The sequence below is a fragment of the Microbacterium sp. 4R-513 genome, from assembly GCF_011046485.1.
GTDB lineage: Bacteria > Actinomycetota > Actinomycetes > Actinomycetales > Microbacteriaceae > Microbacterium.
In genome coordinates this window covers 1,152,309-1,208,660 of the sequence record NZ_CP049256.1, presented here as the reverse complement: position 1 = coordinate 1,208,660, position 56,352 = coordinate 1,152,309, and the positions used below count along the sequence as shown (strand labels likewise).

The 56,352-nt window shown below is 70.1% G+C and carries 55 protein-coding genes, 3 tRNA genes and 1 pseudogene (2 of these 59 running past the window's edge); 27 read left to right on the top strand and 32 right to left on the bottom strand.

Annotated elements, in window-relative coordinates; translation table 11 throughout:
- Positions 1-8, top strand: partial view of a DNA gyrase subunit A gene (gyrA, locus tag G5T42_RS05245; RefSeq protein WP_165126416.1) — the 3' portion only. The gene continues 2,557 nt to the left of window position 1, outside the view; only the last 8 of its 2,565 coding nucleotides appear in the window; its start codon lies off the left edge, out of view; it ends in the stop codon at positions 6-8.
- Positions 5-409, top strand: coding sequence for a DUF3566 domain-containing protein (locus G5T42_RS05240; RefSeq protein ID WP_165126413.1), 405 nt, complete (start codon positions 5-7; stop codon positions 407-409). The genes gyrA and G5T42_RS05240 overlap by 4 nt, the downstream gene beginning before the upstream one ends.
- 69 nt (positions 410-478) lie before the next feature.
- Here the strand turns inward: G5T42_RS05240 and G5T42_RS17575 are convergent, their stop codons facing one another.
- Together G5T42_RS17575 and G5T42_RS05230 are read right to left on the bottom strand one after the other, a co-directional pair.
- Positions 479-1,276, bottom strand: a complete 798-nt coding sequence (locus G5T42_RS17575) for a CGNR zinc finger domain-containing protein (RefSeq protein WP_165126410.1) — start codon at positions 1,274-1,276, stop codon at positions 479-481.
- A 39-nt stretch (positions 1,277-1,315) separates the two neighbouring features.
- Positions 1,316-2,029, bottom strand: coding sequence for a VIT family protein (locus G5T42_RS05230; protein ID WP_206535713.1), 714 nt, complete (start codon positions 2,027-2,029; stop codon positions 1,316-1,318).
- 116 nt (positions 2,030-2,145) lie between these two features.
- Here G5T42_RS05230 and G5T42_RS05225 point away from each other — a divergent pair.
- The 3 genes from G5T42_RS05225 (at position 2,146) to G5T42_RS05215 (ending at position 2,948) form a co-directional block, all read left to right on the top strand.
- Positions 2,146-2,219, top strand: a tRNA-Ile gene (locus tag G5T42_RS05225).
- Positions 2,220-2,231: 12 nt separating this feature from the next.
- Positions 2,232-2,307 (top strand) — tRNA-Ala (locus G5T42_RS05220).
- Between the two features lie 215 nt (positions 2,308-2,522).
- Positions 2,523-2,948: an NUDIX hydrolase gene (locus G5T42_RS05215; protein WP_165126404.1), complete on the top strand. Its 426-nt coding sequence runs from the start codon at positions 2,523-2,525 to the stop codon at positions 2,946-2,948.
- 33 nt (positions 2,949-2,981) lie between these two features.
- On the opposite strand, the gene G5T42_RS05210 is transcribed toward G5T42_RS05215, so the two are convergent.
- Both G5T42_RS05210 and G5T42_RS05205 read right to left on the bottom strand, forming a co-directional pair.
- Positions 2,982-3,455, bottom strand: coding sequence for a YbaK/EbsC family protein (locus tag G5T42_RS05210; RefSeq protein ID WP_165126401.1), 474 nt, complete (start codon positions 3,453-3,455; stop codon positions 2,982-2,984).
- On the bottom strand, positions 3,456-4,031 hold the full coding sequence (locus G5T42_RS05205; RefSeq protein ID WP_165126398.1) for a DNA helicase: 576 nt from the start codon (positions 4,029-4,031) through the stop codon (positions 3,456-3,458).
- A gap of 97 nt (positions 4,032-4,128) precedes the next feature.
- Here G5T42_RS05205 and G5T42_RS05200 point away from each other — a divergent pair, with 97 nt between their 5' ends.
- Together G5T42_RS05200 and G5T42_RS05195 are read left to right on the top strand one after the other, a co-directional pair.
- Positions 4,129-4,686: a peptidylprolyl isomerase gene (locus tag G5T42_RS05200; RefSeq protein WP_165126395.1), complete on the top strand. Its 558-nt coding sequence runs from the start codon at positions 4,129-4,131 to the stop codon at positions 4,684-4,686.
- Between the two features lie 25 nt (positions 4,687-4,711).
- Complete coding sequence (locus G5T42_RS05195) at positions 4,712-5,635, top strand: rhomboid family intramembrane serine protease (RefSeq protein WP_165126392.1); 924 nt, start codon at positions 4,712-4,714, stop codon at positions 5,633-5,635.
- A gap of 128 nt (positions 5,636-5,763) precedes the next feature.
- On the opposite strand, the gene G5T42_RS05190 is transcribed toward G5T42_RS05195, so the two are convergent.
- Complete coding sequence (locus tag G5T42_RS05190; RefSeq protein WP_165126389.1) at positions 5,764-6,000, bottom strand: cell division protein CrgA; 237 nt, start codon at positions 5,998-6,000, stop codon at positions 5,764-5,766.
- Between the two features lie 53 nt (positions 6,001-6,053).
- Between G5T42_RS05190 and G5T42_RS05185 the strand changes: the two genes are divergently transcribed.
- From G5T42_RS05185 to G5T42_RS05175, 3 genes are read left to right on the top strand one after another with little or no spacing between them, the layout of a single operon-like run.
- Positions 6,054-6,875, top strand: a complete 822-nt coding sequence (locus G5T42_RS05185) for a class E sortase (protein ID WP_347104277.1) — start codon at positions 6,054-6,056, stop codon at positions 6,873-6,875.
- Entirely contained in the window at positions 6,875-7,030 is a 156-nt protein-coding gene (locus G5T42_RS05180; protein ID WP_165126386.1) for a hypothetical protein, read from the top strand. Before G5T42_RS05185 ends, G5T42_RS05180 begins: the two co-directional genes overlap by 1 nt.
- Positions 7,027-7,701: a gamma-glutamyl-gamma-aminobutyrate hydrolase family protein gene (locus tag G5T42_RS05175; RefSeq protein ID WP_165126383.1), complete on the top strand. Its 675-nt coding sequence runs from the start codon at positions 7,027-7,029 to the stop codon at positions 7,699-7,701. The genes G5T42_RS05180 and G5T42_RS05175 overlap by 4 nt, the downstream gene beginning before the upstream one ends.
- On the opposite strand, the gene pknB is transcribed toward G5T42_RS05175, so the two are convergent.
- From pknB to G5T42_RS05140, 7 genes and pseudogenes are all read right to left on the bottom strand, one after another.
- Complete coding sequence (gene pknB, locus G5T42_RS05170; protein WP_165126380.1) at positions 7,667-9,373, bottom strand: Stk1 family PASTA domain-containing Ser/Thr kinase; 1,707 nt, start codon at positions 9,371-9,373, stop codon at positions 7,667-7,669. The two genes, G5T42_RS05175 and pknB, sit on opposite strands and share 35 nt — an antisense overlap.
- Before the next feature lie 58 nt (positions 9,374-9,431).
- Positions 9,432-11,162, bottom strand: coding sequence for a serine/threonine-protein kinase (locus G5T42_RS05165; RefSeq protein ID WP_165126377.1), 1,731 nt, complete (start codon positions 11,160-11,162; stop codon positions 9,432-9,434).
- On the bottom strand, positions 11,159-12,619 hold the full coding sequence (locus tag G5T42_RS05160) for a penicillin-binding transpeptidase domain-containing protein (RefSeq protein WP_165126374.1): 1,461 nt from the start codon (positions 12,617-12,619) through the stop codon (positions 11,159-11,161). Before G5T42_RS05160 ends, G5T42_RS05165 begins: the two co-directional genes overlap by 4 nt.
- Positions 12,620-12,689: 70 nt before the next feature.
- Positions 12,690-14,126 (bottom strand): FtsW/RodA/SpoVE family cell cycle protein, encoded by a 1,437-nt coding sequence (locus G5T42_RS05155; RefSeq protein WP_165126371.1) that lies wholly within the window; start codon positions 14,124-14,126, stop codon positions 12,690-12,692.
- Positions 14,123-15,367, bottom strand: a complete 1,245-nt coding sequence (locus G5T42_RS05150; protein WP_165126368.1) for a PP2C family serine/threonine-protein phosphatase — start codon at positions 15,365-15,367, stop codon at positions 14,123-14,125. The genes G5T42_RS05155 and G5T42_RS05150 overlap by 4 nt, the downstream gene beginning before the upstream one ends.
- 18 nt (positions 15,368-15,385) lie before the next feature.
- A complete protein-coding gene (locus G5T42_RS05145; protein WP_165126365.1) occupies positions 15,386-15,919 on the bottom strand; it encodes an FHA domain-containing protein in 534 nt (177 codons plus the stop codon).
- Positions 15,916-16,663: pseudogene (locus tag G5T42_RS05140) on the bottom strand (DUF3662 and FHA domain-containing protein). Before G5T42_RS05140 ends, G5T42_RS05145 begins: the two are co-directional and overlap by 4 nt.
- A 199-nt stretch (positions 16,664-16,862) precedes the next feature.
- Here G5T42_RS05140 and G5T42_RS05135 point away from each other — a divergent pair.
- Positions 16,863-16,946: transfer RNA gene (locus G5T42_RS05135), tRNA-Leu, on the top strand.
- Positions 16,947-17,366: 420 nt separating this feature from the next.
- On the opposite strand, the gene G5T42_RS05130 is transcribed toward G5T42_RS05135, so the two are convergent.
- Genes G5T42_RS05130 through G5T42_RS05110 form a run of 5 tightly spaced genes read right to left on the bottom strand, consistent with a single transcriptional unit; the run spans position 17,367 to position 19,190 of the window.
- The gene (locus G5T42_RS05130; protein ID WP_165126362.1) at positions 17,367-17,522 is read right to left on the bottom strand and encodes a hypothetical protein; all 156 of its coding nucleotides are present in this window, start codon (positions 17,520-17,522) and stop codon (positions 17,367-17,369) included.
- A 15-nt stretch (positions 17,523-17,537) separates the two neighbouring features.
- Positions 17,538-17,987, bottom strand: coding sequence for a hypothetical protein (locus G5T42_RS05125; protein WP_165126359.1), 450 nt, complete (start codon positions 17,985-17,987; stop codon positions 17,538-17,540).
- Positions 17,988-17,996: 9 nt separating this feature from the next.
- A complete protein-coding gene (locus G5T42_RS05120; RefSeq protein ID WP_165126356.1) occupies positions 17,997-18,509 on the bottom strand; it encodes a hypothetical protein in 513 nt (170 codons plus the stop codon).
- Positions 18,510-18,533: 24 nt separating this feature from the next.
- Positions 18,534-18,725 (bottom strand): hypothetical protein, encoded by a 192-nt coding sequence (locus G5T42_RS05115; RefSeq protein WP_165126353.1) that lies wholly within the window; start codon positions 18,723-18,725, stop codon positions 18,534-18,536.
- A 12-nt stretch (positions 18,726-18,737) separates the two neighbouring features.
- Entirely contained in the window at positions 18,738-19,190 is a 453-nt protein-coding gene (locus G5T42_RS05110) for a hypothetical protein (RefSeq protein ID WP_206535712.1), read from the bottom strand.
- Between the two features lie 5 nt (positions 19,191-19,195).
- Here G5T42_RS05110 and G5T42_RS05105 point away from each other — a divergent pair, with 5 nt between their 5' ends.
- Positions 19,196-23,569: a DUF11 domain-containing protein gene (locus G5T42_RS05105; RefSeq protein ID WP_165126347.1), complete on the top strand. Its 4,374-nt coding sequence runs from the start codon at positions 19,196-19,198 to the stop codon at positions 23,567-23,569.
- A 24-nt stretch (positions 23,570-23,593) separates the two neighbouring features.
- Here G5T42_RS05105 and G5T42_RS05100 read toward each other — a convergent pair whose 3' ends face one another.
- Positions 23,594-24,085, bottom strand: coding sequence for a GNAT family N-acetyltransferase (locus G5T42_RS05100; protein WP_165126344.1), 492 nt, complete (start codon positions 24,083-24,085; stop codon positions 23,594-23,596).
- 39 nt (positions 24,086-24,124) lie between these two features.
- Positions 24,125-24,766, bottom strand: coding sequence for a GntR family transcriptional regulator (locus tag G5T42_RS05095; RefSeq protein ID WP_165126341.1), 642 nt, complete (start codon positions 24,764-24,766; stop codon positions 24,125-24,127).
- 289 nt (positions 24,767-25,055) lie between these two features.
- On the opposite strand from G5T42_RS05095, the gene G5T42_RS05090 reads away from it, so the two are divergent.
- A complete protein-coding gene (locus G5T42_RS05090; RefSeq protein WP_165126338.1) occupies positions 25,056-25,265 on the top strand; it encodes a cold-shock protein in 210 nt (69 codons plus the stop codon).
- A gap of 84 nt (positions 25,266-25,349) precedes the next feature.
- On the opposite strand, the gene G5T42_RS05085 is transcribed toward G5T42_RS05090, so the two are convergent.
- The 6 genes from G5T42_RS05085 to G5T42_RS05060 are packed head-to-tail and all read right to left on the bottom strand — an operon-like array spanning position 25,350 to position 31,775.
- Positions 25,350-27,383 (bottom strand): DUF2156 domain-containing protein, encoded by a 2,034-nt coding sequence (locus tag G5T42_RS05085; RefSeq protein WP_165126335.1) that lies wholly within the window; start codon positions 27,381-27,383, stop codon positions 25,350-25,352.
- A gap of 2 nt (positions 27,384-27,385) precedes the next feature.
- Positions 27,386-28,648, bottom strand: a complete 1,263-nt coding sequence (locus tag G5T42_RS05080; RefSeq protein WP_165126332.1) for a hypothetical protein — start codon at positions 28,646-28,648, stop codon at positions 27,386-27,388.
- Positions 28,641-29,324 carry an HAD hydrolase-like protein gene (locus tag G5T42_RS05075; RefSeq protein WP_165126329.1) on the bottom strand — a complete coding sequence of 228 codons (684 nt, stop codon included), beginning with the start codon at positions 29,322-29,324 and terminating at the stop codon, positions 28,641-28,643. The genes G5T42_RS05080 and G5T42_RS05075 overlap by 8 nt, the downstream gene beginning before the upstream one ends.
- A 52-nt stretch (positions 29,325-29,376) precedes the next feature.
- Positions 29,377-29,697 (bottom strand): hypothetical protein, encoded by a 321-nt coding sequence (locus tag G5T42_RS05070; RefSeq protein WP_165126326.1) that lies wholly within the window; start codon positions 29,695-29,697, stop codon positions 29,377-29,379.
- Positions 29,698-29,730: 33 nt separating this feature from the next.
- Positions 29,731-30,507, bottom strand: a complete 777-nt coding sequence (gene nucS / locus G5T42_RS05065; protein WP_165126323.1) for an endonuclease NucS — start codon at positions 30,505-30,507, stop codon at positions 29,731-29,733.
- Positions 30,508-30,542: 35 nt separating this feature from the next.
- Entirely contained in the window at positions 30,543-31,775 is a 1,233-nt protein-coding gene (locus G5T42_RS05060) for an MFS transporter (RefSeq protein ID WP_165126320.1), read from the bottom strand.
- An 80-nt stretch (positions 31,776-31,855) separates the two neighbouring features.
- On the opposite strand from G5T42_RS05060, the gene G5T42_RS05055 reads away from it, so the two are divergent.
- The 8 genes from G5T42_RS05055 (at position 31,856) to G5T42_RS05020 (ending at position 40,391) form a co-directional block, all read left to right on the top strand.
- Entirely contained in the window at positions 31,856-32,908 is a 1,053-nt protein-coding gene (locus tag G5T42_RS05055; RefSeq protein ID WP_165126317.1) for a LacI family DNA-binding transcriptional regulator, read from the top strand.
- A 97-nt stretch (positions 32,909-33,005) separates the two neighbouring features.
- On the top strand, positions 33,006-35,942 hold the full coding sequence (locus G5T42_RS05050) for a Na+/H+ antiporter subunit A (RefSeq protein WP_165126314.1): 2,937 nt from the start codon (positions 33,006-33,008) through the stop codon (positions 35,940-35,942).
- Positions 35,939-36,481: a Na(+)/H(+) antiporter subunit C gene (locus G5T42_RS05045; protein WP_165126311.1), complete on the top strand. Its 543-nt coding sequence runs from the start codon at positions 35,939-35,941 to the stop codon at positions 36,479-36,481. Before G5T42_RS05050 ends, G5T42_RS05045 begins: the two co-directional genes overlap by 4 nt.
- Positions 36,478-38,034, top strand: coding sequence for a Na+/H+ antiporter subunit D (locus G5T42_RS05040; protein WP_165126308.1), 1,557 nt, complete (start codon positions 36,478-36,480; stop codon positions 38,032-38,034). Before G5T42_RS05045 ends, G5T42_RS05040 begins: the two co-directional genes overlap by 4 nt.
- Entirely contained in the window at positions 38,031-38,603 is a 573-nt protein-coding gene (locus G5T42_RS05035) for a Na+/H+ antiporter subunit E (protein ID WP_165126305.1), read from the top strand. Before G5T42_RS05040 ends, G5T42_RS05035 begins: the two co-directional genes overlap by 4 nt.
- The gene (locus G5T42_RS05030; protein ID WP_165126302.1) at positions 38,600-38,872 is read left to right on the top strand and encodes a monovalent cation/H+ antiporter complex subunit F; all 273 of its coding nucleotides are present in this window, start codon (positions 38,600-38,602) and stop codon (positions 38,870-38,872) included. Before G5T42_RS05035 ends, G5T42_RS05030 begins: the two co-directional genes overlap by 4 nt.
- On the top strand, positions 38,865-39,221 hold the full coding sequence (gene mnhG / locus G5T42_RS05025) for a monovalent cation/H(+) antiporter subunit G (RefSeq protein WP_165126299.1): 357 nt from the start codon (positions 38,865-38,867) through the stop codon (positions 39,219-39,221). Before G5T42_RS05030 ends, mnhG begins: the two co-directional genes overlap by 8 nt.
- 213 nt (positions 39,222-39,434) lie before the next feature.
- A complete protein-coding gene (locus G5T42_RS05020; RefSeq protein ID WP_165126296.1) occupies positions 39,435-40,391 on the top strand; it encodes a hypothetical protein in 957 nt (318 codons plus the stop codon).
- A 281-nt stretch (positions 40,392-40,672) separates the two neighbouring features.
- Here the strand turns inward: G5T42_RS05020 and G5T42_RS05015 are convergent, their stop codons facing one another.
- From G5T42_RS05015 to G5T42_RS04985, 7 genes are all read right to left on the bottom strand, one after another.
- Positions 40,673-43,288, bottom strand: a complete 2,616-nt coding sequence (locus G5T42_RS05015; protein WP_241245966.1) for a penicillin acylase family protein — start codon at positions 43,286-43,288, stop codon at positions 40,673-40,675.
- Positions 43,289-43,448: 160 nt separating this feature from the next.
- Complete coding sequence (locus tag G5T42_RS05010) at positions 43,449-45,266, bottom strand: YhgE/Pip domain-containing protein (RefSeq protein WP_165126293.1); 1,818 nt, start codon at positions 45,264-45,266, stop codon at positions 43,449-43,451.
- The gene (locus G5T42_RS05005; RefSeq protein WP_165126290.1) at positions 45,263-45,982 is read right to left on the bottom strand and encodes a hypothetical protein; all 720 of its coding nucleotides are present in this window, start codon (positions 45,980-45,982) and stop codon (positions 45,263-45,265) included. The genes G5T42_RS05010 and G5T42_RS05005 overlap by 4 nt, the downstream gene beginning before the upstream one ends.
- The gene (locus G5T42_RS05000) at positions 45,982-46,608 is read right to left on the bottom strand and encodes a TetR/AcrR family transcriptional regulator (RefSeq protein ID WP_165126287.1); all 627 of its coding nucleotides are present in this window, start codon (positions 46,606-46,608) and stop codon (positions 45,982-45,984) included. Before G5T42_RS05000 ends, G5T42_RS05005 begins: the two co-directional genes overlap by 1 nt.
- A 52-nt stretch (positions 46,609-46,660) precedes the next feature.
- The gene (argG, locus tag G5T42_RS04995) at positions 46,661-48,103 is read right to left on the bottom strand and encodes an argininosuccinate synthase (protein ID WP_165126284.1); all 1,443 of its coding nucleotides are present in this window, start codon (positions 48,101-48,103) and stop codon (positions 46,661-46,663) included.
- Between the two features lie 96 nt (positions 48,104-48,199).
- Complete coding sequence (locus G5T42_RS04990; protein WP_165126281.1) at positions 48,200-48,934, bottom strand: Pr6Pr family membrane protein; 735 nt, start codon at positions 48,932-48,934, stop codon at positions 48,200-48,202.
- 225 nt (positions 48,935-49,159) lie between these two features.
- Positions 49,160-49,954: a Pr6Pr family membrane protein gene (locus G5T42_RS04985; protein ID WP_165126278.1), complete on the bottom strand. Its 795-nt coding sequence runs from the start codon at positions 49,952-49,954 to the stop codon at positions 49,160-49,162.
- A gap of 80 nt (positions 49,955-50,034) precedes the next feature.
- Between G5T42_RS04985 and G5T42_RS04980 the strand changes: the two genes are divergently transcribed.
- The 6 genes from G5T42_RS04980 to G5T42_RS04955 all read left to right on the top strand — a co-directional run.
- Positions 50,035-51,321 (top strand): adenylosuccinate synthase, encoded by a 1,287-nt coding sequence (locus G5T42_RS04980; RefSeq protein WP_165126275.1) that lies wholly within the window; start codon positions 50,035-50,037, stop codon positions 51,319-51,321.
- A 176-nt stretch (positions 51,322-51,497) separates the two neighbouring features.
- Positions 51,498-52,670: a beta-propeller fold lactonase family protein gene (locus tag G5T42_RS04975; RefSeq protein WP_165126272.1), complete on the top strand. Its 1,173-nt coding sequence runs from the start codon at positions 51,498-51,500 to the stop codon at positions 52,668-52,670.
- A 171-nt stretch (positions 52,671-52,841) separates the two neighbouring features.
- Positions 52,842-53,324, top strand: coding sequence for a DUF6325 family protein (locus tag G5T42_RS04970; protein WP_206535711.1), 483 nt, complete (start codon positions 52,842-52,844; stop codon positions 53,322-53,324).
- Positions 53,321-53,692 (top strand): SHOCT domain-containing protein, encoded by a 372-nt coding sequence (locus tag G5T42_RS04965; protein ID WP_165126269.1) that lies wholly within the window; start codon positions 53,321-53,323, stop codon positions 53,690-53,692. The genes G5T42_RS04970 and G5T42_RS04965 overlap by 4 nt, the downstream gene beginning before the upstream one ends.
- A 141-nt stretch (positions 53,693-53,833) precedes the next feature.
- Positions 53,834-54,226 (top strand): SHOCT domain-containing protein, encoded by a 393-nt coding sequence (locus G5T42_RS04960; RefSeq protein WP_165126266.1) that lies wholly within the window; start codon positions 53,834-53,836, stop codon positions 54,224-54,226.
- Positions 54,227-54,583: 357 nt separating this feature from the next.
- A protein-coding gene (locus G5T42_RS04955; RefSeq protein WP_165126263.1) for a LuxR C-terminal-related transcriptional regulator crosses the window boundary here: on the top strand, positions 54,584-56,352 show its 5' portion. The gene runs 667 nt beyond the window's last position; the window shows 1,769 of its 2,436 coding nt (coding positions 1-1,769); its start codon is at positions 54,584-54,586; the stop codon falls past the right edge of the window.

Below are 56,352 nucleotides of genomic sequence, written 5' to 3'. Positions count from 1 at the left end.
ACGCATGAGCACGGTAGCCGACAAGCTCGCCAAGAAATCCAGCCACAAGACGAGCGCCAAGCAGGTCCGCCTCCGTCTGGTCTATGTCGACTTCTGGTCGGCCGTGAAGCTGTCGTTCCTCGCGGCCGTCGCGCTCGCGATCGTGACGATCGTGTCGTTCTTCCTCATCTACATGGTCGTCCAGACGACGGGCCTCATCGGCCGCGTCGACGAGTTCTTCCAGAGCTTCTCGGACGGCGGTGTCTCGCTGACCGACTTCATCGGCCTGCCGCAGGTCATGGCGGTCGGCGCGATCGTCGCCATCCTCAACCTCATCGTCGTGACGGTGCTCGGCGCCGTTATCGCGGGCATCTACAACCTCGCGGTCAAGATCACCGGCGGCCTGCTCGTCGGCTTCACGAGCAACTAGCAGAGCCTCGACAGTTCGGACGGATGCCTCGTCCCGGCGCACGACGCCGGGGCGGGGCATCCGTCATTCTCATCCGGGAGTGACGGATGCTGCGGCCCGCGCTCCGCTCGCGAGGGCCCGCGCGGCGAGGTTCGGGCGGTAGTCGAGCTCGTCGATGATCCGCTGCACCCGCTCGCGGGTCGCATCTGCGACGAACGGCCTCTCGTTCACGACGTTCGACACCGTCTTGATCGATACGCCCGCGCGCGCTGCCACATCGACGAGGGTGGCGCTGCGTTCGCCGTCCGCCGCGGTCGGCAGGGCGTCGTGCAGCGTGCGGCCGGGGTTGTTGCGTCGGCGCATCTTGATGAAGTTGCCGCACCCCGCCGCCGAGCACCACCGGCCCGACCGATTCCGCGATCCGTCCCAGTAGGCCCACCGGCAGGAGTCGCGGGAGCACGCCTTGAGCCGGCTCCAGTCCTCCGCTCCCCGCGCCTCGTCGAGCGCCTCGACGATGAGCGACACGGCATCCGGCGCCCCGTGGGTGCGCGCCGTGACGCGGGGGCTGCCCGAACCATCGAATCCCAGCGCGAGCGGCCGCCGTGCGAGCGCGTCGTTGAGGTCATCGATCGCCGTGGCGAGCGGCTCGTGGCCCGCGTGGGCGAGCAGCACCTCTCTCAGCCCTTCGCGGATCCGGCGCGCCAGGACGAGATCCTCGAGCGTGGGCTCGGAGCACTCGGTCTCGAGCCGGTCGGTCAGCCAGGTACGGAGGGACGAGGCATCCGTCCACGTCTCATCGTCGACCTGCCACTCGACGGTGTTCACGAGGTCGCGGATGAACGCGACTCCGGCTGAGGGCTCGGTGGCGGGGGCTTCGGATGACGGCATGACACCAATGAAACCGGATAGCCGGTGTCAGATCAAGCGTCAGACGACGGCCGTGCCGAGGAGAGTTCCGATGACCCACGTCACGGCCAGGGCGAGGGCGCCGCCGATGACGAGGCGGAGGACCGCTCGACCGCGTTGAGCTCCGCCGAGCCGGGCCGAGACCGAGCCCGTGACGGCCAGGGCGATCAGCACGGCGACGAAGGTCACGGGAACCCGCCACTCGGGCGGCGGCAGCAGGATCGCGAGGAGCGGAAGCAGCGCACCCAGCGTGAACGAGATCGCCGACGAGATGGCCGCGTGCCACGGATTGACGAGGTCGTCCTGATCGATGTGCAGCTCGACCTCGAGATGCGCCGCGAGGGCGTCGTGCGCCGTGAGCTCCGTCGCGACCTGGCGGGCGGTCTCGTCGGTCAGTCCGCGATCCCGGTACAGCTGGGTCAGCTCTTCGAACTCCTCGTCGGGCATCTCGTGGAGCTCGCGGCGCTCCTTCGCGATGAGCGCACGCTCCGAGTCGCGCTGACTGCTGACCGAGACGTACTCGCCGAGCGCCATCGAGATCGCGCCGCCGACCAGCCCGGCGATGCCGGCGAGGAGGAGGGCGGGTGTGTCGGTCGTCGCGCCGGCCACGCCGACGACGAGGGAGGCGACCGACACGATGCCGTCGTTGGCGCCGAGCACACCGGCACGCAGCCAGTTCAGACGCTGTCCGATGCTGTTCGTGTGCGCCTCTCCGGCGTGCGGGCTGTCGGTCACGGCCTCAGTCAAGCACCGTTCGCCGAATGGAGCGTCGGGTCGGTCCCTCGATTCGAGAAAACGCCGCGCGTCCGGTAAAGTCTTGCAGGTTGACGGCGCACGGCGCCGACACGATCGGGGCTATAGCTCAGGCGGTTAGAGCGCTTCACTGATAATGAAGAGGTCCCAGGTTCAAGTCCTGGTAGCCCCACACCACAGCCCCGGGGCCTTAGCTCAGTTGGTAGAGCGCCTGCTTTGCAAGCAGGATGTCAGGAGTTCGAATCTCCTAGGCTCCACCATGCGGAAGAAGCCGGTCCCGAAGGGGCCGGCTTCTTCCGCATTTTGGTACTGCGATTCGAACGAGCGGCGAAGCCGCGTTCGACAGGCCCCTGGCGCGGAGGCTCCGCGCGCCGCGAAGCGGCGGGTGGAGTGCGCCAGGGACTCCTAGGCTCCACCATGCGGAAGAAGCCGGTCCCGAAGGGGCCGCCTTCTTCGCTTGCGCTTAGGGTGGAGCATGGACATCAGGGTCGCCGCCTACGCCGTCGTGGTGGACGAGGGCGGCCACATCCTCCTCGCCCACTGGAACGAGGGGCGTCGGGCCGCGTGGACTCTGCCCGGCGGCGGCCTGGAACCCGGCGAGGATCCCGAGCGCGCCGCGCGCCGCGAAGTCAAGGAAGAGACCGGCTACAAGGTCGAGATACAAGAGCTGCTCGGCATCCACTCCCGCGTCATCCCGGTCTCGCGGCGCATCTCCGAAGACGCGACAGAGCCGTTGCACGCCCTGCGGATCGTCTATCGCGCCCGCATCACCGGCGGCAAGCTGCGAAACGAGATCGACGGGTCGACGGACCGGGCGGAATGGTTCCCGCTCGACGCAGTCGAAGAGCTCCAGCGCGTCAAGCTCGTGGACATCGCCATCGGCATGGCCGGGCACGGCTGACATCCGGCCGGACGACGGATGCCTCGGCCCCCGTCAGTCGATCGGCTGAGAGATGTCGGCGACCGTGGCTCCGTACGCTGCGATCAGATCGTCGGCCTGCACGAACAGACTGTAGCCGTGCGCGCCGGCGCCCATCGCGATGCGCTCGCCCACGATCCGCTCGTCGGCGAAGACCGGCCAGTCGTTCGAGCTGCCGAGCGGCACGATCGTGCCGCGCTCATATCCGGTCGCTGCGAGAGCACGCTCGGGGTCGGGCAGCTGCAGCTTGTTCACACCGACGACCGCGCGCAGCTTCGGCCACGAGATCGCGCGGTCGCCCGGAACCAGCGCGAAGAGGAACGTGTCATCGCTCCGCTTCACGACGAGCGTCTTGACGATCCCCGCCGGCGAGATGCCGAGAAGCTCGGCGGCCTCAGGCAGGCTCTTCGCAGCGGGTCGCTCGCGGATCTCGATGTCGAGGCCGCGCTCGGCCGCCGCGTTCCGCACGCGGTCGGTCGGTTCGGCCATTCAGGCGTCGGGCGCGCGCAGCGGGTCGTCGGCCACCCAGAGCTCGTCGTCGGCGCGGAGCGTCTGCCATGCGGCGTACGCGACGCCGAGGGCCGCAGCGACGCCGAAGATGATGGCGATGATGCTGCCGGCGCCGATGCCCTTCTTCTGCGGCTCGATGGCCGCGACCTGCTTCGAGAGCTTCTTGGTGACGGCGGAGCCGTACTGGTCGAGCTTCTTGCCGTAGCCCGACAGGTCGAGCCCGCGACCGCTGGACAGCCGGTCACGCTGCTCGTTCGCGGCATCCCACACCGAGAGCGCCGATCCGACCACGGCGCCCGCGGCGGGAACGACGCGATCGTTCAGGACGTGCCTCGACGCGCTGAGGCCCTTGTCGACGTAGGGCGCGGCGTACTTGCCGTACGTCTCCTTTGCCTGCGGCACCAGCTGCTCGCGGCGGTAGTTGCCGAGCTGGCGGCGCGCCTCTCGGGCGACCGACGCGGCCTCGCCCACGAGGACCTGCTGAGAGTCCCAAAGGCGATTCGCCTGGTCCTGCAGCTTGCGGAGTTCCTTCTTGCGCTTACGGCTGAGGCTCACGGGGCCCTCCCTGTCGTCGGGGATGTGGTTCTCCCCATCTTGCCAGACAGCCCCCGACCCGGGAGGGGTTGCGCAGAACTCTGAGAGAATGTTAGGCATGCCCACGCCTACCGCGGTCGCGACCCTGCACACGAACCACGGCGACATCGTCGTCAACCTCTTCGGAGACCACGCTCCCCGCACGGTCCAGAACTTCATCGGCCTCGCCGACGGCACCGGTGAGTGGAAAGACCCCTCGACGGGCCAGCCCGGTCAGGGCCCCCTCTACAAGGACGTCGTCTTCCACCGCATCATCCCCGGCTTCATGATCCAGGGCGGCGACCCGCTCGGTCAGGGCACGGGCGGTCCCGGTTACACATTCAACGACGAGATCCACCCCGAGCTCGACTTCCAGAAGCCCTACATCCTCGCGATGGCCAACGCGGGTCTGCGTCGCAACGCGATCACCGGTCAGCCCGAGGGGACGAACGGCTCGCAGTTCTTCATCACGACCGACCCGACGCCGTGGCTGCAGGGCAAGCACACGATCTTTGGTGAGGTGGCCGACGACGCGTCGCGCGAGGTCGTCGACACGATCAGCGCCGTGCCGACCGGCGCGGGCGACCGTCCCATCGAGCCGGTCGTCCTCGAGTCGATCGACGTCGTCGCGGCCTGACGCCCGGAGACGAGACCCCTCGCCCGTGACCACGGACGCCTTCGCTCGCAACAGCGACAACTTCTGCTATCGGCATCCTGACCGCGTGAGCTTCGTGCTCTGCCAGCGATGCCTGCGCACGATCTGCCCCGAGTGCCAGACGCAGGCCGCGGTCGGCGTCATCTGCCCCGAGTGCATGCGCGACCAGCAGAAGGCGCAGACGACGGCTCAGAAGAAGGCCGAGCGGCGCGCACGACCCGTGCGCGCCGTCACGCTGTCGGACGCCCGACCGTATGCGACCTACGGAATCATCCTCGCCACCGCGGTCGTCTACCTGCTGCAGCTGCTCATCCCGGGCCGCTTCGTGGAGAGCTGGCTCGCCTTCAACAGCCTCTTCGTCATCCCGGGAAGCGAAGCGGCGTTTCAGCCGTGGCGTCTCATCACGGTGCTCTTCGTGCACGGGAGCTTCTGGCACATCGCGCTGAACATGCTGGCGCTGTGGATGATCGGGCGAAGTCTCGAGCCGCTTCTCGGCCACGGAAGATTCGTGACCCTCTATCTGCTGAGCGGTCTCGGCGGCTCGGTCGCCGTTGCGCTCCTTGCTCCCGGTGTGTGGGTGGTCGGAGCATCCGGCGCGATCTTCGGCCTCTTCGGCGCTCTGCTCGTGATCGGCAGACATATCGGCGCGAACATCACCTCGATCGCGATTATCATCGCGATCAACTTCGCGCTGCCGTTCGTCTTCGCGCTGGCGAGCAGCATCGGGCGAGGCTCGTTCGCCGACGCGCTCGCGTCGATCCAGATCTCGTGGCAGGCGCACCTGGGCGGGTTCCTCGTCGGCGCGCTCGTGGGATTCATCTTCGCCCGCACGCGGACGGCGGCCCGCCGGACGGCGCAGATCTGGCTTCTCGTGGGCACCGGGCTGGTGCTGCTGGCCCTCCTCGTGATCCCCGTCGTGCTGTACCGCTAGGGAGTTATCCACAGGTTCATCCACACGTGGGGATGAATCACACCGGTGTAATTAGCGTCATCCATCGCACGAAAAAGGGCCGGGACACGGAATTCGTGTCTCGGCCCTTTGGCGGGTGGATGCCGGCGCTATCGCCAGCGGGTTGTCATGAGGAAGCCGACGAAGGCGATGCCGAACCCGATCACGAGGTTCCATGCGCCGATGCCGGGGATGGGGAAGAGCATGCCGCTGAGGTAGAAGACGAGCACCCAGACGAGCCCGATGAGCATCAACCCGATCATGACGGGTTTGAACCACACGGGATTGGGGGCCGCTTCGCCCTCGCTGCGCTCGACGAGCTCTTCGTCTTTGCCAGAACGTGCCATTCGTCCATTCTACTGCCAGGCTTCTGCCGATCCCGCTGACCTAGAATCCGACTGTGGATGACGCGGCTACCCCGGCTGGGGCGGGAGCGGACGCGGCCCGACCGGGGCCTCGGACGCGCCGTCGCGCACCCGGAGGCAGGCCGCCGCGGCGCGCCTCCTTCGTGGGGGTGCTCGGCGAGCTGCTGATCACGGCCGGCGTCATCACGCTCCTCTACGTGGGCTGGCAGCTGTGGATCGGCGATGTCATCTACGGAGCCGAGCGCAGCGCTCAGGCCGAGGAGCAGAGCCGCCTCTGGCAGGAGGAGTACGAGGACCACATCGCTGCGACCCCCCAGGCGACCGAGACCCCGGCCCCGGCCGACACGACGGCCGAGCCGGTCATCCTCCCGCAGCCCGCCGACGCCCAGATCTTCGGCATCATGCACATCCCGCGGTTCGGCCCGGACTATCAGGTCAACATCGCCGGCGGCATCACCCGCGCCCACACCCTCGACCCGATCGGCATCGGGCACTATCCGGGAACCCAGATGCCCGGCGAGATCGGCAACTTCGCCCTGGCGGCCCATCGCACGACCTGGGGCAAGCCGTTCAACCGGATCGCGGAGCTGCATGTGGGCGACCCGCTCGTCATCGAGACGCCGGACGGGTGGTACACGTATCGTTTCCGGACGCTCGAGTACGTGCGGCCCAGCACCGTCGAGGTGCTCCTTCCGGTTCCACAGGCGACCGGCGTCGCGGCGAACGGCCGCTACCTCACGATGACGAGCTGCAGCCCGATGTACTCCCTCGCCGAGCGGATCGTCGCCTTCAGCGTGTTCGACTCGTTCACGCCTCGCTCGGCCGGCCCGCCCTCCTCACTGAACGGAAGCGCCTGATGTACGCCGCCCTCTGGCGCATCCTCCCGGGTCCCGCGTGGGTCCGGGTGCTCATCCTCCTGCTCTTGGCGGCCGCGGTGCTCTACGGGCTGTTCTTCTGCGTCTTCCCGTGGGTCAGCCAGTTCGTCAACCCGCAGGAAGTCACGGTCGAATGACCCACGGCGGGCGAGGCATCCTCGTCGTCGACAACCACGACAGCTTCGTCTACACGCTCGTCGGCTATCTGCACGAGCTGGGCGCGCACACCGAGCTCGTCGAGGCGGACGCGATAGCTCGGGATGCCGCGGCCGACGCCATCGCTCCGTACGACGCCGTGCTGGTCTCGCCCGGTCCGGGCGCACCCGACCATGCCGGGGCATCCGTCGACGTCGTCCGAGCCGCGGCGGACCGAGGCCTCCCGCTTCTGGGGGTCTGCCTGGGTCACCAGGCGATCGGCGTCGCGTTCGGCGCGCGGGTCGACCACGCCCCCGAGCTCATGCACGGCATCACGTCGCTCGTGCACCATGACGGCGATCCGCTCTACGAGGGGCTGCCCGATCCGTTCGTCGCGACCCGGTATCACTCCCTCGCGATCGAACCCGGCACGCTGCCCGACGACCTCGAGGTGACGAGCAGGACGGACAGCGGGGTCATCATGGGGGTGCGCCACCGCGAGCTGCCTGTTCAGGGTGTGCAGTTCCACCCCGAGAGCGTGCTCACCGATGGGGGCTACCGGTTGCTCGGCAACTGGCTCGAAGGCATCGGGATCCGGGATGCCGCGGCTCGCGGAGCGATGCTGAGCCCTCGTCGCGCTAGCCGGCCGGACCGGAGCAGAACGTCAGCGTGATGGTCGAGTGCACGGGCACGTCGCCCGGTGCGAGGGACTGCTGCTTCACGGTGGGCGGACTCGTCGCGGGGCACGTCGTGTCTTCGGCCGTCGCGACGGTGAGGGCCACGCCGGGCGCCTCGAGGGCCGCGGTCGCGGCATCCACGGTGTATCCCGTGTAGTCCACGATCGTCACGAGACCCGTCGCGACGACGAGGTTGATGACCGTGCCGAGCGGCTGCTTCGAGCCCGAGGCCGGGTCGGACGAGATCACGGTTCCCGCCGCCAGGTCCGGGTCGTTGCGCGGGGTCACGGAGCCGACCGCGAGCTGCGCACCGGTGATGGCGGAGCGGGCCGCTTCTTCGCTGAGGCCTTGCAGCGGCGGTACATCCGCGGTCTGCTGGCCCTCGGAGACGTAGACCTTCACCTGCTGACCGGGTGAGACCGACGTTCCGGCGGCGGGATCGGTGCGGATGACGTTGCCCTCTGCGACGTCGCCGCTCGGCTCCTCCTGGCGGAAGGCGAGCAGGTCTTCGTCGCTCAGGATCTCGTTGGCGCGGTCGTACGACATGTCTGTGACGTCGGGCACGATGCGCGCATTCGACGGGATCGAGCTGTCGCGGGGGATCGTGACGACCCAGAACAGCACCGAGATGAGCAGCACGGCGAGCACCGCGACCCCGGCCCAGATCCACGCGACCGGCGGGCCGGCCTGCGTGCGCTTCATGGTCGTGTCAGTGCTCAGCTGCCGGAGGGAACGCGCCGTCTCGGCGGCCTGACGCGGGTTGGGGCCATACAGCTCGCTCGTCAAGGCACCGACCTGGCGCTTGGAGGGCGACTTGCCGTCGACGGTCGCGTCGAGCGCCTCGCGGAAGGATGCCGCGTCCTGATACCGCTGGAAGGGGTCCTTCGCGAGGGCGCGCAGGGCGACGGCGTCGAGCGACCGGGGCACCGACTCGTTGATCTCGGACGGGGGCACGGGAGTCTCGCTCACGTGCTGGTAGGCGACCGCCACGGGCGACTCGCCGCGGAACGGCTGGCGTCCGGACAGCAGCTCGTAGAGCACGACGCCCGTCGAGTACAGGTCGGCCCGCGCGTCGACGGGCTCGCCCTTCGCCTGCTCCGGCGAGAAGTACGCGGCGGTGCCGAGGATCTGGGTCGTCTCGGCGACGGTCGACGAGGAGTCCGACACGGCCCGCGCGATGCCGAAGTCCATGACCTTGGTCTGGCCGGAGGGCGTCACCATGACATTCCCGGGCTTGATGTCGCGGTGAACGACGCCGGCCCGGTGGCTGTACTCGAGAGCCTCGAGGATGCCGTCGACGTAGCGGACGGCATCCGTCACCGGCACCGGTCCTGCGGCGATCACGTCCTTGAGGAGCGATCCCTGCACGAGCTCCATGACGATGAACGGCACCGGGTGCACCGACCCGTCGGGGTTCGTCTCGCTGTCTTCGCCCGCGTCGTAGACGCGCACGATCGTCGGGTGCGACATCCGCGACGCCGCCTGGGCCTCGAGACGGAACCGTGTGCGGAACGTGTTGTCGTTCGCGAGGTCGCGCTTGAGGATCTTGATCGCGACGACGCGGCCGAGCGTGAGGTCGTACCCGCGGTACACGCTCGCCATGCCGCCGCGGCCGATGAGCTCGTCGACGCGATAGCGCCCCGAAAGCACGCGCGGCTCAGCTGTCACGGTCACTCCCAAGGTGGATCGGATTCAGCCTAACCGACCGGCCCGACCACCCTTGGCGTCAGGGCGTCGGCGTGGGCGTCGAGCCGCCCTCGATCTGGGCATTCGCCTCGGGCGACGAGGGCGACGTGCGCTTCTCATTGTTGCCCGTGCAGTCGACGGTGTACGTCACGATGACGGTCTCGCCGGCAGCGCCCGTCACCGTGAGGGGCGCGTTCCGTGCATCGGCGGGGAACGAGCTCGTCGACTGACCGTTGGCGAACTGGCCGCGCGTCGCGGTGAAGGTGTACGCGCTCGGCGACCCCGTGCCCGAGGGGCACGTGTAGCCGGTCCACGTCACCTGCACGGTCTCGCCGGGCGTGACCGGCGTCGACAGCGACGGGGCAGCCGGCGCCGGCAGGGGCGTCTGGTCGCCGTAGTACGTGAGCGTCAGCAGCTGCGAGGCCGGGATGCGGCCGCTCGGCGAGATCTGGTACACCTGGCCGACCTGGTCGGCGCTGGGCGCGGCGTTCCCGGCGACGCAGTTGACGGCGTCGACGCCGGCCTCCTTCGCCTTGGCGGCCGCGTCGTCGCAGTTCGTGCCGGAGAGGCCGAGCGCGTCGATGTCGATCAGCGTCTGGGTCTCGGTCGGGGTCGCCGATGCCGTCGTGCGCGTCGGCGACGGCGACGAGGGCGTCGGGTCGGGCGTGCCGCCCTGGTTGGCGAAGATCGCCCACAACGTGCCCCCCAGGACGAGGAGGAGCAGCGCGATGAGTGCGATGAGCGGCCACGTCCAGGGGCTGCGCTTGCGCTTCTGCGGCTCGTCCTCGACCGCCGTGAGGCTGCTCGTCGAGGTGACGACTCCGGCGGCAGCGGCCCCCGGCAGCAGGCGGGTCGCGGCGGAGGTGTCGGATGCTCCCAGCAGCTGCGTCATGTCGTCGCCGGCAGCGGCCCCCGATGCGATGGCGGGAACCGCCGCGGCGGCGGCCGCGACATCCCCCCGGCGGAGCGCCGTGGCGGCCCGGGCGACGGCGGATGCCGAGGCCGGCCGGTCGTCCGGCTTCTTGGCGATCATCGCCATGACGAGGTTCTGCACCGGCACGGCGACGGTCGGCGGCAGCGCCGGAGGCGTCTCGTTGATCTGCGCCATCGCGATCGCGACCTGCGACTCGCCCGTGAAGGGGCGCTTGCCGGCGAGGCACTCGTACGCGACGATGCCGAGCGAGTAGATGTCGGTCGCGGGCGACGCCGGGTGTCCCGACGCCTGTTCGGGCGACAGGTACTGCACGGTGCCCATGACCTGACCGGTCGCCGTGAGCGGCACCTGGTCGGCGATGCGGGCGATGCCGAAGTCGGTGATCTTGACGCGCCCGTCGGGCGTGATGAGCAGGTTGCCCGGCTTGATGTCGCGGTGCACGAGGCCGGCGGCGTGCGCGGCCTGCAGCGCCGCCGACGTCTGGGCGACGATGTCGAGGGTCTTGTCGGTGGAGAGCTGGCCGTCGCGCTCGAGGATCGTCGAGAGCGCCTCACCGGGCACGAGCTCCATCACGAGGAAGGCGGAGCCGTTCTCCTCGCCGTAGTCGAACACGCTCGCGATGCCCTCGTGGTTGACGAGTGCCGCGTGCCGCGCCTCGGCGCGGAAGCGCTCCAGGAAGCCCGGGTCGCCCATGTACTCGTCTTTGAGGATCTTGATCGCCACCGTGCGGCCGATGACGTGGTCGGTGGCTTCCCAGACCTCGCCCATGCCGCCGATCGCGATCCGCGAATCAAGCTCGTAGCGCCCGCCGAACGTCGCACCCTGCGTCGGTCTCATCGTCCCAGCACCGCCTCCATGACCTTCTTCGCGATGGGCGCCGCGATCGTGTTGCCGCTGCCCGATTGACCTTGCCCGCCGCCGTCTTCCACGACGACGGCTACGGCTACCTGTGGGTCGTCTGCGGGCGCGAAGCCTGTGAACCACAGCGTGAATGGCGCACTGTCCCCGTTCTCCGCGGTCCCGGTCTTACCGGCCACGTCGACGCCGTCTATTCTTGCACCCGATGCCGCGCCGTCACTGACATCGGCGACCATCATGGCGGTCAGCTGCGCCGCGATGTCCTCTTCGACGGCGCGCCCGAACTCGCTGTTCTCGAACGTCTGCTGCACCGAGAGGTCGGGCGCGATGACGCTGTCGACCATCCGTGGATTCATCACGACACCTCCGTTGGCGATTCCCGCCGACACCATCGCCATCTGCAGCGGCGTCGCCGTCACCTGGCCCTGACCGAAGCCGCTGAGGGCCGTCTGCGCGTCGTCCATGATGGTGCGCGGGTAGCTCGACGGCGTCGAGACGAGCGGAAGCTCGAACGACTTGTCGAACCCGTACTTCTGAGCCTCTTCGCGGATCGCCGTGTCGCCCAGCTCCACCGCGAGCTCCGCGAAGGGGATGTTGCAGCTGAGCCGGAGGGCGTCCGCGATCGTCACGGTGTCGCCCGGTCCGCACGCTCCGCCCGTCGAGTTGTACACGACGCTGCTCGACTGGGGCAGCTGGTACGAGGCCGGGTTCGGCACGGTCGACTGGGGCGTGTAGTCGCCCGATGCGAGTGCGGCCGACGCGACGACGAGCTTGAACGTCGAACCCGGCGGGTTGAGGTTGCCGCCGATCGATCGGTTGAAGAGGGGATGCTTCGGATCGGCGTCGAGCCCGTCGTAGTAGTCGTTCGCCGCCTTGGCGTCGTGGCTGGCCAGCAGATTGGTGTCGAACGTGGGGCTCGACACCATCGCGAGCACGCGGCCGGTCGACGGCTCGATGGCGATGACGGCGCCCTGCTGGTCGCCGAGCGCGTCGAAGGCGGCCTTCTGCACCGTGGCATCGAGCGAGAGCTCGACGTTCGAGCCGCGCTGCGGCTGCCCGGTGACGATCTGCTCGACGCGGGCGAGGAACTGCGAGCCCGCCGTGCCGCTCAGCACCTGATTCATCTCGAGCTCGATGCCCGTGGCCGAGCCGAGGGCGGGGTTGATCCAGCCCGTCACCGCACTCCACATCGGCGCGTCGGTGTAGACCCGCTGCCAGCTGTACACGTCGTTAGAGGGGACGGATGAGGCGATCGCCGCGCCGCTCGCGATGATCGAGCCGCGCTGAACCTGGTACGAGTCGTAGAGCGCCCGCGTGTTGCGCGGATTCTGGGCGAGGGTCTCGGCCTGCACGACCTGGATCCAGCTCGTCGACGCGAACAGCGCGAGGAACATGATGAGCATCAGGATGCTGAGGCGGCGCAGTTCTTTGGTCATGACGCACCTCCGCTCTCGCGGAGACGCCGGCCACCCACCGGTCCCTGCGCCTGTCGAAGGGTCGTCATGGCTAGCCGATCACCACCCGGGGCCGGCTGCGGACCGCGTCCGAGATGCGCAGGAGCAGGGCCACGATGAGCCAGTTCGCGATGAGCGATGAGCCGCCCGCCGTGAGGAACGGCGTCGTGAGGCCCGTGAGCGGGATGATGCGCGTCACGCCGCCGACCATGATGAAGACCTGCAGCGCGATCGTGAACGACAGGCCGGTCGCGAGGAGCTTGCCGAAGTCGTCCTGTCCGGCCAGGCCGATGCGGATGCCGCGGCTCGCGAAGACCATGTAGAGGCAGAGGATTGCGAAGACCCCGATGAGGCCGAGCTCCTCGCCGAGGCTCGGCAGGATGTAGTCGCTCTGCGACAGCGGCGTGATGTAGGGACGGCCCTGGCCGAGGCCCGTGCCGATGAGGCCGCCCTGCGCGAGGCCGAAGATGCCCTGCACGAGCTGGAAGCTGCCGCCGTTGGCGTCGATGACCTCGGGGTTGAAGGCATCCAGCCAGTTGGTGAACCGGCCCTGCACGTAGGGGAGCACGCGCGAAGCGAGGAAGGCGCCCGCCACGGCGAGGGCGACACCGATCACGACCCAGCTCGTCTTGCCGGTCGCGACGTAGAGCATCGCGACGAACATGCCGAAGATGAGAAGGCCGGTGCCGAGGTCGCGCTGGAGCACGATGATGCCGAGCGAGACGAGCCAGATGACCAGCAGCGGGCCCAGCTCACGGGCGCGCGGCCACGTGATGCCGAGGAAGCGCGTGCCCACCGACGTGAGCGACTCGCGGGTGCGCACGAGGTAGCCGGCGAAGAAGATCGCGAGGGCGATCTTGGCGAGCTCACCGGGCTGGAAGCTGAAGATGCCGAGGTCGACCCAGACATCGGCGTTGGCGTCGGCGCCGAGCCCGGGGATGATCGGCAGCACCAGCAGGAGCAGACCGACGAAGCCCGCGACGTAGGTGTAGCGGAAGAGCACGCGGTAATTGCGCAGCAGCACCACGACGAGGATGGCGCCGATCAGGGCGATGCCCGCCCAGGCGAGCTGACGCGTCGAGAAGGCATCCCACCCGTGGAGCTTCTTGGCGATGTCGATCCGATAGATCATCGCGAGGCCGAGGCCGGTGAGCAGCGTGGCGATCGGCACGACGAACGGGTCGGCGTCGCGGGCCTGCAGGCGGAGCACGATGTGCAGCGCCAGTACGAGGGCCGTGAGACCCCCGCAGTAGACGAGGAAGAGACCGTCGATCGACCCGATCGCGCCGAGCTGCACGAGCGCGACCGCGGAAGCGTTGATGACGAACGCGAAGATGAGCAGCACCAGCTCCCGGTTGCGCTGCGTCTGCGGCACCCGGATGCGCCGGAGCGCCCGCACGACGGCGGTGTCGGTGCTGACGGACGCCGTCGGGATGCCGGCGGGCGGGGTCCGGGCCGCGTTGCGGGCCGTGGGGCTTCCGGTGCTCATCGGCTGCCTCCCGCCGAGTCGGCGAGGCTCGCCACGATGCGCTGCGCGTCGGCGAGCGAGGACGCCGAGATGGTCTGCTCGACGGTCGAGCGCGCGAACTGCGACAGGTCGTCGAGAGGGATGCCGGTGTCCTGGTAGGGCGTCGAGAGCGAGATGGGGCCGATGTCCTGCTGGATGCCCTGGAAGATCACGACGGTGTCTTCGTCGGCGCCCACGAAGTAGCGGGTCTGTGTCCACTGGTAGGCGAGCACGAGGCCGGCCACGATGAGTGCGAGCGCGAGGACCACCCCGACGATCCAGCCGATGCTGCGACGCCGGGCGCGCCGGCGGTCCTCCTCGATGAGCTCCTCGAGGAACTCGGGCGCGGGCTCGAAGTGGGTCGGCTCGTTCGCCGCCGTGCGGGCGGGGTGCAGCCAGCCTCCGCCGCCACGGCCCGAGCGTGCGGCCGGCACTTCGATGCCGATCGGGTTCGAGGCCGACCCGACGATCGTCGCCGTGCCGGAGAAGAGGGGATGCTGCCCGCCGACGTCGACGAGGACGATCGTGACGTTGTCGGGGGCACCGCCGTCGAGCGCCTGCTTCAGGAGGTTGTCGGCCGTGCGGCCGGGCGGGAGGCCCATCGAGAGCGACTTCGCGGTGTGCGTGTCGTCGACGACTCCGGAAAGACCGTCCGAGCACAGCAGCCACCGGTCGCCGGCCTGGGTCGGCATGATGAACGTGTCGACCTCGGGGTCGGCGTCCATGTCGCCGAGCACGCGCATGAGCACGGAGCGACGGGGGTGGTACCGAGCCTCTTCGGGCGTGATGCGGCCCGAGTCCACGAGCCGCTGGACGAACGTGTGGTCGGTCGTGATCTGCGTCAGCGTCTCGTCGCGGTACAGGTAGATACGGGAGTCGCCGATGTGGGCGATGACGGCGTACTGGTCGACCATGACGAGCGCGCTGACGGTCGTGCCCATGCCCGCGAGCTCGGGGCGGAGCCGGACCGTCTCGATGAGCTCGGCCGCGGCATCCGAGATCGCGTCCCGAAGTGCGCGCTCGGCCTGGGAGGTCGACTCGTACGGCTGATCGAGCGACTCCAGCCGGGCGATCGCGAGGCTCGAGGCGACATCGCCGCCGGCGTGGCCGCCCATGCCGTCGGCCACGGCGAACAGGTTCGAACCGGCATAGCCGGAGTCCTGGTTGTTGGAGCGCACCTTGCCGGTGTGCGAGATCGCGGCGCTCGAGCCTTGGAAGACCATATGCAGGTGGGCCGCCCGCTACTTCCGCAGCTCGAACGTCGTCGCCCCGACCTTGATGGGGGCGCCGACGACGACCGGGACGGGAGCCGTCACGCGGACGCCGTCGTGCCACGTGCCGTTGGTCGAGTCGAGGTCCTGGATCATCCACTGGTCGCCCCACAGCAGCAGCCGGGCGTGGTGGCTCGAGGTGTAGTCGTCGCGGACGACGAGCCCGGACTCGCTCGAGCGTCCGATCGTCAGCGGCTCGGTGCCGAGAGGGAGCTCGAGGCCCGCCTTGGGACCGCTCGTGATGACGATGCGCGAAACGGTCTCAGTGGTCGCCTTGCCCCCCTTGACCGGCGGCGCGGGCTTGACCGAGGGAGCGGCCGCCGTCGGGGCGGACGCGCCGGCCGTCTGCGCCGCTGCCGGCACGGCCGCGGCCTGGGGCTCCGGCATCCGTCGCACCTTCACGCCGAAGAGGTCGGCGCGCAGGGAGTAGACGACGGCGAACACGAACGCCCACAGCAGCACGAGGAAGCCGATGCGCAGGAGGAGGAGCGTCAGCTCGCTCACGGCAGGGGTCCTCCTTCGCGCACGTCGAACGCACGAGTGACGTCGGCGGGCATGGGCGGCTTCGGGGGGCTTGGGCGGCGCGGCCTGTGCCACGACGCGGAACACGATATCGGTACGGCCGATCGTGATGGTGGAATCGGGCGGCAGGGCGGCCTCGGTGACCTTGCGGCCGTTCAGCATTGTGCCGTTCGTCGAGTTCATGTCGCGGACCATCGCGCGCTCGCCGTCCCAGAGGACCTCGACGTGCTTGCGGCTCGTGCCGGCGTCCGAGATCGTGATGTCGGCATCGCTGCCGCGTCCGATGACGGTGCGCGATTTGGTGAGCGGATGCCGCCGCCCCTCCACGTCGACGACTCCGCGCCACACGACACGGCCTTCCGCCGACGACGACTCGACGCGCAGCGTGCCGGTCGACAGCTGCTCGTCGCGGACGAGCGTGATTGTGACCGGACCCGCGAAGCTGTAGCCCTGGGCCTTGGCGTGCTTCTTCACGAGCGAGTCGAGCTCGTCGGCCAAGGCCGGGCCGATCGTCTGCATGCGGTCGTCGTCGGAGGGCGAGAGGCGCACCTCGAACGAATGCGGCGCGAGGATGCGGTCGCGGCTGACGACGGCAGCCTTCTTGTCGAGTTCGCTCCGCAGGGCGGACGCGATCTCGACAGGCTGGATGCCGCTGCGGAAGGTCTTCGCGAACGCGCTGTTCACAGCGCGCTCGAGTCCCTTCTCGAAGCTGTCAAGTAGTCCCACACGACTCCTCAGGCAGGCTGGCCGGTCCGTACATGCTAATCATCGACCCTGAGATGTCCGTGTTCGGGGAGGTCTGGGGATGGCGCGCGGGTCGCTTCCGCCTCGATCCCCGCCCCGTCGACGGGGTCGATTCGGGCGGCTCCGGGCGCCGTGATATCCTCGGGAAGTTGATCCGCGGTGTCTTCGAATGCTGCGGTTCGCGCGAGTGGCGGAATAGGCAGACGCGCTGGCTTCAGGTGCCAGTGCCCGAAAGGGCGTGGGGGTTCAACTCCCCCCTCGCGCACGAACGAGAGACGCGGCCCCCCGGGGCCGCGTTTCTCGTTTCTACGTGAGGGGCTGCTGCGAATCCCTTCTTGGGGGCGACGAGTCGGTCGCAACCGGGTCGCACTCACCCGATTTGTGCGACATCGCGACACATCACCTGGTGTGCGGGCGCATCCACTGGTTTGCTGACCTCGAACCAATGCCACGGGGGTGGCATCGCGGGGGCGGGTTCGAGCAAGGTTTCGTAGCGGTGCATCCACGTGACTCCGGCCACGCCGAGGAGAGAAGCGCCGATGCGAAGCACCGCAGCCGAAAAGTCGTCCGCGCGCGAGACCAGACACGAGCGCCTGCGACGGCTCGTCGTGATGATCCTCACCGTCGGCCTGACCGTCATCACCGGCATCAGCATCGACGCGGCGCCCGCCCAGGCGCAGGAGGCTCAGCTGCTGGTGACCGTCGTCGCGGTCGATCCTTCGACGGGGACGCCGATCACCACGATCAACGCGACCCAGAGTCCCCGGCGGATCGCGTTCCGCGTGGACTTCTCGTGCCTCACCGAGCTCTGCGACAACGCGGCGGTGAAGTTCGACCCCATGGCGCTGGATCCGAATTACGGGGCATACCGGCTGCTGGAGCAGCAGACCGGATTCATTCCGCCGCCCACCGGGGGATCGATCTCTGGCTCGGCGGCGGCGGGGTACACGATCGCCCTCGGTGATCTGAATGCCGGGGTCAACGGGCAGTTCACCGTCGAGTACGGCTGGCCGGCCGCCGCCGGCGTCTCGGTGGGGGGCCGCGTCAGCTCCTCGACGCAGAACTTCCCCGATGGGTTCCCGATCACCGCCACCGTGCGCGGCACCGCCCTCACGGCCGCAGCCGAGACCGTGGCGACGTCGGCGCCCGTGACGTGGCACATCGACCCGCCGACCACGCCGATCCTCACGACCAACCTCGCCGCGCCCGCGAGCGGCTTCTTCGCGACTGACACCAACATCTCGTACAACGTCGCGATGGCGACCGGGTGCGGGAGCGTGGACCGCGTGTGCGCAAGCGGGTACACCGTGACCCATCAGCTCCCGCCGGGAGCCGAGCTGGTGTCTGCCGTGGGCAGCCCCGCAGTATCGGGCAGCACGACGACCGGACTCGTCCTGACGTGGCAGGGACCGCCGTGGGCCGCGACGGGCGACACCTCGCAGGGCGGGTGGAATCCGACGAGGAACGTCACGATCACCTTCCCGCGCGCCAACGTGGCGCCGCCCGGACAGCCGTGCAACTTCACGACGCAGTTCAACGGCCCGACCGGCCGGGTCGATGTGACGTACATCAGCATGCCGGGCACCCCCGGGCCGACGCGGTCCGCGACGCTCGCGGCCACCGGTCCGTTCTCGCTCCGGTGCGCCGACCCGTTCCCGCGCGCCGAGCAGCGCGGCAAGATCTCGACGATGGACGGCGCGACCCGCCTCGAGAACAACACGGTCTCGCCCGTCGTGATCCCGACCGCGGGAACGAATCTCAAGGAGTGGCAGGTCACCGTCGCGAACACGGCGAACATCCCGGGTGTCGCCGTCGTGACCGACAACACTCTCGATCTTCAGGACCTGCCGGTCTACCAGATCCTCGCTCCGACCGGATCGACGATCGCCTGGACGGCCACGAACGGCGCGGAGACCCAGTCGGGCACCGCGACGACCACGGTGACCGCCCCGGCCGGCTTCCGGTTCGCGACGTCGACGGTGACCTCTCCCGTCCTTCCGGCGCCTAACCAGATCCCCGAGCAGAACTTCCGCACCGACTTCACGGTGCAGTACCGCTACGCGGTGTCACCGGATGCCACTCCCGGCGCGCGCCGGACCAACACGGCGTCCGCGGTCATGACCTGGCCGAGCAATCCCGAGTTCGCGGCGACCCCGCTCACCATCCCGCCGCACACCGTGCAACTGATCGCACCGTTCGCGCGCAGCGTGTTCTTCAAGTACGCCGACACGTTCCTGACCAACCCTCTGGGCGCATCGCGGTTCATGGGGCAGAACATCGACGTACCCGTCCCCGCGGCCGGTGAGTCGGACCGCATCCTCCGCTGGAACGCTGTCGTCGCGAACACGGGCAGTGCACCCGCGGTCCCGAGGGTCGTCGACACCGCCCTGGGCGACAACCCCGACATGCCGATCACGCAGATCATCGCCGGCATCCGTGTGGGCAGTCCGCCGCCCGCGATCGCGAGCGGCACACTGACGCAGAATGTGCAGTTCACCGCCCAGGTCACACTGGATGACGGATCGATCGTCGACTACTCCGGCAACAACTACAACGCGCCAGCGGGGCGCCGCATCATCGCGGCCACCGTCACAGGCCCCCCGGCTCGACGGGGCGAACGTCTTCGAAACGACGAATGCATCCCGGCAGCTCGAGGTCTACTTCCAGGGCCGGATCCCGACGAACGCCGCCCGCAACACCTACACCACGAACACGTTCAACGGGACGCTGGACTACGAGGTCTCGGGTCTCGGCGCACAGAGCGGCTCGGGCACATCGACCATCCACCTGATCGGTCTTCCGCCGACGATCACCGCCTCCACGACCACACCGACGATCGCCGGCGGAGCCTCGTCGGCGACCCCCACGACGGACGTGACGTTCAGCGTCTGCGGCACGACGACCAACGTCGCGGCGGATCACGTTCCGTTCACACCGGAGTACGTCTTCATGGCTCCTGTTGGCTGGACCATCACGCCGGGCTCCGCGTCATTCCCGGCCGGCTCGGTGCCCGACGGCGTGAGCTTCGTCTACCGGACGGCGGTCGTGGGCGGAGTGGCTCGGCAGGTCGCCGTCGCGGCGTGGCCCGCGGGGATCACCTTCGGCATGAACCAGACCCTGCCCTGCATGCGGGTCATCGCGCGACCCGACGCGACGGTCGCCGCAGGCACGTCGGGGCAGTGGCGCGCGTTCGTCGGCAACACCGGCGACGTGCAGACCGCCGACATCTTCACGCTCGAGTTCACCGACACGCCCGACATCGACGGCAACCCCGCGACCCTGCGGTTCAGCGAGGCCGCGCCGCTGGCGGCAGTGCCCGTGGCCGCTGTCGCGGCGCTGCAGGTCCTCAAGGAGATCTGCCTGCCGGATGCCTCGCAGCCGGACGGCTGCCAGTGGTTCGCGGACCCCGACAACTACGTCGGCGTGCCGCCGAACTCCGACTCCATCCGCTACCGCCTCACCGTGACCAACATCGGCAACAGCACGCTCAGCGACGTCGTCGGATACGACATCCTTCCGTACCCGGGCGACACCGGCACGAGCGACGCCACTGGGGGCATCGCGCGCGGCTCGACGTTCCGCGAGACGGTGGAGTCGGTCACCGGGCCGACGAACGGTGCGACCGCGACCTATTCCGGCGCCACCCAGCCCTGCCGCCCCGAGGTGGACGCCACCGTGCAGAACTGCGTGGACGACTGGAGCCCGACGCCGTCCGGCGCTCAAGCGATTCGGCTGGCGAAGCCGGGCCCGCTTCCCGCGGGCCAGTCGTTCTCGATGCAGTACACGGCGGCGGTCGAAGGTGCGCCCGGCTTCGGAGCGGTGGCGTGCAACTCGTTCGCCGTGCGGGTGACCGGACTCTCCCTCGTCTCGGAGCCGGCGCCGGTGTGCGCCTCCATCGAAGAGACGGATCTGCAGATCGTGGCCGGCACCCCGCGCGTGCAGCAGGGTCGGCCGGGAGTCCTCCCGTGGACCGTCACCAACAACGGCGGCGCCGCATCGACGATCGGCACGGTCGCCCTCGGCGACATCCCCGCCGGCCTCGTCGTCACCTCGCTGACCCCCGCCGGCTGGACGTGCACCGCGACGGATGCCGATGGCAACCCCGTCTTCGGAACCGCCGTCGGTCCCGCGACCCTGTCGTGCACATCCAACGGGCCGCTGCTGCTCGGTGTGCCCGTCCCGCTCGACATCCCCGTCATCGCGACGACGCTCGCGCCGATGACGATTCCGGCGATCGTGTCGGGCCGCATGTTCGACACGGTTCCCGAGAACAACGACGCCGAAATGCAGGTCGTGCCGACCCCGCCGGCCGGCGGCATAGGCGTGGCAAAGGACGACGGCGTGACCACCGCCTCGCCGGGCGACGTGCTCACGTACACCATCACGATCGACAATCCGCTCGACTTCGAGACGATAACCGGCGCGACGCTGACCGACGAGCTGCCCGCGGGCGTCGAGTTCGTCTCGGCGTCCGACGGCGGCGTCGAGACGGATGGCACGGTCGTGTGGTCCCTTCCCGATCTCCCCGGTGGGGCCGACCAGACCGTCATCCTCAGCGTGCGCGTGCTCCCCACGATCGCGACTTCCGAGATCGCCAACACCGCCCAGGTGAGCGCTCCCGATCCGGCGATCACCGACGCGACCCTGACCGGTGAAGACGACGACGTGGATGCGGTCGTGACGGCACCCGCGCTGACGCTGACCAAGACGTCCGCCGAGGACACCTTCGCAGCCGTCGGCGACACCGTCGAGTACCGGTTCACGGCGTCGAACACGGGCGACGTCACGCTGACCGGTGTCACGATCGACGACCCCCTGCCCGGGCTCTCCGCCCTCGTCTACACTTGGCCGGGTGCTCCGGGCGTGCTGCAGCCGGGAGAGGATGTCGAGGCGGTCGCCACCTACTCGATCACGCAGGACGATCTGGATCAGGGACACGTCGACAACTCGGCGACTGCCGAAGGGACGCCGCCCGCAGGAGCCGCAGTCGGCGACGATGCGACGTGGACCGTCACCAGCAGCGCAGTGCCTCACCTCACGGTGACGAAGGAGGCCGCGCCGACGACGGTCGTCGCCGCCGGGGCATCCGTCGTCTATACGATCCGTGTCCTCAACGACGGTCCCGTGACCGTGGAGGACGTCACGATCACCGACCCGCTGCCCGGGCTCCCGGCGCTGCAGATCACGTGGCCCGGCGACGAGGGAGTGCTCGCTTCGGGTCAGGAGGCGGTCGCCACCGCGACCTACACGACGACGGTTCAGGATGCCGATGCCGGCCGGATCGTCAATACGGCGACTGCGGCCGGCCGGACACCGGGCGGCGTCGACGTCTCGGATGACGGCTCCGCCACGGTCCTGATCCCGTCCGCGCCGGCCATCGAGGTCGTGAAGCAGGTGGACTACGAGCCCGGCACCGCGGGCCGCGCCGGCGACACCCTCCTCTACGGATTCACAGTGCGCAACACCGGGAACGTCACCCTCACCGACGTCGAGGTCACTGACCCGCTTCCGGGGCTGTCGGAGATCGCGTACGGCACGTGGCCGGGAACACCGGGGGTCCTCGCCCCGGGCCAGTTCGTCACCGCGACGGCGACCTACGTCGTGACCCAGGATGACGTCGACGGCCTGGCGGGCGTCAGCAATACGGCCACCGCCACCGGAACCCCGCCCACGGGGCCGGACGTCTCGGATGACGACACCGCGACGATCACTACTCCGGCGACCTCCGGTCTTCAGCTCGTCAAGACACCGACGCTGACGCCCCAGGGCGACACGGTCGCCGCGGGAGACGTCGTGGAGTACGAGTTCCAGGTGACGAACACCGGGGACGTCACGCTTCACGACGTCGTGCTGGTCGATCCGATGCCGGGTCTGTCGGCGCTCGAGCTCACGTGGCCGGGCGCCGAGGGCATCCTCGCTCCGCTCCAGGTGCTCACCGCGACGGCCACCTACGAACTGACGCAGGCCGACATCGATCGCGGCAGCCTCACCAACACCGCCCGCACGGCGGGTCTCGGGCCGGACGAGGTCGAGACGAGCGACTCCGCGACCGCCGCGGTCGTGCTGCCGCCCGCCCCCGTGCTGACGCTCGAGAAGACCGCCGTGCTCGACCCCGCCGCCGATCCGACAGAGGTCGGCGATGTGATCGAGTATTCGTTCTCAGCGACCAACGACGGCAACGTCACGCTGAGCGGCGTGCTGATCGCCGATCCCCTCCCCGGGCTCTCGCCGCTCGTCTACTCCTGGCCGGGCGTGGAGGGCACGCTGGCACCGGGAGACGTCGTGACGGCCACCGCGACCTATGCCGTGACGCAGGCCGACATCGACGCGGGGCAGCGCCCCAACCTGGCCACGGCGACCGGACGGACCCCCGGTGAAGAATCCGTCACCGGCTCGGACTCCGCGCTGGTCCTCCTCTTCCAGCAGCCGGGGATCGCGCTGCGGAAGACGGCGACCGCGGCCGATGCCAGGTGGGCGGCGGGCGACGTGGTCACCTTCTCCTTCGCGGTGACCAACACCGGCAATGTCACGCAGACGGGCGTCGAGATCGCCGATCCCATGCCGGGACTGTCGCAGATCGCCTACACCTGGCCGGGACAGCCCGGTGTGCTCGCGCCGGGCGAGGCTGCGACGGCGACGGCGACCTACGCGCTGACGGGCGCTGACGTCGCACGCGGAACCCTGGACAACACGGCCACAGTGACCACCGATCGCGGGACCGAGGCATCCGACAGCGTTCGGATCTCCTCGACTCCGTCGCCGACGCCGCCCCTGCCGGTGACGGGCGGCGCGCTCGCGGCATGGCTGCCACCGCTGGGGGCCGGGCTCGCGGCGTTGGGACTCGCACTCCTCGTCGTCCGCCGCCGCCGCAACAGGTCGACGACGTGAACAGGAGCAGACGCCGACTAGTTGTCAGATGCCGTCGAGGGTCGGCACAAGGGTGAACACGGCCTCTTCCACCTGCCGGCCGACGCCGGGGGCGAAGGCGGTGTTGCGCGACACCTCGGTGAAGCCGTTGCGCTCGAGCACGGCGATCGAGGCCCGGTTGCCGGCAGCGGCGCGGGCGAACAGCGGCCGGATCGGCTCGTGGGCGACGAGAAGACGCAGCGCCTCGGTCGCGACGCCGCGACCCCACGCGTGCCGGGCGATCCAGTAGGTCACCTCGCGGTCGCCATCGACCGTGAAGAGCGCGGCCGTGCCGGCGAACGCACCCCGCTCTGTCACGACGAAGCTCTCGACATCCGACATCGAGCGGTTGCGCGCCATCCACGCGTCGAAGGCATCGCGGTCTTCGGGATCGGATGCCGTGAACGCGGCCATCTCGATCGCCTCGGGGTCGCGCATCATCTCGAAGATCGCGTCGAGGTCGTCGTCGTCGAGGGGGCGCAGCTCGATGTGGCTCACGCGCCCCACCGTATCGAAGGGCGCCGACGCCGCGAAGGACTAGACGAGACCGTGCTGTGCGCGCAGCGCGCGCTCCGCGGCATCCGGATCGCGTGCCTCGACCGCGGCCCGGAACTCCTCGTAGCCCACGCTGCGGCGGACGGGGCACTCGATGAACGGATGCCACCCCGAGAGGTTGCGCCGGATGACGAGTTCGGCCTCGCGCATGACGCGCACGAACGCCCGGTTGCCGGCGGCCTGCGTGAACGTCGCGAAGAGGCGGGCGCTTCCGTCGATGATGCCCATGCGGTCGTCGTTGCGGGATGCCGCGATGACGACGTCGATCTGCCCCAGCAGGTCCTCGAGCACCTCGTCCGGGCACCTCATGACCGCCAGGCGGACGATGTTGCCCAGAAGGAGCACGACGAACTCGTGCGTCTCGCCGACGAGGCCGTGATCGGGCTGGGTCACGCGGGTGAAGCGGTTCGGCGACACCTCGACGAGACCGGTGCGCTCCAGCCGCTGCAGCGCCTCTCGCACCGGAGTGCGGGACACGCCGAGCCATCGCGCGAGCTCGTGGTCGCGGAGGTGTTCGCCGGGGGCGAGGCGTCCGTCGAGGATGGCTTCGCCGATGGCGTTGTACACCTCGTCTCCGAGCACGGTGCCGCGCGGATCCACGGGCATGAGCGGGACGGTGGTCATGGGCGCCACCCAGTGTATTCGCAGGTTCTCTGAACCTTCATCCAGGACTGATATATCGGTAGAGTGTGCCTGTCACGTTTCGGCGTGGCCTATCCGGGGGGGATCCGTCGACGCCCGGGCCTCGAAGCTGTTGCTCGGCCCGGGCGTTCGATGGTCCCGGTCCGCCCGCACCGGCCGATGCAACGTTTCCGTCACCATCCGAAATACATGCTGGGCCAGCGTCCCCAGCCTTCGCTAGCGTGAGCATGTCGGCATGCAGGTTGTCGACATGACTGAAGAACGGCATTTCATGAGCACGCAGGGCACCGTCAAGTGGTTCAACTCCGAGAAGGGCTTCGGCTTCATCGCGCCGGATGAGGGTGGCGCAGACGTCTTCGCGCACTACACCGCCATCCAGGCCGGGGGCTACCGCTCGCTCGAAGAGAACCAGCGCGTGGAGTTCGAGATCGCGCAGGGCCCCAAGGGGCTCCAGGCCGAGAACATCCGCCCTCTCGCGTAACCCGCGAGCACAGCCGCCTCTCCACCTCGGTGGGTGAGGCGGCTTTTGTGCTGCCGCCGGCTGATGGATCCGACCGGGATGCCGTCAGTCCTTGTCGCCGCGGACGAGTTCGAGGCCCGCGCTCGCGAACTGCCGGATCGTCGCATCGGGCAGGAAGGCACGCGTGAGACCTGCGGCGATGCGGGTGAGGTCGGACTCGTCGCGGAAGAGGAGGTACATCGTCTCGTACCTCGGGTGGAACTTCTCCTTGAAGCGGTGCAGCGACCGGAAGCCGTAGACCGGCTCCAGGACCTCGGCGAGCTTGTCGGTCAGTTCCGCGATCGGCCCGGCGTCGTCCGGGTACTCGTGCGTCAGCGGCGCACCCGACAGCGACAGGATGTCGGCGCCCTCGTCGGAGAAGTGCCGTGCGGACGCGCCGATGAGGTACTCCATGACGGGGGCGAAGCCGCCCTCACGGCGGCGCATGAGGTCGAGCGTCCAGCCGCGCACCCGCCCGTCGCCGCCGTAGACCGGGAGCCATGACAGGAACCCGTCGACGTCGCCCTTCGGCGAGATCGCGAGAGCGAGCCGCACCTCCGGGTCCTCTGCCTCGTCGAGGGTACCGAGCGTGAAGCCCATCTCGGGAAGGCCTTTGTCGCCCACCCACATCTCGGAGATCGCCCGGAGCTGCTGCTGGATGCCCCACGGCTCATCCGAGAGCCGGGTCATCCGGAACGTCATCTCCTCGCGCCCGGCGCGGTTGAGCGAGCTGCGGACGGAGTTCCACTGCTTGCCGGTGAACTGCAGTCCGGGGAGGTCGACGATCGTGTCGTCGGCCACCACGAGGCTGCGCCATCCCTCCGGCACGGCGGCTCTCGTCGCCTCGCCCGCGCTGAAGAAGCAGGGGATGAGACCCGCGCGCTCGGCGGTGTCGATGAACTCGACGACGGATTGGGGACGGGATGCCTCGGCCCCGAGCGGATCCGCGAGCACGATCGCGACGGCCGACCGGCGCTGGTAGGCCACGACGCCGTTCGTCGTGCGGGCGTAGTCGTTGCCGTCCCACGTCGTCATCCACGAGAGCGTGCCCCCGCCGTACCGGTGAAGCTCCTCCTTGACCTCGTCGACCGTCGGGACGGGCGGGGCGCCCAGCCGCGCCTTGCGCTTCGACCGGAACGCCCGGCGCACCCACACGAGGTAGATGAGGAAGAGGAGCCACAGGGTCGACGTCGCGATCGAGACGCTGAAGTCGCCTGTCGTGCTCTGCACGCCGCCGGCGCCCGCCAGCAGGAGCACGACGAGGAGCGCCGCGACGACGACATTGAGGATCGCGTAGCCGACGGTCCAACCCAACGCCCACCTGCGACCGCGCCGGAGGCCGTTCGCGAAGAACAGGGCCACGGCGGCGTCGAGGGCCGCATCGAGCCAGGGTCCCTCGACCGGATCGGTGTGCCCGAAGACGCCGTTCGTCGGGGTGAGCACCGTCAGGACCGTGATGGCGCCGAGGGTCAGCGCCACGACGAAGGCGATGAGCCGCTGCTCGCGCAGCGTCGTGCGCTGGATGCGCAGGGACCGGTCGGCGAAGAGCACCAGCACCACGGCGAGGGCGTGCTCGAGATCGGCGAGGGCGCCCCAGAACAGCAGGGCGACGACGACGAACCCGAGGAGCACGAGCCACGCCCGCACGCGCCAGGGCTGTACGAAGAGGCCCACGGCGGCCGCGATGCAGGCCATGGTGCCGCCGGAGGGTCCGACATCCAGCACCATCGCCTGCTCCTGCGCCCACGGCCACGGCGTCATCGAGAATACGAGCAGGAAGAGGGCCGACGCGAGCACGGCGAAGAGCTGCCCGACTGCGAAGTAGGCGAGCGCGGCGCGGCTGCCACGGCGGGACTCGAGATACCCCATGCCCGCGAAGCTCGCGATCGTGAAGAGGTACACCCACGGCTGACTGACGAAGAACGTGCCGGTCACGGGCGTCCACCAGCGGCCGTCGCTCAGGGCGGGCAGCCCGTAGGCGACGACGTCGAACGTCGAGGTGTCCTCGAAGGGCCGCCAGAGTCCTTGCCACACCACCCCCGCCACGAGGATCAGCACGACGAGCGTGAGCGTTGCGGGGACGCGGGCGAGGATTCGCATGATCAGCCTCCGGTTCGCTCGAAGTCTGCCAGTGCCTTGGCGTCTTCGGCATCCCTCATCGCCTGTCGCGCCGCATCCAGCGCTGCCACGGGGTCGTCCGCCTGTCGTGCGTCCGCGAGCTCCCGCTGGGCGGAGAGCAGCCGGAGGCGCGCGGGCGCTCCCGCGCGGGCGTGGGCGACGGATGCCTCTGCCTGCGCGATCGCGCCGCGCGCGGCGGCGAGTGTGCCGGGCAGCGCCGTGCGCGCGCCCCGCAGCCGCTGCTGGGCCGTCCGGGCATCGCCGAGCGCGAGGTCTAGCCGATCACGCAGGCGCGCGATGCGGTCGATCGTGCGGGTGGGGCGGGCCGCGGCATCCGTCTCGAGAGCGTCCAGCTGATCGGAGATGACGCGGATCTCGGCGCCGAGACGGGCCGCGTCGCCCGGTTCGAGCTGTTCGCGGGTGACCAGCGCCTGCCGGAGCGCCGTGCGAGCCGCAGCGATCTCGCCGGCCACCGCCTGCGCCGCCTGCGTCACGAGGCGGTGGGTCTCTTCGAGGGTGCGCGCGTCGGCCTCGGCGAGCCGGAGCGAGCGCTCGGCGGCGGCGAGGTCGGCGAGGGCGGACCGGGTGGGGTCGCCCGCCTCCTCGGCGGCGCGCGCGAGCAGCTGCTCGGCCTGCTCGGCTTCGGCCACGGCCGACTCGCCGGCCCGCGCCGCATCGCGCCACTCCTCGACGGCGTAGCGGGAGCGCAGGTCCTCCACCAGCCGGCGGGGATCGCCCATCGCCGCGCGGAGAGCGGCGAGCCGCGCCTGCTCCGCGGCGACCTGCTCGGCGGCCGACACGTTCTCGCGCATCCAGGCGCTGTGCTCGGACCGGGCCCGCTGGATCACACCGAGCGCCTCGGCGGTCTTGCGCTCGATGCGGGTCGCCGTCCGGCGGATCTCGTCGGGCGTCGCGGTCGGCTCACCGGCGAGGCGGTACTCCTCGAACGACGCGTCGCGGACGTGCTGCGCCGTCAGGCGCGCGCGGCGCAGCGACGCAGGAGCGCCCCCGCCGTACAGCGCGCCGGAGAGCCCTACCTCGAGCTCGAGCTCCGCGACGGCGTCGTCGAGGCGGACGAGCTGCACGCCGGCGCGGTCGCGATCCGCGAGCGCGGCCGTGCGCCGCTTCGGTGACCGGCGGGCCCTTCGCACGGCCCAGACCGTGACGGCGACCGCGATGGCGGTGGTGCCGAACACCACGAGCGCCGGGATGATCCATCCCAGCAGGCTCGCGAGGGCTTCAGGCATCGGCGTCGTCGACCAGGAGGAGGGAGCGCAGCTGCTCGACGGTCTCGACGGCCGCCTGGGCGCCGTCGGCCTCGTGCGGCCAGCTGAAGCCCCAGCGGACGAAGATGACGGGAACGCCGTGCACCGCGGCGCCCTCGACGTCGTGATGACGGTCGCCCACCAGGACGGGGCGGCTGGTGTCGACGCCGGCGACGGCGAGACGCCGGAGCGCCTCGGCGATGACGTCGGACTTCGCGCTCAGCGTCTTCTCGTCGAGCGTCGCCCCGACGATCGTCGTGAAGCACGGGGCGAGGCCGAAGTGGTCCATGAGGGCATCGACCTGGATCTCGGGCTTCGAGCTCGCCGTCGCCTGCGGGATGCCGTGGCGGCAGAGCTCCTCGATGAGCTCGCCGACGCCGGCGAACAGCTTCGCCCCGGTCGTGTAGCCGTCCGCCTTGCCGAGGGTGCGGTAGAACGAGACGGCGTCGGTCGCCTCGGCCGGCGTCATGCCCACGTTCGCCTGGAACGAGTCGTACATCGGGGGCCCGATCCAGTGCACGAGCTCGGCGCGCGTCGGCGCGCGTTTGCCGAAGTGCTCGAGCGTGATCGCGAGCCGCCGCAGGATGCCGTCCGAGGCGTCGACGATCGTTCCGTCGACGTCCCAGAGCACACAGGTCCAGGGGGTTCGGGTCGGCATGGCATCAGCCTACGGGTGGCTCGGCAGGGGGTCGCGACGACGGATGCCTCGCCTATGCGCCGCGGCGCAGGCGCTCCGCGATCTCGGCCAGGCGGCGGGCCTGGTCGTCCGATGTCTGCACCGGACCGGTCTGTGGCACGACGCTCTGCACGGGCGGTGCGAAGCCGCGGGCGAGCCCGTCGAGGGCGTCGGCGACGGCCGTGCGCGTGCGCAGATCGGAGGCCGAGGCATCCGTCGCCGCGCGCTGGGCGATCTCGGCCTTCTCGCGGCTGCGCATCGAGATGCGCAGGGCCTGGTAGGCGATGAGCGCACCGGCGACGGCGGCGGCCGACGCGATGCCCGCGAAGATCGTGTTGAGCACCTCGAGCGTCATGCCGGAATGGTACCCGCGGCCCTGCGGGCGCGGTCAGAACAGGGTCGGGATGCCGCTGTCGACGCCCTTCATGGCGTCGTAGTCCAGCACGACCGTGTCGATGCCGCGGTCGCCGGCGAGGGTCTTCGCCTGCGGAGCGATGCTCTGCGCCGCCAGCACGCCGCGGACGGGCGCGAGGTGCGGGTCGCGATTGAGCAGCTCGAGGTACCGCGTCAGCTGCTCGACGGCGTCGATCCCGGCGCGGCGCTTCACCTCGACGGCGACGTGGCGCGCCGGCGTCGCAGCCGGGGCGGCTGAGACGTGGATGTCGGCCTCGACCCCCGGGGGCACGTCGATCTCGACCGAGACGCCCGAGGCGACGGTGCGCAGCATGAGGTCGACCGGACCGATCGCCGTCGGGAACTCGCGGCGCACGAGGGCCAGCCCGTCGCCGATGACGTCGACCTGCTCGGCCAGGAGGCGCTGGAGATCGGCTTCCACGCCGTCTTTGATGAGCCCGGGGTCGACGCCCAGGTCATGAGTCGTGTCGTGGATCACCTCGTGGATGCGCACGAGCAGGGCGTCGCCGGACTTCGCGTGGGTGACCCGCCAGAGCTCGACGACACCCTCGTCGAGGGCCTCGGCATCCGGCGCCTCCACGGTGAGCGTGCAGGGCGGGCTCATCCAGTTGAGCGGCTTGTACGAGCCGCCGTCGGAGTGCACCAGCAGACTGCCGTCGCCCTTGTGGACGAGCAGTCGCGTCGCGAGAGGCAGGTGGGCCGTGAGGCGTCCTGTGTAGTCCACGGAGCAGCGGGCGATGACAAGACGCACCCGAAGAGCCTAACCGCGGCCGGCGACGCGCGGGATCAGTGAGCCGACTGGTGCCCCGCGCCCACCTTGGAGCCCGCGATCGGCTTGGCAGCGCCGGATGCGAAGCCCGAGAGGGCGATGAGGGCGACGAGGATCCACAGGGTCGGCAGCAGGCCGATCTCGTGGCTGATCCATCCGAGGATGGGCGGGCCGCAGAGGAACGCGATGTAGCCGATCGTGGCAGCCGCGCTGACGGATGCCGCGGCCTTCGCGGGATCGTCGGCCGCCGCCGACATGCCGAGCGGGAACCCCAGCGAGGCGCCCATCCCCCACAGGGCGACGCCGATCATGGCGATGGGGACGCTCGGGGCGAGGATGAACACGACGAGGCCCGTGACGGCCGTGACGGCGAGGATGCGCAGCGTCCACACGCGGCCGAAGCGATCGACGAGCGGGCCGCCGAGGGCGCGCACGGCGGTCATCGCGACCGAGAACACCGTGAGGGCGATGGCGCCCTGCGCCTCGGTGCCGGAGTGACCGTCGACGACGGCGAGGGGCAGCCAGTCGTTCGCGCCGCCCTCGGCGAAGGCCATGCCGAGCATGATCGCGCCGATGGCATAGGTGCGGGGGTCGCGCCAGACGGCGAGGGCGGCACCGAAGCGCTCGCGGCGTGTGGGCTTGTCGGCGACCTCATCGTCGTTGACCTCGCGCGCGGGCACGAAGACCACGGACACGGCCCCGACCGCGACGACGATCGCGCCGAGGATCCAGAGGTGGGGCGCCACGCCGACGGCCCACGCCGTCATCGCGACGCCGATGCCGGCGCCGGCGACCGTGCCCAGGCTGAAGAAGGCGTGGAACAGCGGCATGATCGTCTTGCCGGTCGCCTGCTCGACCGCGGCGCCCTCGACGTTCATCATGACGTCGGTGGAGCCCATGCCGAGGCCCATGAAGGCGAGGCCGACCGCGGTGAGCGCGAAGGACTGCGTGGTCTCGGCGCCGAGGCCGACGAGGATGATGCCCGTCGCGAAGATGCCGAGGCCCATGAGGAGGCCGCGGCGCGCACCCCAGCGCGCGAGGATCACGTTGGCCAGCGACAGGCCGAGGATCGACGCCGCACCGGACGCGAAGAGGAGGAGCCCGACCTCGAAGTCGTTGATGCCGAGGTTCCCCTTGACCGAGGGCACGCGGGAGGCCCACGTGGCGAAGCCGAGACCCGTCGCGAAGAAGATCGCGAAGATGGCGGTGCGCCACGCGGCGATCTGCTTGCGAGAGAGGGCGGTGTCCATGGCGGAAACGATACCGAGTTCCGTTCGGGAAATCGAATCGATTCGACGAGGTCGGCGACGCCGGGGTACGATCGGTGCCGATGAGCAGCAGACGCGCCACGATCGCCGACGTCGCCCGTGAGGCGGGCGTCTCGCCGTCGACGGCTTCGGTCGTGTTCAGCGGCAAGACGCCGGTATCGGATGCCACCCGCCGCCGCGTGCTCGCCGCCGCCGAGTCCCTCGGCTACACCGGTCCCGACCCGCGCGCCGCGTCGCTCCGCCGCGGACGCTCCGGCATCGTCGGCGTCGTCTTCGAGGAGCACCTCGGCCGGGCGTTCCAGGATCCGGTCAAGATCCTCATGATGGACGGCCTGACCGAGAGCGTCGCCGGGATCGGCGCGGGGCTCCTCCTGCTGCGCGACCAGGCCGAGGACACCGGTGCGCCGACCCTCACCACCGCGCCCGTCGATGCTGCCGTGCTCGTGGGCTGCTCCGGACTCGTGCGGGAGTCGCTCGCCGCGGTCAAGGCGCGAGGCATCCCGGTCGTCGTGATCGAGGGCGACGCCGGGGCCGACGTTCCGCGCGTGGGCCTGGACAACCGCGAGGCGCAGCGGCAGGCCGCGAGCCATGTGCGGGCGCTCGGCCACGAGCGCGTGGCCCTCGTGGCGCTGCCGGTGCGCACCGGGTGGGCGGGCGGCTGGATCGAGTCCGACTCCGACATCACGGTCGACGTCACGCGCGACCGGCTCCTCGGCGCGAGGGACGTGTTCCCGGATGCCCCGGCCTACGCCGCGGCGGGGAGCTTCATCGATGAGGGGCTCGCCGCGGGCCGAGCCATCTTCGCCGACGCCGCACGGCGGCCGACCGCGGTCCTCGCGCAGAGCGATCTTCTGGCCGCGGGCGTCGTGCGCGCGGCCGAGGAAGCGGGTCTCCGCGTGCCGCAGGACGTCAGCGTCACGGGGTTCGACGGCATCGTCGTCGACGGCCTCGCCCCGTACGAGCTCACGACGATCGTGCAGCCCACCGTCGAGAAGGGCCGGGCCGCCGGTCAGGCGGTCGTCGCGATGCTGCAGGGCGGGGACGCGGCATCCATCAATTTCACGTGCGTGTTCCGGGAGGGCAACACGACAGCACCGCCGCCCGTATCGTCCTGATCCGGGAGATCGCCGGGAGCCCCCTGCCGCTCCGCCGATAGACTGACCGCGACCCCGCACGCCGCGCCACTGGCCGCGACCCCCGAGGAGGCCGCGCATGCTCATACTGCTCGGCGCGTTCGCGGTGGTTCCTCTTCTGCTTCCATGGCTCGTCGGGCGGATCGGCGCACGCGCGTTCTATGTCGCGGCGCTCCTGCCGATCGCGGCCTTCGTGCAGGCGGCTCTCGAGACCTCCGCCGTCATGGACGGCGAGACGCCGTTCGAGACCTACGACTGGATCCCGGCCCTCGGCATCCAGCTCTCGATGCGCATGGACACACTGGGCTGGGTCCTGGCGCTCATCGTGACCGGCGTCGGCGCCCTCGTGATGCTCTACTGCCGCTGGTACTTCCGGGGGAAGACCGAAGGGGTCGGCCAGTTCTCCGCCGTGCTGCTCGCTTTCGCCGGCGCCATGTACGGGCTGGTTCTCACCGACGACCTCGTCGTGCTCGTCATGTTCTGGGAGGTCACGAGCGTCCTGTCGTACCTGCTCATCGGGTACTACCACCGCCGCGGCGCGAGCCGCCGCGCGGCTCTGCAGGCGCTGCTCGTCACGTCGCTCGGCGGCCTCGTCATGCTCATCGGCGTCGTGCTGCTCGTGGTGGAGGCGGGCACGTCGAGTCTCTCGACGATCCTCGCCGAGGCGCCGAGCGGACCCATCGTCGACGCGGCCCTCGTGCTCCTGCTCGTCGGAGCCCTCAGCAAGTCGGCGATCTTCCCGTTCCACTTCTGGCTTCCCGGCGCGATGGCCGCCCCCACCCCGGTCAGCGCCTATCTCCACGCGGCGGCGATGGTCAAGGCCGGCATCTACCTCATCGCGCGCTTCGCTCCCGTCTATGCGATCGCCCCGCCGTGGCGGCCGATCGTGGTCTCGCTGGGCGTCTTCACGATGCTCCTCGGCGGCTGGCAGGCGCTGCGTGAGACCGACCTGAAGCGCATCCTGGCGTTCGGGACGGTGAGCCAGCTCGGCCTCCTCACGGTCGTCCTGGGATTCGGCACGCAGGATGCCGCGCTCACCGGTCTCGCGCTGCTCATCGGTCACGCCCTCTTCAAGTCGAGCCTCTTCCTCATCGTCGGCGTCATCGACCGACAGCTGTCGACACGCGACATCCGCGAGCTCAGCGGCCTCGCGCGGCAGGCGCCGGTCATGACGACCTTCGCGGTCATCGCCGTCGCCTCCATGGTCGGCATCATCCCGACGGTCGGCTTCGTCGCGAAGGAGGGCGCGATCACGGCGCTCCTCTATGAGGCGACGGGGGGCTCCGCCTGGGGCATCGTCGCGCTGGCAGGGGTCGTGGTCGGCTCGATCCTCACCGCGGCCTACGGCATCCGCTTCCTGTGGGGCGCCTTCTGGACCAAACGCGACACGGCGGGCGAGCGCCTCCCCGACACCGAATGGCCCGATCCGCCCATCGGATTCCTCAGCGCGCCCGTGATCCTCTCGGGCCTCACCATCGTGCTCGGCTTCATGGCGCCGCTCCTCGACGTCGTGCTGGCGCCCTACGCCGAGACGGCGCCGCCCGCCACCCCCGGCGTCGCGCCCCCCGATCACCTCTACCACCTCGCGCTCTGGCACGGCCTCGAGCCGGCGCTGTGGATCTCGCTCGCGACCATCGTCGCGGGTGCCGGGGTCTTCGCCCTCACTCGTCACTCGGCACCGCGCCGTCTCGTGCCGTTCACCGCCGCCGACGCGTACAACGCGGCGCTGCGCGGCATCGCGCGCCTGTCGGTCCTCACGACGAGCCTCACGCAGCGCGGGTCGCTCCCGGTGTACGTCGGCACGATCTTCGTGGTGTTCGTCGCCGCGGAGGGCACCGTGCTGCTCGCCGGCAGCGAATGGCGAGCCGACCTCGAGGCGTATCAGACGCCCGCTCAGCTGCTCGTCGCGCCGGTCATGATCGTCGCCGGCATCATCGCGACCCGGGCGCGCAAGCGCTACACGGGCGTCGTGCTCGTCTCGGTCACGGGGCTCGGCATGGTCGTGCTCTTCGCGACGAGCGGTGCGCCCGACCTCGCCCTCACGCAGATCCTCGTCGAGACTGTGACTCTCGTCGCCTTCGCCCTCGTGCTGCGGCGCATCCCGTCTCGCCTCGGCGAGCACAATGCCTCGGTGGCGCCGGTCGCGAGGGCGATCCTCGGCATCGCGACGGGCCTCACGATGGCCGTCATCGCGATCGTCGCGACCGGCGCGCGCACGGCCGAGTCCGTCTCGAGGCAGTGGCCGACCCTCGCGTACGAGCTGGGCCACGGCAAGAACGTCGTCAACGTCGCCCTCGTGGACCTCCGCGGATGGGACACGATGGGCGAGCTGTCGGTGCTCATCGTCGCGGCGACGGGCGTGGCATCCCTCGTCTTCGTGACGCACCGCGCCGACACGCTCTCATCGCTCACGGCGCCGCTTCCCCTCTCGGGCTCGCGCACCGGCCGGCCGCTCGTCGAGACCGAGGACGGCGGCGTCTCGCCGCAGACCGCCGACCTCAGTCACCGCCCGCGCGCATGGCTCGTCGGCGGGCAGCGCGTGCGGCCCGAGAACCGCTCGATCATCCTCGAGGTGATCGTGCGGATCCTCTTCCACACGATCATCATCGTGTCCCTCTACGTCCTGCTCGCGGGGCACAACCTGCCCGGCGGCGGGTTCGCGGGCGGGCTCATCGCGGGGATGGCGCTCGTCATGCGCTACGTCGCCGGCGGGCGCTACGAGCTCGGCGCGGCGGCTCCCACGGACGCGGGCCGGCTCCTCGGGGTCGGCATGACGATCGCGGTAGCGTGCGCGATCGTGCCGCTCCTCTTCAACGCGCCGCCGCTCAAGAGCGCGTACTTCGAGGCGAACCTCGACTGGATCGGCCACATCGAGTTCGTGACGCCGACCATCTTCGACATCGGCGTCTACCTCGTGGTCATCGGCCTCGTGCTGGACGTGCTCCGCAGCCTCGGCGCCGAGGTCGACCGCCAGACGCTCGAACTCCGCGCTGCCCGAGCGGGGGCGCGGCCGTGAACGTATCGCTCGTCCTCATCCTCATCATGGCCGTGCTCTTCGCGTGCGGCGTCTACTCGATCCTCGAGCGGAGCCTGACCCGCGTGCTCATCGGCTTCCTGCTCCTCGGGAACGCCGCGAACCTCCTGCTCCTCGTCGTGATGGGGCAGCCCGGGCTCGCACCGTTCTACGGCGCGGAGGGCGCGACATCCGATCCCCTTCCGCAGGCTCTGACGCTCACGGCGATCGTCATCACGTTCGCCGTGTCGGCGTTCCTCCTGGCGCTCATCTACCGCTCGTGGCAGCTCGGTCAGGCCGACACGGTGACGGATGACGAGGCCGACATCGCCGTTCGCGAACGCGGTCTCACGGCAGAGGACACGATGGATGACGAGGCCGAGCTCCTGAGCGACGACGCCGCGACCGACTTCGTCGGCGTCGACACGGCCCCGATCCGCGTGCTCGGCAGCCGGGACGTCCCCGGGCTCGTCGACGACGCGCCCTCCGACCGGCCGGCCGCGCGACAGGCGCCGAACGACGACGGCGGTGATCGGCCGTGAGCTCCCTCGTCCCCCTGCTCGTGACGCTGCCCCTCCTCGGCGCGGCGATCGCCCTCATCGCCGGACGCCACCGCAAGACGCAGGTCGGCGTGTCGATCGCCACCCTCACGATCGTGCTCGTGATCGCGTCGATCCTGCTGTGGGCGGTGGATGCCGGGGGCCGGCCGATCGCCGTCTCGATCGGCGGCTGGCCCATCCCGTTCGGGATCGTCCTCTACGTCGACCGGCTCGCGGCACTGCTCGTCGTCGTGTCGAGCATCGTGCTGCTCGCGGTCCTGCTGTTCTCGGTCGGTCAGGGCGCCGAGGACGACGACGAGGACACGCCGGTCTCGATCTTCCACCCCTCGTACCTGATCCTCGCGGCCGGCATCTTCAACGCGTTCATCGCGGGCGACCTCTTCAACCTCTACGTCGGGTTCGAGATCCTGCTGGTGGCGTCGTACGTCCTCATCACGCTGGGGTCGACCGAGTCGCGCATCCGCACGGGTGTCGTCTACATCGTCGTGTCGCTCGTGTCGTCGATCCTCTTCCTCGCGGCGATCGCGATGATCTACGGCGCGCTGGGCACGGTCAACATGGTGCAGATCTCGCAGCGCATGACGGAGCTGCCGCAGGAGACGCAGCTGCTCCTGCACCTGATGCTGCTCCTCGCCTTCAGCATCAAGGCCGCGGTCTTCCCGCTGTCGTTCTGGCTTCCGGACTCCTACCCGACCGCGCCGGCGCCGGTGACGGCGGTCTTCGCGGGCCTGCTCACGAAGGTCGGCGTCTACGCGCTGATCCGCACCGAGACGCAGCTCTTCGCCGAGAGCGATGTCAACACGCTGCTCATGGTCGTCGCGCTCGCCACGATGATCGTCGGAGTGCTCGGCGCGGTCGCGCAGGCGGAGCTCAAGCGCATCCTGTCGTTCACGCTCGTGAGCCACATCGGCTACATGGTCTTCGGGCTCGCGATCGCGACCCCGGCGGCGATCGGCGCGACGATCTACTACATGATCCACCACATCGTGGTGCAGACGACCCTGTTCCTCGCCGTGGGTCTCGTGGAGCGGCGCGCCGGCAGCACGTCGATCCTTCAGGTCACCGGGCTCATGCGTGCGGCGCCCCTCATCGCCGTGCTGTACTTCATCCCCGCCGTCAACCTCGGCGGACTTCCGCCGTTCTCCGGCTTCATAGGCAAGTACGCCCTCTTCGACGCCGCGGCCGAGGTCGGCACGCCGATCATGATGGTGCTCATCGTCGGCGGCATCGTGACGAGCCTCCTCACCCTCTATGCGCTCATGCGCGCGTGGAACCTGTCGTTCTGGCGCGAGGAGGAGGACTCGGCCGAGACCGAGTCGCGCATCTCGTATCTCGGCGAGGCGCCGGCGGCCGGCATCCAGACCGAGCGCCGCGTCATCCCGCGCATCATGACGGCCGCGACCGCGGGCATGGTCGCCGTCACCGTCGCGCTGACGATCTTCGCGGGGCCGCTGTACGACGTGTGCGAGCGCATCGGCGCCTCCCTCCTCGAGCCCGTGAGCCTCACGCAGCTGCAAGAGGAGGCGGGTCAGTGAGCGCGCGGGCGACCAGGCGCCGCGTCGCGACGCAGGTCTGGCGGCAGCTTCCGTTCTTCGTGTGGCTCGTCGCGCTGTGGATGCTGCTGTGGGGCCAGTTCACGATCGTCGCCTTCGTGACCGGCGTCGTCGCCGCCGTCTTCGTGACGCGGGTGTTCCGGCTGCCTCCGGTCGAGCTCTCGGGACGCGTCAACCTCTGGTGGGGACTCGTCTTCGTGATCCAGTTCGCCGTCGCGCTCGTCCGCGGCTCGCTGACGGTCGCGCTGCAGGTGCTCGACTTCCGGCGTCTGCCCGGGACGGCCATCATCGCGGTGCCGCTCCGGGTCGACGACGACCTCATCATGACGCACACCGGGGTCACGGCATCCCTCATCCCAGGCTCGCTCATCGTGGATGCCGACCGCGACCGGCGCATCCTCTACCTCCACGTCATCGGAGTGCGCAGCGATCGGGATGTCGAGCGACAGCGGCAGAGCGTGCTGAAGTGGGAGGAGCGCATCATCCGCGCCGTCGGCTCGAAAGCCCAGGTCGAGCGGGTCGCGAGCGCCCGGGCGGGCGGTGTGTCGTGAACGTCCTGCTCATCGCGATCTTCGTGGTCTTCGCCGTGTCAGCCCTCGTGACGCTGTACCGGATCGTGGTCGGGCCGTCGATCCTCGACCGCGCCGTCGCATCCGACGTGCTGCTGACGCTCGTGATGTGCGCTCTGGGCGCCGAGATGGCGATCAACCACCACACCCGGACCCTGCCGGTGCTGCTCGTCATCGCGGCGATCGGCGTGTTCGGGTCGATCTCGATCGCCCGCTGGGTCGCCCGAAGGGACGATGAGGGAAATGGATAGCATCCTCGACACGATCTCGCTGATCCTCATCCTGATCGGGGCGCTCCTGTGCCTCACCGCGGCGATCGGTCTCGTGCGGTTCCGCGACGTGCCGAGCCGGCTGCACGCGGCGACGAAGCCGCAGGTGCTCGGACTCATCGTCATCTGCCTCGCGATCGCCCTGTCGCTGCGGTCGTGGCCCGTCGTCGCGTTCCTCGTGCCGATCGTCCTCATCCAGCTCGCGACGGCGCCGCTGTCGGCGCACATGGTCGGGCGGCAGGCCTACCGCAACGGCACGATCGACCGCGCGTCGCTGCGCGTCGACGAGCTCGCCGAGTCGAGCGAGACCCCTCCCGCCGCCGGCGGCTGACCCCCAGCATCCCCTTTCCGGGTTCCCGCTTCTCACCCGGGGCCCGAGTCCGTGCCGAGATCGCACGAATCACCGTTGGTTCGGCAGCTGAGTTGTCATTCGTGCGATCTCGAGGGGGTCGGGCCCTCCCTCCACAGGGGACCGCGAGCGGCGGTTGTCGACGGATGCCGGGGGGCTCCGTATTGGCCCGGGCCGTGGTCGGACGATGGTGAGGTGCTCGATCTTCCGCGGTGGATGGATGGTGTCGCCTTCACGAACGCCGAGGGTCGCCGCGTGGGATTGACGGATGCCGAGCTGCGGCGTGCAGAGCTCGCCAGGCCGTTCCACGGGGTGCGAGTCGGAGGAACCGCGGGCCGACGCGATGGGGGCCTGATCGACAGGTGCTCAGACCTCCGGGTCGTGCTGCCGGCCGATGCGGCGTTCAGCCACCTGACCGCTGCTCGACTGTGGGGGATGCCTCTTCCCGCCGGGGCGGTCGAGGAGAATCTCCATGTTCTGACTCCCGGTTCGATACCCGTCCGACGCGCCGGAGTGGTGGGCTGGGTGCGCCGCGACCAGTTCGACGTGCGCCTGCTGCACGGCCTTCCCGTGCTCCCACCGGCCGACGCGTGGGCGATGCTCGCCGGTATGAGCGACAGCCGCGCAACGCGGCTGACGCGCGAGTGGCTCGTCGCGATCGGAGACTTCCTGATCTCGGGGCGTCGCACGAAGTGGGGTCGGGAGCCGGCGCTGGCATCGATCGACGATCTTTCGGATGCCGTGGGCCGACACGGCTCACGACGTGGTGCGGCATCCCTCGCTTGGGCGCTTGGGCGCGTGCGGCGACCGGTCGACTCTCCTCCGGAGACGTTCCTGCGCCTCGGACTCGTGGCGGCCCGCGTGCCCGAGCCGATCCCGCAGCCCACCATCGCGACGTCCGAGGGCGACCGCCACCCAGACCTGGGCTACCTCGCCGAGCGGGTACTGCTCGAGTATCTGGGCGACGTGCACCGGACCGATGCGGCGACCTGGCGCAAGGACCTGACGAGGGTCCAGCTCTTCCAGGATGCGGGCTACCGCGTCATTCTCGTCGGAGCCGATGACGTCTCGCGCGATGGCCTCCCGCGCCTCGCGGCGCGAGTGCGCCGAGCCCTGCGCGGCACCTCCGGTTCGCCGAGATCGCACGTATGACGGGTCGACATCGCTCGTGGCGGTGATTCGTGCGATCTCGGCACGCATCGACGACGGATGCCGCGGCATCCCGTCTCCCGGCCGGGGGGCGTCCGCGCAGCCGGTCGAGATCGCGCAGCCCGTCGAGATCGCGCAGCCCGTCGAGATCGCGCAGCCGTCGAGATCGCACGAATCACCGCTTGACGGATGCCGGCGACGTGATTTCTGCGATCTCGGCGGGCCGGGGCCCCGCGCCGGGACCCGGGACCCCGGACCCGGGGGTGCGGGAGCCGCAGGGCGGGTCAGGAGGCCGGGACGAGCGTGAGCGTGTTCTCGGTCGCCGCGTCGACCGCGTCGGGAGAGAAGGCCCAGAGCGTGAGCTCGACCCGCTGCCACGCCGGCGTCTGATCGACGTAGTGCTCGTGGAAGGCGTGGCCGCTCTCGCCGGTGAGCTGATTCCATCGCGAGGCGTCGAAGTCCGACAGGTCGACGATCATGCGCATCGACGGCACGGTGACCGTCGCGAAGCTCGAGCCGAGATCCCACCCGGTCGCGTTGATCACCGAGCTGCCGCCCGACACCGGGTACGGACCGCGGTTGAAGAGCCACTCGATCGGTGCGACGCCGGACTCGCCGAACGTCGCGTTGCGGAGCGGCAGGGCGTGGAGGTCGCCCCAGTTCCACACCTCGGGGCGGTCGCCCTGCGCCTTGGCGACCCGCTTATAGGCGCCGACTGCGCTGCGCTCGAGCATCTCCGGCTGCGTCGAGACGTCGAGGCCGGGGTTCTGCCACCACGCCGACTGCGGCTCGTCGAGCAGCCGGTCGACGACCAGAAACAGCCGACCCTGGTTCGAGAGCGACGCCGCCGCCTCGCGCCCGCGCACGAAGAGGTTCTGCACGAGCTCGTCCCACAGGGCGTTGGCGTAGGCGGCGCCGGCGGAGTCGGCGTCATTCTGCATGTCCCACGACCGCAGCAGGTCGAGCGCGGCATCCACGTCGTCGTCGCCCGTCTTGATGTCGTCGAACGCAGACGCGAGACGGATGCCGATCCAGAACTGCTCGTCGGCCTGGATGTCGCGCACGTCGTCGGCGGTCAGCGGCCCCTTCGCGATCGCTCGCTGGATGAGCTCGGTGATGCGCGCGGCCCGCCAGCCGTAGTCCCAGTCGGTCGTCAGCGGATACGGATAGTCCGCGCCGACGACTGCATTGTTCGCCGTCACGATGTAGCCCTCCGGCGGGTTGTACGACACCGGCAGATTTTCGAAGGGGATGAAGCCGGTCCAGTCGTACGACGAGTCCCAGCCCGGCTGCGGCATCGACCCGTCGCCCGCGCCCCGGATCGGCAGGCGCCCGGGCGTCTGATAGCCGATGTTGCCCGCCGTGTCGGCGTAGACGAGGTTCTGGGCGGGCACGTCGAAGAGCGATGCGGCGGTGCGGAAATCCTCGAAGGTCTTCGCCTTCCCCATCGCGAAGATCGCGGATGCCGTGGTCCCGGGCTGCAGCGCCGTCCACTGCAGCGCGACAGCCGCGTCGCCGTCGGGTGCATCGGATGCGGGCGCGACAGCGCTCTTCGTGCCGGTGTACGGCCGCATCGCGATCGACTCGAATTCGCCCGAGACGTCCGAGATGATCGGCCCGTGCACCGTCGAGCGGATGTCGAGCTCGACGGGATCGCCACCGGCGACCTTCAGCGTCTCGGTGCGCTCCTCGAGGGGCACGAGTGCGCCGTCGCGCCAGTACTGGTCGCCGTCGACCTTCTCGAGGTAGAGGTCGGTCACGTCGGTCGTCAGGTTCGTGAAGCCCCAGGCGATGTCGGCGTTGTGGCCGATGACGATGCCCGGCATGCCCGAGAAGCCGAATCCTGCGACGTCGAAGGGACACTCCTCACTCACCCGTGCGCAGCGGAGCCCCATCTGGTGCCAGACGCTCGGCAGGCTCGCACCGAGGTGCGGGTCGTTCGCGAGCAGCGGCATCCCGGATGCCGTCAGATCGCCCGAGATCACCCAGGAGTTCGAGCCGATGCCCTCGCCCACGCCGCCGACGAGCTCCGACACGGCTTCGATCACGCCGTCGACCTCGCTCCACTCGATCGACGCGGTCTGCACCGAGGGCGAGGCATCCGTCGCCGCGAAGCCCGCCGGCGCCACCGCGGCCGACGGGGGCGGCGTGATCTTCGGCACGATCACCGGATTGCGGTCGTACGGGTACGCCGGGTACAGCTCATCGATCTGCTCGGGGCTGAAGTCCGGTGCCATGAGCGCGCGCTGCGTCTCGGACTCGATGTTGTCGCGGAGGTCCCAGGCCATCGCCTTGAGCCAGGCGACCGAGTCCGCGGGGGTCCAGGGCTCGATCTCGTAGTCCGGGTTCTGCAGACCCAGCACCGCGTACTCGAGGGATGCCTCGGCCCCCCGGTGGTCGGCGAGATAGGCGTTGACGCCCTCGGCGTACGACTCGTAGTAGCCCCGGGTCTCGTCGTCGAGCGCGGCGACCTCCTGCTCGGCGACCTTGCGCCAGCCGAGCGTCCGAAGGAACTTGTCCGTCCCGAGCTGCGACTCGCCGAAGAGCTCCGACAGCCGTCCGCTCGTGACGTGACGGCGGAAGTCCATCTCCCAGAACCGGTCCTGCGCGTGCACGAACCCCTGCGCGAAGAAGAGGTCGTGCGAATCTCCGGCCGTGATGACCGGGATGCCGAGGCCGTCGCGCTGCACCGTCACCTCGCCGTCGAGGCCGTCGACGGCGAGTTCGCCGCTCACCTGCGGGAACGAGCGCTGGATCGTCCACGCGCCGAACCCCGCCGCGAGGGCGGTGGTCATGAGCACGACGGCAACGAGGCCGAACGCGATCATGCCGATCGTGCGCCCGACCGAGCGCTTGCGGGGGGCCTGGACCGGCACGGGGCCGGAGACGGGCATCGACATCGAGGCACTTCCTAGGAACACGTCGTGGGACCGCGGTTCACCGAACACGGTCCTGGGTGCCACGCGTCGGGTCGCGAGGCACACCGTTTCGCACTCTATCCCGGGAATGCTCGGGATGCCTCGACCGGAAGGGAATCGCGCGTCCGGTCTCCCCGATCACTCAGCCGATGAGGCTCGGCTGCAGGTCGCGGAGCGTGCGGAAATGCGTCATGCGGGTGACGCCGAGCGCAGCCACGACGAGCGATCCCAGCATCCACGTCAGGAGCGCGGCGACGTCGCTCCCCACCCGTGCAAGGTCGCCTCCGTACATGAACTGGCGCATCGCGTCGACGACGAAGCCCATCGGGAGCACGTGGTGAAGATCGGCCAGCGGCGCGGGCAGCGTCTGCCACGGGAACGTGCCGCCCGCCGTGACGAGCTGCACGACCATGAGCACGAGACCGAGGAACTGGCCGACCGAGCCGAACCAGACGGTGAGTGCGAGGATGACCGCGGCATACGTGAACGACGCGAGCACCATGACGCCGAGGGTGGCGAGCGGGTGTGCGAAGCCGAAGCCGAGCGCGAAGGCGAGGATGCCGAACAGCGCCGTCATCTGGAGCCCGCCGAGGAGCGCAGGCGTGAGCCAGCCCGCCGCGGTGATCCGCAGCGGCGAGTGAAGGGCGGTGACGGCACGGCGTGAGATCGGCTTGACGATGAGGAACAGCGCGTAGATGCCGATCCAGCCGGCGAGGGCGGCGAAGAACGGGGCGAGCCCGGCGCCGTAGTCGTCGGCCGCGGCCAGGTTGCCGGACGAGACCGAGACCGGATCCGAGATGGTCTGCGCCTGCGCGGCGCGCAGCTCGGGCGACGAGTCCGGGATCGCGGCGACTCCCGAGGCGAGGCCGTCGCGCAGCTGCGCCGTGCCGTCGGCCAGAGTACCCAGGCCGTCCGCGAGCGCGGAGGCACCGGTGCTCAGTTCGGCCGCACCGCCGGCGGCCGAGTCGGCGCCGGTCGCGACCTGGGCGGCACCGCTCGCGACCTGCGAGGCGCCGTCGGCCAGGGCGTCGACCCGCCCGACGGCGGTCTGCACCGTCTGGTTCCCCTGCCGCAGGTCGTCGGCGACAGGATCGAGCTTCGCGAGCACCGCGTCGATCTGCGCCGGGTCGAGCCCCTGCTCCGCGAGCGTCGCGGCGATGTCGGCCCGCGCGGTGGGGAGAGCGTCGGTGGCCTGCTGCACCGCGGCTCCGGCCCGGTCGGCGTAGCCCGCGATCGTCGCGGTGCCGTCGGCGACCTGCTGCGCGCCCCCGGCGACCTTGTGCGCGCCGTCGGCGAGCGTCGCGGTGCCCGAGGCAAGCTGGCCCGCACCGCTCTCGAGGCGGTCGGCGCCGTCGGCCGCATCGGTCGCGCCGTCGGCGAGCTGAGCCGCGCCGTCCGCGGCGTCGACGAGCTTCACGCGGATGTCGGCGATGCCCGAGAGGAGGCTCGTCGCCGCCTCCTTCGCGACGGACTGGGCGACGGACGCCCGGATCTTCTCGACCGCCTGCGACCCGATCGTGGAGGCGAGGTAGTTGTTGGCGTCGTTGGTCTCGAGCTCGATCGACGCTTGACGCGGCGCCGTCCCTGCGGCCGAGGCGAGCGCTTCGGAGAAGTCGGCCGGGATCACGACGACGAAGTCGACGTCGCCCTCTTCGAGCGCCCGTTGCGCACCCGGCGCCGAGAGCAGCCGCCAGTCGAAGGCGCGCCCGTCGAGCAGCTCGTCGGCGACGCGCTCGCCATAGTCCGCGGCCGGTTCGTCGCCGGATGCCGCGGCTCCCGCGTCCTCATTCACGAGGCCGACCGGGATCTCGGCGAATCGCCCGTACGGGTCCTGGTTCGCCCAGAGGTAGAGGCCGCCGTAGAGCACGGGCACGAGAAGCAGAGCCACCAGCGCGATGACCGACATGCGCGTGGCCGTGAGGCGGCGGAGCTCCGCCGCGATCATCGCGGGGATTCTCATGCGCGACCGCTCTGGGCGGCAGAGGCGGCGGGCCGACCCGCCCTGCGGCGAGCGGGGCGTCGCGTGAGCAGCGCCGCGCTGCCGCGCGGGCGCACCCGGCTCGACCGCGCACGCGGATGCGTCTCGACAGGAGCGGCGAGGACGGATGCCGCGGCCTCACCGGCGACGACCAGCACGGCGAGCCCGCGCGCGGCGAACTCCTGGGCGAGCGCCCACCACTCCCGCGGATCGCCGCCGTGCCGGTCGGGCGACACGAGCACGACACCGTCGACGCCTCGCCGCAGCGTGGCGAGCTCGAGCAGCAGACGCAGTCGCCGAGCCGGTGCGACGTCGGCGATCGGCACGCGCGTGAGTTCCTGTGCCCCGTGCTCGTCGAGCCACCGGAGCGCCGCCAGCGGGTCGGAGCGACGCCCCGCGAACATGAGCTCCTCGGCCACGATCCCCGCGACGGCGACGTTCGCGGCGGGCTCCGACACGTCGGGGGCATCGACGAGCGCGAGACGGCGACGGAGGGCCGCGGCATCCGTGCGCCCGTCGATCGTGACCGAGCCCGAGTCGGGGCGCATCCGGCCCGTCGCGATGAGCCCGAGGATCGTCGGACGCTGCTCGGTCTCGGCGACGACGAGCTCGGCGCGTCCCGAGGCGAACTCGACGCTCGTCGCGGGGAGCGCGATCCCCTCGCGGCCCTTCGACACGTCGGCTACCGTGACCCGCATCAGACCTCCTCGACGAGGTCGGGGTGCTCGCCGAGCAGCGTCGCGGATTCGGTCCACGACAGGCCGGCGATGCTCAGAACCGCGCGCACAGCGAGCGACCGGGCCTCGGAGGACGAGGCATCCATCCGCGTGATGACCGCGCGTGCCGTCTCTTCGACGAGGCGCGCAAGGGTCGGTGCGGCGACGTCGGTGCGGAGCGACCCGTCGTCCTGCCCGGCCCGTACGATCTCGGCCACCCGACGGCGCACGGGTGCGAGCGCGTCGGCGGTCTCATGCACGTGCGCCTCGTCGAGGGCGATGGATGCCGCGACCTGCACGTGCGACGCCTCCCGCCACAGGAGCGAGGCCAGGCGTGCGAGAGCGACGCGCGGGTCGGGGTCGTCGATCGTGTCGGCGATCGCGTTGAAGCGCTGTGCTCCGACCGCGATGACGGCGTGGACGAGGGCATCCCGGTCGTCGAAATGGCCGTAGAGCGCGCGACGCGTGAGGCCGGCGGAGCGGGCGATGGCGTCGACGGACGCGTGGGGGTCACGCGAGATGAGATCGGTCGCGGCCGCGAGGATGTCGGCGCGGTTCTCGACCGCGTCCCGTCGGGGACGCCGCTGCGCAGCGGGAGGTGTGCTCACTCACCTCATGGTAGTAACTTGCACAGTCGTGTGCAAGTTAAGTCCAGAACGCTCAGTCCGTCCCGGCATCGAAGGCCGCGCCCTCGGTCGCGGCATCCGTCCGCTCGGCGAGCGCCTCCTGCGCGGCATCGAGTGGAAGCGCCGGCTCCGTGATCTCGTCGGCCTCGCCCGCCGTCACGCGGCCGACGAGCGCACCCGTCGCCCCGCCGATGAGGCCGAGCCCCGCGTACTGCTCGAGGCGTGCGCGCGAGTCCGCGATGTCGAGGTTGCGCATCGTGAGCTGGCCGATGCGGTCGGTCGGGCCGAAGGCCGCGTCGCCGACGCGCTCCATCGACAGCTTCTCGGGCGCGTACGACATGCCGGCCGCGACGGTGTCGAGGATCGTGTAGTCGTCGCCCCGGCGGAGGCGCAGCGTCACCGAGCCGGTGATGGTCGAACCGACCCACTTCTGGATCGACTCGCGCAGCATGAGCGACTGCGGCTCGAGCCACCGACCCTCGTACATGAGGCGGCCGAGGCGGCGGCCCTGCTCGTGGTAGGTCGCGAGGGTGTCCTCGTTCAGGATGCTGTTGACGAGGCGCTCGTACGCGATGAAGAGGAGCGCCATGCCCGGCGCCTCGTAGATGCCGCGCGACTTCGCCTCGATGATGCGGTTCTCGATCTGGTCGCTCATGCCGAGGCCGTGGCGCCCGCCGATGCGGTTGGCCTCGAACACCAGCTCGACCGGGTCGGCGAACTCACGGCCGTTCAGCGAGACCGGCCGGCCGCCCTCGAACACGACGGTGACGTCCTCGGCCGCGATGGCGACCGAGTCGTCCCAGAAGCGCACGCCCATGATCGGCTCGACCGTCTCGAGCGAGACGTCGAGGTGCTCGAGTGTCTTGGCTTCGTGCGTCGCGCCCCAGATGTTCGCGTCGGTCGAATAGGCCTTCTCGGCGCTGTCACGGTAGGGGAAGCCGTGCGCGACGAGCCACTCGCTCATCTCCTTGCGCCCGCCGAGCTCGGTGACGAAGTCCGCGTCGAGCCACGGCTTGTAGATGCGCAGCGCCGGATTGGCCAGCAGCCCGTAGCGGTAGAACCGCTCGATGTCGTTGCCCTTGTAGGTCGAGCCGTCGCCCCAGATGTCGACGCCGTCCTCCTTCATGGCGCGGACGAGGAGCGTCCCCGTCACGGCGCGGCCGAGAGGCGTCGTGTTGAAGTAGGTCTTGCCGCCGGAGCGGATGTGGAAGGCGCCGCACGCGAGGGCCACGAAGCCCTCCTCGACGAGGGCGGTCTTGCAGTCGACGAGCCGCGCGACCTCCGCGCCGTACTCCAGCGCACGGCCGGGGATCGCCTCGATGTCGTCCTCGTCGGGCTGACCGAGGTCGCCGGTGTAGGTGCAGGGGACGGCGCCCTTGTCGCGCATCCACGCGACCGCCACCGAGGTGTCGAGACCCCCAGAGAAGGCGATGCCGACGCGCTCGCCGATGGGCAGGGACTGGAGGACCTTCGACATGCCGTCAAGTTTAGTGAGCGCGTGTCGCCGGCCCGGAACAGGACGGATGCCGCGGCCCCCAGGCCGCGGCATCCGTCTGCCCTCCTGCGAAGCGCCTCAGATCGTGAGCGCTCCGCTGGCGGGCCGCCCGCGGCCGCGCATCGCACGCCGTGCGCGATAGCGGTCGATGAAGATGATCATCGCGCCGATGGCCATGAGCCCGACCGTCATGACCGCTATATAGAGGAGCGGCGACCGGTATCCACCCGCGATGTGCGGGTCGAGGAACGGGTAGGGGTACCACCACGGCGTCGTGCCGTCGGGGTTGGCGACCCGCTCACCGCGCACCATCGTGTAGGTGATCCACGCGACGGGGTAGCCCACCAGCACGGCGAGCGTCCACCACGGCAGCGCCCGGCGCCGCGGCGCCAGCAGCAGGTCCAGCACGAAGTAGATCGGCATCACGACGTGCAGCACCTCGGCGGCGTACTTGTCGAGCAGGGCGATCCCGGCGGAGTCCCCGAGCGCGATCGCCGAGGGCAGACCGCGCAGCAGGACGTTGTAGACGATGCCGAGCAGGAAGATCGGGCCGGCCACGGCGGCCATTCCGAGCGCGATCCCCATCGGCTCGGGCGAAGTTCCCGGGTGCCGTTCCGACCAGTTGGCCGCGACGGCGAGCACGACGACGCTGAGCAGCGTCGACACGATCGTGAACAGGCTGAAGTAGTTGGCCAGCACATCTCCGAGGAGTTCCTGCTGGCGCGCTGCCCGGTCCACGTTGACCACGAGACCCGCGACGACTCCCGACAGAGCTGTTGCCGCGGCGGCGATTCTGATCCATACCCAATACATTTCGACGACCTTTCCGATGTGACCTTGTTGTGGATGTGTCGTCCCCCAATGGCCACAGGTGTACCGGTCCGGGTCGCCGGAATGTGGGAACTTCGTGCAGGCGGCAGCACTCGGAGCACGCCGAGGGTGCCGTACTTTGTGTGTGATCCACAACGTGTCCCCCGAAATGTGGACACTTGCGACAAACGGCGCGAAACGCCGTCTCTGCCGCCCCCGACGGGGCCGTCAGACGGCCGAACGCGCCGCCACGACGTCGTCGTCGGTGGTCGGCTCGGCGGCTCCCCGGCGCCGGCCGACACCGACGGTGAGCCACGCCGCGAGCGCGATCACGACGGCGATTCCCACGACGTAGACGGCCACGGCGCCGTAGCCGTTGTCGAAGTTGTTCGGGTTGAGGAAGGGGTAGGGGTACCAGAACGGGTCGCCGGTGCTCGGGCTCGTCGTGAGGGGTCCGCGGAGGAGCGTGTAGACGACCCACAGGAGCGGCACGACGACGATCTCGGCGACCGCGCGCCACGGCAGGGCTCGACGGCGAGGCGCCAAGAAGAGGTCGGCGAGCAGGAACAGCGGCCCGACGACGTGCAGCACCTCGTTCGACCACGGGACAGTCGTGCCCTGGGGCAGCGCGATGCTTCGGAGCAGCAGGTTGTAGACGATGCCCGTGACGATCATGTAGGTCGTCGCGCACGCGAGCAGCGTGGCGAGGACACGCGGCTCGGGGCGCGAAGCGGTGTCGGCCAGCCGTGCGACCCCCCGCGGCGCGGCCCTGTCGACCGCGGTGTCCCGGCCTCTCGTCCAGAACCAGATCGCCGCCCACGCGAGCACCACGACCGACAGCACGTTGGAGAGGATCGTGAAGAAGCTGAAGAAGTTCACGGTCGTGGTCAGCACATCCCCCCGCGCGTCGATCGCTCCGCCGATCGTGCGGGAAGCCTGCGCGATGATCGCCGCACCGATGAGGAGGGCGGCGGCGATCCGCAGAATGGACCAGATCTGAGCCCAGCGAGGAGTTCGGGTCATGCGCACACCCTAGCGACGGGCGGGACCGCCGCCCCGGATAGGATGGGGTGTAACCGTCCGCTACGAACGGGGGAGAGCCCATGCCAGGCATCGTGATCGTCGGAGTCCAGTGGGGAGACGAGGGCAAGGGCAAGGCCACCGATCTTCTCGGTGATCGCACGGATTGGGTCGTCAAGTTCAACGGCGGCAACAACGCGGGCCACACCGTCGTCATCGGCAACGAGAAGTACGCCCTGCACCTGCTGCCCTCCGGCATCCTCTCTCCTGGCGTGAACGCCGTCATCGGCAACGGGGTGGTCGTCGATCTCGAGGTGCTCTTCGCCGAGCTCGAGGCGCTGCACGCGCGCGGGCTCGACACCTCGCGCCTGCGGGTGAGCGCCAACGCGCACATCATCACGCAGTACCACCGCACGCTCGACAAGGTCACCGAGCGCTTCCTCGGCAAACGCCAGATCGGCACGACGGGGCGCGGCATCGGCCCCGCGTACGCCGACAAGATCAACCGCGTGGGCATCCGGGTGCAGGACCTCTTCGACGAGAACATCTTGCGCCAGAAGGTCGAGGGAGCCCTCGACCAGAAGAACCACCTGCTGGTGAAGATCTTCAACCGCCGGGCCATCACGGCCGACGAGGTCGTCGACGACCTCCTCTCGTACGCCGAGCGCCTGCGACCGCTCGTCGCCGACACGGGGCTGCTGCTCAACGACGCGCTCGACGCCGGAGACGTCGTCGTGTTCGAGGGCGGCCAGGCCACGATGCTCGACGTCGACCACGGCACCTATCCCTTCGTCACGTCGTCCTCGGCGACGGCCGGCGGCGCGGCGACGGGCGCGGGCGTCGGGCCCAACCGCCTCGATCGGATCGTCGGCATCGTCAAGGCCTACACGACCCGCGTCGGCTCAGGACCCTTCCCCACCGAGCTGTTCGACGAGAACGGCGACTTCCTGCGCTCTCGCGGGTTCGAGTTCGGCACGACGACCGGCCGCCCGCGACGGGTCGGCTGGTACGACGCGCCGATCACGCGGTACGCGACCCGGATCAACGGCATCACCGACCTCGTGCTGACGAAGCTCGACATCCTGACCGGCCTCGACCAGATCCCCGTCTGCGTCGCCTACGACGTCGACGGCGAGCGGTTCGACGAGGTGCCCGTCAACCAGTCCGACTTCCACCACGCCAAGCCGATCCTCGAGTACTTCCCCGGCTGGAAGGAAGACATCTCGGGTGCCCGCACGTTCGACGACCTCCCGCTCGAAGCGCAGGACTACGTCCTCGCCCTCGAGCAGATGAGCGGTACGCGCATCTCGGTCATCGGCGTCGGCGCCGCGCGCGACGCGGTCATCGTGCGCCACGATCTGATCGACTGATGGCCCCCTTCGACGGGCTCAGGAACCGCGAAGCGCTTCAGCCGGACGGAACCGGCTGATGCGCCCCTTCGACGGGCTCAGGAACCGCGAAGCGCTTCAGCCGGACGGAACCGGCTGATGCGCCCCTTCGACGGGCTCAGGAACCGCGAAGCGCTTCAGCCGGACGGAACCGGCTGATGCGCTTCTGGCTCGGCGGATACACCGCCGACATGGACGGCGCGGCGACGGGCATCGGCATCCTGCACGCGGGTGCTCCCGACGACGCGCTCGCCGGCGGTCCGCTCGGTTTCACGGGAAACGCCGCGGCCACGGGCGGTTCGCCGTCGTGGATCACATCGCATCCGCGGCTCGACGTGGTCTACGCGGCCCTCGAGGGAGCGGGCACGGTGCAGGCGTTCCGCCGGACCGGCGAGGCATCCTTCGCTCCACTCGGCACTCCCGTCGAGGCGGGCGAAGCCGTCTGCCATATCGCGGCGGCGCCCGACGGCTCGTCGCTCGTCGCGAGCTGCTGGGGCGATGGGCGCGTCGTCCGGATGGCGACGGATGCCTCGGGCCGCCCCTCATCGCCGGTCATCGCGCCGGCGGCCGCCGACCCGTACGCACTCGATGCGCCGTCGTCCTCGGCGGGCGATCTCGACCTCGCCGCGGCGGCCCGCGCCCTGCGCGAAGCGGCGGGTGAGGAGTACGCGCATCTCGTTCCCGACCACGACCGCGATGTCGAGCCCGCGGCGGACGAAGGGGACGAGGCATCCCGTCCCTCGCACGCACACCAGGCGGTCTTCCTCCCCGGGGGCCTCGTGGCGACGACCGACATGGGCTTGGACATCGTGCGGTTCTGGCGTCCGCGGCCGAGCGGGCTCGCGCATGTGCAGGACGTGACGCTGCCGAAGGGCTCCGGCCCCCGGCACACGGTGTGGCACCCGAGCGGGCACCTCTACGTCGTGACGGAGCTCTCGCACGAGATCTTCGTGCTGGCGGCCGACCAGGCGGGCTCGTGGCGCATCGTCGCCGGAACGCCGCTCGGCACGGGTGTCCTCCCGGGCGACACCGCCGCGGAGCTTGCGCCGTCGCGTGATGGGCACTTCCTCTACGCCGGCGTCCGGGGCAGCGACACCATCGCGGTCGTGCGCGTACGAGGCGAGGGCGATGCGCTGGAGCCCGTGGCCCTCGTCGAGGCGGGGGTGCGCTGGCCGCGGCACCACCTCGTGGTCCGCGACACGCTTCTCGTCGCGGGACAGCTGTCCGACGAGGTCGCATCGCTCGGCATCGACCTGCGGACGGGCGTCCCGGGTCGCGTGCGCCATCGCACTGCGGCCCCGTCGCCGACGTGCATCGTCGCCGCGCGCTGAGTCGCGGCATCCCTCGCCCGTCGCGGGTGAATCACGGCACCCGCCTCAGCCTCGGGGGTACCCCCTCGGATGCCTCGGGGATAGCTTGAGATCGACGCCGGGGGGCACCTCCCACCGGGACGGTGGACGCCGCTCACCAGGTGTCGACCCGTGACTTGAGAAGGGAAGACCATGGCTGAATTCCGTTACGGTCCGGTCGAGCTGTTCCTGCTCGGCCTCGAGGGGGACAGGCCCGATCCGAGGCTCGTCGCAGAGCTCGCAGAGCTCGTCGACGACGGCATCCTCCGGGTGCTCGACTTCGTCATCATCTCGAAGTCCGAGTCGGGCGACGTGACGGTCGTCGAGATCGAGGACGATGACGACGATTACGCGGCACTCGACCTCGTGCTCTCGGGCATCACCGGCGAGGAGGACATCGCGGAGCTGGCCGAGCTGGTTCCCGAAGGCGGCTCGGCAGCCGTCGTGGCGCTCGAGCTCGTGTACGCGCGCCGCCTGGCCTCGAGCCTCGCCGCGAGCGGCGGAGTGGTGCTGTCGTCGGAGCGCATCCCGGCGCCCGTCGTCAACGCCCTCGTCGACGCCGTCGAGGAAGAGGTCGCCGAAGAGCTCGTCGAAGAGTACGAAGAGATCGCCGAGAGCGAAGGAGAGAACCGATGATCCGCAGAGTTGGACGCCCCGGACTCGTGGGGCTCGCCGCCCGCACGGCTGTCGTCGCGGGCACCGCCACCGCCGTCAACGGCGCCATGAACAACCACCAGCAGCGCAAGGCGCAGGACCAGTACGAGCAGCAGCAGTACGAGGCCGCTCAGCAGCAGGCCGCCATGAACGCCGCGGCGCAGCAGGCCGTCGCCCAGCAGATGGCCTACGCTCCTCCGCCCGCCCCGGCTCCCGCAGCTCCCGCAGCTCCCGCGGGCGGCGGTGAGGACATCGTCGCCTCGCTGCAGAAGCTCTCTGCGCTGAAGGATGCCGGGGCCCTGAGCGACGCCGAGTTCGAGGCCGCCAAGGCCCGCCTCCTGGGAGGCTGACCCGGCTCCTGCCGACCTCGCCGACGGGGCGCCGCGTCCTCATCTCCAAAGGGTGAAGAGCACGGCGCCCCGTTCCATGCGGGCAACAGAATGAACGTGCGGACAGCGATCCGCAGTCAACTCATTCTGGGAGGAATGCGCATGAGTCTGTGGAGCAACTTCTGGGACGTGATCTGGTGGTTCATCTGGATCTTCGCCTTCGTGGCGTACCTCTTCGTCCTGATCTCGATCTTCAGCGACCTGTTCCGTGACCACAAGCTGAGCGGCTGGTGGAAGGCCGTCTGGATCGTCTTCCTGATCTTCGTCCCCTTCCTCACCGCCCTGATCTACCTGATCGCGCGTGGACGCGGCATGCAGGAGCGCGGCCTCGCCGAGGCGAAGCGCCAGCAGGAGGCCACGCAGGCATACATCCAATCCGTCGCAGGGAAGGGCGCGAGCCCGGCGGACGAGATCGCCAAGGCCTCGGAACTGCTCAAGGCCGGCACCATCACGCAGGCCGAGTACGACCAGCTGAAGGCACGCGCCCTCGCCTGAGTGCATCCGCCGCACGCGGAAAGACCAAGACCCCCGGCCCGGCGCCGGGGGTCTTCGTTTCGCATGCCGATGTGTGACGGTTCACTCGCGGTTCGCATGGGGTGCCACCCGTGCGCTGTAGAGTCAACCCTGCGGGCGGCGCAGGGCTCATCTGCTAAGGCTGAGCCCCGCGTGCGTACGCCGGTACCCGATCCTCGCCGCTTCGGGTGTCGTCTCCGGGGGGAGTGAAGGGAGGGCGTATGACATTGCCGTCCAGTGCTCTGTCTTCACGAACATGGACGCGGCATCAGCCGCCCACACGTCAGCCGGTCACGCTTCCCCGTCCCGCCCTGCTCCAGCTTCTCGACGAGACGGTGGATGACTTCCCCCGTCACGGTCGTGACAGCGCCCAGTGGCTTCGGCAAGACGACCGTCGTCAGCAGCTGGGCCGAGCGCACTCCGCATCTGGTGGCGTGGCTCGCCCTCGGTCCGACCGAGGAGCACTCCGTCGACGATGCGATCGTCGCGGCCATCGAGTCGGTCGTGCCGCGTGAGCAGGTGGCCGTCGCCGATCCTTTCGGCCTCGTTCCGGTCGACGGCACTCCGGATTTGCACCACCGGCTCGAGGCCGCCCTGGCCGGCATGCTCGAGCCGTTCGTCCTCGTCGTGGACGATGCGCATCGCGCCGGCAAGAGCCTGGAATCCGGGCTGCTCGCGGGGCTCATCGAGCACACGCCCGCCGCGCTGCGGATCGTCCTGGTGGGGACGCCCTCGCTCGAGCTGCTGATACCCCGCTTCATCCTGAGCCATCCGGAGGCGGTCGTCGGTGCCGAGGCGCTCGCCTTCGACTCCGCCGAGGTCGAGGCGCTCGCGCTCGCGATGGAGAGCGCTGCCGACGCGGCCGCAATCCACGCCGACACGGGCGGCTGGCCCATCGCCGTCCGCCTCGCACTCCTCTCCCGTCGGACGCCCCGCGGTTCGGCGGCCTCCCGCGCGACGGGGCTCATGCATGAGTACGTTCGTGATGTCGTACTGTCGGGGCTCGATCCGGATCTCGCGAAGTTCGTGATCGAGGCATCCGTCTGCGACGAGCTCACCCCCGAGCTGGCCGCCGAACTCACGGAGCGGCCCGATGGCGGACGGACGCTGGAGCGGTGCCGTCGCCTGGGGCTCTTCCTCGATCGCACGGAAGGCCCCGACGGGCCCCTGTACCGCTGGCACTCGCTCTTCGCGCGCCATTGCCGCGAGCTGCTCGCCGAGGAGGCCCCCCAGCGGCTGGCCGCGCTGCGTGCCCGGGCCGGCGAACTCCTCGCGCTGACGCGACCCCTCGAAGCTGTCACGCACCTGCTGGCGCTGGGGGATGCGGCCGGAGCCGAGAGGGTCATCCTCGACTCGTGGGTGGCGCTCACCGTCCTCAATGGTGCGGCGGACCTCGACCGGGCGTGCCTGGCTCTTCCTCCGGAGCGCGTGGACTGCCCCGCGATCCAGCTGGTGCGCGCGTGCGCGCGCGACGCGATCGGCGAGCATCGGGGGGCTCGCGAGCTCTTCGATGTCGCGGAGGCTGCCGCCGGCGACGACGAGACGGAACAGCGCACGCTCGAGATCGCGCGGCTGTTCTTCGTCGACGCGAGGGAGCAGATCGGTCCGGCGCTCACCGCCGTCCGGGCGCGCATGCTCACCGTGGGCACGCAGACGGCGAAGGAGCACGCGGCGCTGACCTTCGTGGTCGGCTGGACCGAGCTGCGCTTCCGCGTGAGCACTGATCGGGTGATCGAGACGCTCGAGGCGGCGGTGCGCGAGGCCGGCGCGATCGGCGACCGAGCGCTCATCCGCCGTGCGCAGGAGGTGCTCATCTACGCCCTCGTCTGGGGAGGCCGCAACACCGCCGCGCGGGCGGTGCTGACGACGCTCGACGACGACGAAAGCGATGCCACGTCATGGGTCGCCTACGTCGGAGGCAGCGGCGCCGTCGCTGCGGGACTCCTGGCATATTGGGCGCACGATCTCGAGGGCGCGGAGCTCGAGCTTCGCCGCGTGCTCGTGTTCGGCCGGACCCGGAGCACTTTCGCCGACCTCGCCCGCATCTATCTCGCCGCCACGGCCGCAGCCACCGGCGACCCGAGGCAGTGCCGACGAGCGGCCCTCGA

Bases quoted from the DNA above. Each gene is read 5' to 3' on its own strand.
- G5T42_RS05050 (WP_165126314.1), top strand. From the start codon at position 33,006: ATGCTCATACTGCTCGGCGCGTTCGCGGTGGTTCCTCTTCTGCTTCCA.
- G5T42_RS05090 (WP_165126338.1), top strand. From the start codon at position 25,056: ATGAGCACGCAGGGCACCGTCAAGTGGTTCAACTCCGAGAAGGGCTTC.
- G5T42_RS05200 (WP_165126395.1), top strand. From the start codon at position 4,129: ATGCCCACGCCTACCGCGGTCGCGACCCTGCACACGAACCACGGCGAC.
- G5T42_RS05105 (WP_165126347.1), top strand. From the start codon at position 19,196: ATGACGGATCGATCGTCGACTACTCCGGCAACAACTACAACGCGCCAG.
- G5T42_RS05215 (WP_165126404.1), top strand. From the start codon at position 2,523: ATGGACATCAGGGTCGCCGCCTACGCCGTCGTGGTGGACGAGGGCGGC.
- G5T42_RS05240 (WP_165126413.1), top strand. From the start codon at position 5: ATGAGCACGGTAGCCGACAAGCTCGCCAAGAAATCCAGCCACAAGACG.
- G5T42_RS05005 (WP_165126290.1), bottom strand. From the start codon at position 45,982: ATGCGGGTCACGGTAGCCGACGTGTCGAAGGGCCGCGAGGGGATCGCG.
- G5T42_RS05055 (WP_165126317.1), top strand. From the start codon at position 31,856: ATGAGCAGCAGACGCGCCACGATCGCCGACGTCGCCCGTGAGGCGGGC.
- G5T42_RS05190 (WP_165126389.1), bottom strand. From the start codon at position 6,000: ATGGCACGTTCTGGCAAAGACGAAGAGCTCGTCGAGCGCAGCGAGGGC.
- G5T42_RS05085 (WP_165126335.1), bottom strand. From the start codon at position 27,383: ATGCGAATCCTCGCCCGCGTCCCCGCAACGCTCACGCTCGTCGTGCTG.
- G5T42_RS04980 (WP_165126275.1), top strand. From the start codon at position 50,035: ATGCCAGGCATCGTGATCGTCGGAGTCCAGTGGGGAGACGAGGGCAAG.
- G5T42_RS05080 (WP_165126332.1), bottom strand. From the start codon at position 28,648: ATGCCTGAAGCCCTCGCGAGCCTGCTGGGATGGATCATCCCGGCGCTC.
- G5T42_RS05130 (WP_165126362.1), bottom strand. From the start codon at position 17,522: ATGGGGTCGAACTTCACCGCCGCGTTGTCGCAGAGCTCGGTGAGGCAC.
- G5T42_RS05180 (WP_165126386.1), top strand. From the start codon at position 6,875: ATGTACGCCGCCCTCTGGCGCATCCTCCCGGGTCCCGCGTGGGTCCGG.
- G5T42_RS04960 (WP_165126266.1), top strand. From the start codon at position 53,834: ATGAGTCTGTGGAGCAACTTCTGGGACGTGATCTGGTGGTTCATCTGG.
- G5T42_RS04965 (WP_165126269.1), top strand. From the start codon at position 53,321: ATGATCCGCAGAGTTGGACGCCCCGGACTCGTGGGGCTCGCCGCCCGC.
- G5T42_RS05095 (WP_165126341.1), bottom strand. From the start codon at position 24,766: ATGACCACCGTCCCGCTCATGCCCGTGGATCCGCGCGGCACCGTGCTC.
- G5T42_RS04970 (WP_206535711.1), top strand. From the start codon at position 52,842: ATGGCTGAATTCCGTTACGGTCCGGTCGAGCTGTTCCTGCTCGGCCTC.
- G5T42_RS04990 (WP_165126281.1), bottom strand. From the start codon at position 48,934: ATGTATTGGGTATGGATCAGAATCGCCGCCGCGGCAACAGCTCTGTCG.
- G5T42_RS05160 (WP_165126374.1), bottom strand. From the start codon at position 12,619: ATGACCAAAGAACTGCGCCGCCTCAGCATCCTGATGCTCATCATGTTC.
- G5T42_RS17575 (WP_165126410.1), bottom strand. From the start codon at position 1,276: ATGCCGTCATCCGAAGCCCCCGCCACCGAGCCCTCAGCCGGAGTCGCG.
- G5T42_RS05070 (WP_165126326.1), bottom strand. From the start codon at position 29,697: ATGACGCTCGAGGTGCTCAACACGATCTTCGCGGGCATCGCGTCGGCC.
- G5T42_RS05155 (WP_165126371.1), bottom strand. From the start codon at position 14,126: ATGAGCACCGGAAGCCCCACGGCCCGCAACGCGGCCCGGACCCCGCCC.
- G5T42_RS05010 (WP_165126293.1), bottom strand. From the start codon at position 45,266: ATGAGAATCCCCGCGATGATCGCGGCGGAGCTCCGCCGCCTCACGGCC.
- G5T42_RS05060 (WP_165126320.1), bottom strand. From the start codon at position 31,775: ATGGACACCGCCCTCTCTCGCAAGCAGATCGCCGCGTGGCGCACCGCC.
- G5T42_RS05075 (WP_165126329.1), bottom strand. From the start codon at position 29,324: ATGCCGACCCGAACCCCCTGGACCTGTGTGCTCTGGGACGTCGACGGA.
- G5T42_RS04975 (WP_165126272.1), top strand. From the start codon at position 51,498: ATGCGCTTCTGGCTCGGCGGATACACCGCCGACATGGACGGCGCGGCG.
- G5T42_RS04985 (WP_165126278.1), bottom strand. From the start codon at position 49,954: ATGACCCGAACTCCTCGCTGGGCTCAGATCTGGTCCATTCTGCGGATC.
- G5T42_RS05210 (WP_165126401.1), bottom strand. From the start codon at position 3,455: ATGGCCGAACCGACCGACCGCGTGCGGAACGCGGCGGCCGAGCGCGGC.
- G5T42_RS05165 (WP_165126377.1), bottom strand. From the start codon at position 11,162: ATGAGACCGACGCAGGGTGCGACGTTCGGCGGGCGCTACGAGCTTGAT.
- G5T42_RS05015 (WP_241245966.1), bottom strand. From the start codon at position 43,288: ATGTCGATGCCCGTCTCCGGCCCCGTGCCGGTCCAGGCCCCCCGCAAG.
- mnhG (WP_165126299.1), top strand. From the start codon at position 38,865: ATGGATAGCATCCTCGACACGATCTCGCTGATCCTCATCCTGATCGGG.
- argG (WP_165126284.1), bottom strand. From the start codon at position 48,103: ATGTCGAAGGTCCTCCAGTCCCTGCCCATCGGCGAGCGCGTCGGCATC.
- G5T42_RS05175 (WP_165126383.1), top strand. From the start codon at position 7,027: ATGACCCACGGCGGGCGAGGCATCCTCGTCGTCGACAACCACGACAGC.
- G5T42_RS05150 (WP_165126368.1), bottom strand. From the start codon at position 15,367: ATGGTCTTCCAAGGCTCGAGCGCCGCGATCTCGCACACCGGCAAGGTG.